Source organism: Marinobacterium iners (genome assembly GCF_017310015.1).
GTDB lineage: Bacteria > Pseudomonadota > Gammaproteobacteria > Pseudomonadales > Balneatricaceae > Marinobacterium > Marinobacterium iners.
This window is the reverse complement of record NZ_CP022297.1, coordinates 3,213,348-3,270,327: the sequence shown is the minus strand read 5'-3', so window position 1 is coordinate 3,270,327 and position 56,980 is coordinate 3,213,348. Positions and strand designations below refer to the sequence as shown.

Sequence of the window (56,980 nt, the reverse complement as noted above, 5' to 3'; positions counted from 1 at the left end):
TTGAAACCCTGGTCAACGACCAGATTCGTGCCAATTCGGCGGTTGAAACCGAGCTGATGCAGCTGGAAGCCGCCAAGGCCCGGGGGGCCATGGCTCTGTTTGGTGAAAAGTATGACGACGATGTCCGTGTTCTGACCATGGGCGAAGGCTTCTCGGTAGAACTGTGTGGCGGCACTCATGCCCGTCGCACCGGTGATATCGGTTTGCTTAAAATCGTCGCTGAGAGCGGTATTGCCTCGGGTGTGCGCCGTATTGAGGCCGTCACCGGGGTTCAGGCGCTGAATTGGGTTAACAGCAACGAACAGGCACTTGGCGAAATCGCGGCCCTGCTGAAGGGTTCGCGTGAGAACGCGCTGGAAAAAGTGCGCGGTCTGAACGAACGCGCACGTCAACTGGAGAAAGAGCTTGAGCGTCTGGCAGCCAAGCTTGCCAGTGCTCAAAGTGGTGATCTGCTTAGCCAGGTACAGGACGTAAACGGTATCAAGGTGCTGGCTGCGAAGCTGGAAGGTGTTGAGCCCAAGGCGTTGCGCGACACACTTGATCAGCTTAAGAACAAACTGGGCAGCGGTGTCGTGGTTCTGCTGACTGCACAGGATGACAAGGTCAGCCTGATAGCCGGGGTGACCAAGGATCTGACCGGTCAGATCAAGGCAGGTGACCTGGTCCGTGAGCTGGCCTCACGGCTGGGTGGTAAGGGGGGCGGGCGCCCAGACATGGCGCAGGGTGGAGGCACCGATGTAAGTGCTGTTCCCGCTGCGCTGCAGGCGGTGCCCGAACTGGTTGCGGCAAGCCTGTAACTGAAAATACAGGCGCCTGCCGGTGCTCAATGCACCGGCAGCCGGATGGAAACACTGAAATGGCGTTATACGTACAGAAATACGGCGGCACTTCGGTCGGCTCTGTGGAGCGCATCGAAGCGGTGGCCGAAAAGGTCAAGGGCTTTCGTCAGCAGGGGCATGACGTGGTTGTTGTTGTATCCGCAATGAGCGGTGAAACCAACCGACTGATTGCGCTGGCCAACGAGATCCAGGAGCGTCCTGATCCGCGTGAAATGGATACGCTTGTGTCTACCGGTGAACAGGTGACCATTGCACTGCTGTGCATGGCGCTGAAAGCCCGTGGCGTGGACGCCCGTTCCTACACGGGAGGTCAGGTACGCATTCTGACTGACCAATATCACACCAAGGCCCGCATCCAGGATATCGAGACAGACCGTATACGGTCTGATCTGGACCAGGGGCGAGTTGTGGTTGTGGCAGGGTTTCAGGGTGTTGATCCTGAGGGCAATATTACGACTCTGGGGCGTGGTGGTTCCGACACGACGGGTGTTGCACTGGCAGCAGCGTTGAAAGCGGATGAGTGCCAAATCTATACGGATGTGGACGGTGTCTATACCACCGACCCGCGTGTGGTCGAAGGTGCGCGTCGACTGGAGAAAATCACCTTTGAAGAGATGCTGGAAATGGCCAGCCTTGGTTCCAAGGTGTTGCAGATTCGTTCCGTTGAGTTTGCCGGCAAGTACAAGGTGCCGCTGCGGGTGTTATCCAGCTTTCAGGATGGTCCCGGTACACTGATTACGATAGAGGATGATGAAACTGTGGAAAAGCCGGTTATCTCGGGTATAGCGTTCAATCGTGACGAAGCCAAGCTGACTGTCGTTGGTGTGCCTGATATTCCGGGCGTTGCGTCCCGGATACTGGGGCCAATCAGCCGTGCCAATATCGAAGTGGACATGATCGTGCAGAACATTGGTGCTGATCAGACCACCGATTTTACCTTTACAGTGCACAGAAACGACTATGATAAAGCACAGCAGGTGCTTGAGCAGGTTGTGCAGGAACTTGGCGCCCGCGAATGTGTCGGAGACAATAAGATCGCGAAGGTATCGATCGTAGGTGTTGGAATGCGCTCCCATGCGGGGGTGGCCAGCAAGATGTTTGATGCACTTGCAGGTGAAAATATCAACATCCAGATGATCTCAACGTCTGAGATCAAGGTATCAGTAGTGATCGCCGAAAAATATCTGGAGCTGGCAGTACGGGCGTTGCACTCGGCGTTCGATCTGGACTCTTCTGATACAGTCCGCGAGTAACGACAGTATCAGATGACGGCGGCCTGCATCTGTTCTATAGTAACGGCTGCAGGCCCCCAAGGCCTGAAACGGCCAGCGTCGCCATGATACCTGGATGGTCTAAGGACATATAAGGTGGAAGGGGCTGTGCTCGTTTCAGAAAAACCGGAACTCAGCACCCCAGGACTAAACTAAGGAGAGCCACAATGCTGATTCTAACCCGCCGCGTAGGCGAAACCCTCATGGTCGGTGACGATGTCACTGTTACTGTGCTTGGTGTAAAAGGCAATCAGGTACGTATTGGTGTTAATGCACCCAAGGATGTCTCCGTTCATCGCGAAGAGATCTATCAGCGTATTCAGCGTGAAAAGTCACAAGAGCCTGATCAGGAATAAGTTTTTCAAAATATTCCTTTTCTTTTTAAAATCAGTCTTGTAACATATGCGCCGTTGTTGACGAGGTGAGTTGGCCGAGTGGCTGAAGGCGCGCCCCTGCTAAGGGCGTATACCGCAAGGTATCGAGGGTTCGAATCCCTCACTCACCGCCATTGTGCGCCCGTAGCTCAGCTGGATAGAGTACCTGGCTACGAACCAGGCGGTCAGAGGTTCGAATCCTCTCGGGCGCGCCATTACTCAACAACGCTTTAGAAAAACATGTGTGCGCCCGTAGCTCAGCTGGATAGAGTACCTGGCTACGAACCAGGCGGTCAGAGGTTCGAATCCTCTCGGGCGCGCCATCTTTTCTTCCCCATCGGTATGCGCCCGTAGCTCAGCTGGATAGAGTACCTGGCTACGAACCAGGCGGTCAGAGGTTCGAATCCTCTCGGGCGCGCCATCCGTTTTTTACCCCTTCCCGATCAACCTGGTTACCCGACCCGAATCACAGATTCCGGAACACTCATGAAATTCATTGCCAAGCTTTTTCCCGAGATTACGATCAAGAGTCGTCCTGTTCGCCGTCGCTTGATTCAGCGCCTGCAAACCAATCTTCAAATCCTGCTGCAGCGTGTCGATGAGCTCGTCAAGGTCAGTGGTCACTGGGACAAAGTGGAGATCAGTTTTCCGGGTCAGGATATTGAGTTGAGTGCGCGTCTGGTTGATGAGATGCAGCGAGTGCCGGGCATTCAGTCGATCGTGGAGGTGCAGGAGTACCCCCTGGAGGACTTCGATCAGGTCTTTCAGTTGACACGTGATGCCTATGCAGAGCGCCTGCGCGGCAAAACCTTCAAGGTGCGAGTGCGGCGCAGTGGTGATCATGACTTTACCTCGGTTGAACTGGAGCGCTATGTCGGCGGCGGGTTGCGCCAGCATACCGATGCGGCTGGGGTTGATGTTCGCAACCCAGAGGTTTGGGTCGATCTGGAAGTGCGCAACGAGACCCTGTTTGTCGTTACGGCCATTCATCAGGGGCTGGGAGGCTATCCACTGGGGACTCAGGAAGATGTACTGTCGCTGATTTCGGGTGGTTTTGACTCGGTTGTGGCGTCATACATGACCATGCGCCGCGGCAGCAAAACGCACTTCCTGTTCTTCAATCTGGGTGGCTATGCCCATGAAATCGGCGTCAAGCAGGTAGCGCTGTATCTGTGGAAGCGCTATGGCGCATCGGCACGGGTTAAGTTCATCACGGTTCCGTTCGAGGAGGTGGTAGGTGAAATTCTGCAATCTGTTCATCACTCGCATATGGGTGTGGTGCTCAAGCGCATGATGATGCGCGCCGCTGACCGGGTCGCTGACCGAATGGAGCTGAACGCCATCGTGACCGGTGAGAGTGTGGCTCAGGTGTCCAGCCAGACATTGCCGAACCTGCGCCTGATTGATGAAAGCTGCGAGCATCTGGTGCTGCGTCCTCTTGTGACCATGGACAAGCCGGACATTATTGAAATCTCGCGCCAGATCGGTGCGTTTGATTTTGCCAGTGCCATGCCTGAGTACTGTGGTGTGATTTCTGACAAGCCTACAACCCATGCCAAGCGCGATCGGATTGAGCGCGAAGAGGCGGAATTCGATTTTGATACTCTTGACCGGGCGTTGGAGCAGGCCGAGATGATCAGTATTGACGAAATCGTAGAAAATCGTGACATCAATGCCGAGATTGAGGCGATGACGCGAGTCGAACCGAATCAGACGCTGGTTGATATTCGTCCCCCGCGCGAGCAGGAGCGCAAGCCGCTCAACATGCCTGGCTGTGATATTCGTATTATCCCTTTCTACAAGCTGGAAAGTGAATTCCCGAATCTGGAAACGGAGCGTGAGTACCTGTTGTATTGCGACAAGGGTGTAATGTCGCAGATGCATGCGCAGCATTTGCGCGAACAGGGCCACAACAACGTCAAAGTCTACCGTCCAGCCACTCATTGAGTGGCTTTTTTCTGCATCCTGTCTGTAAATTAGCCAAAAGGCTAATAGGTATTGTTCCCCTAAACGTGACATAAAAAGACTTATGTCGACATTATTGTCGCGCCAAGTGCTCTAAAGGCCTGTTTCTGTAAAAAAATTACAGATTGTCGACAATCTTGCAATGGCCCCCGGGGTCTGGGTTAGAATAGCTCAGGTTGATTGTGCATGTGTACCTGATAGTCTGAACGTTCAGGTGCATGCCGTCTGAGCATCTGTCTGTCGTTCTGGCTCTGCTAACCCAGTGAGCCGGGCGCGGCCAAAAGCCGCCGGCAGGCCAAAGGGTTTCGAATTACAACAGGAGCACCCACAGATGGATAATCTGTTCTCGGAAGGCCTCACATTGATGGTCTTCGGCATGGGTTTCGTCTTCGTCTTTCTGACGCTACTGGTGTTTATTACCAGCATCATGTCCCGGCTGATAGGCCGTTATCTGCCTGAACCTGCGCCCAAGGTCGTCAAAGCACGCCCCCAGGCTGCTGGCGTGCAGACCGGCAACAATGATGAGCTGATCGCTGTCCTTACCGCAGCGGTACACAAGTACCGCTCCAAGTGAGTCGGGTCAAAGAACAAGAACCTCTGATAGATAAAGGCTAACTCATGTCCGACGTAAAAAAACCGCTAGGCATTACCGACGTCGTCCTGCGTGATGCGCATCAGTCTCTGTTTGCCACTCGCATGCGACTCGACGACATGCTTCCGATTGCCGAGAAGCTGGACAAGATTGGTTACTGGTCCCTGGAAAGCTGGGGTGGTGCTACTTTCGACTCCTGTATCCGTTATTTGGGTGAAGACCCTTGGACACGCATTCGCGAGCTCAAGGCCGCCATGCCCAACACGCGCCAGCAGATGTTGCTGCGCGGTCAGAACCTGCTGGGATACCGCCATTATGCTGATGACGTAGTCGACAAGTTTGTTGAGCGTGCTGCCACTAATGGCGTTGATGTGTTCCGTATCTTTGATGCAATGAATGACCCTCGCAATCTTGATCGCGCCATCAAGGCGGTCAAAAATTGTGGCAAGCATGCTCAGGGTACCATCTCCTACACCACCAGCCCGGTGCACACCATCGAGATGTGGGTTGATTATGCCAAGACACTTGAAGATCTGGGCGCGGACTCCATCGCGATCAAGGACATGTCCGGCATTCTGACACCGTACAATGCCTTTGATCTGATCTCTCGTCTCAAGGCCCAGACCGGCCTTGAAGTTCAGTTCCACGCGCATGCGACAGCCGGTCTGTCAGACATGACCATCCTTAAGGCGGTTGAAGCTGGCGTTGATCGGGTTGATACAGCGATCTCTTCCATGTCCATGACTTATGGCCATACGGCCACCGAGTCAGTTGTTGCCGCATTGGCTGGTACGGATCGTGATACCGGTCTGGATCTGCTGGCACTGGAAGAAATTGCAGCCTACTTCCGTGAAGTACGGAAAAAGTATGCCAAGTTTGAAGGTTCGCTGCGGGGTACCGACTCCCGTATTCTGGTGGCTCAGGTGCCGGGCGGCATGCTGACCAACATGGAAAGCCAGCTCAAGGAGCAGGGCGCAGCAGACAAGTTTGACGAAGTACTGGCCGAAATCCCGCGTGTACGTGAAGATCTCGGCTACATTCCGCTGGTGACTCCGACTTCCCAGATCGTGGGTACTCAGGCGGTAATCAACGTACTCATGGGTGAGCGCTACAAGACCATCTCCAAGGAAGTGCAGGGGATTCTGAAAGGCGAGTACGGTGCTGCACCAGCGCCTTACAATGCCGAGCTGCAGGCCCGTGTGCTGGGTGGCAAGGAAGCAATTACCTGCCGTCCGGCCGATATGCTTGATTCGGAAATGGACAAGCTGACCACCGAACTGAAGCAGATTGCGACCGACAAGGGGATCAAGCTGGAGCAGGGTGAGCACGAAATTGACGACGTACTCACCTATGCACTGTTTCCTCAGATCGGCCTGAAATTCCTTGAAAATCGCGGTAACCCTGACGCCTTTGAACCTGTACCCACGCTTGAGGACGCACAACCCATGGCAGCCAAGAAAAACAACGGTCCCGAAGTCTACACCATCAACGTCAACGGCCAGAGCTATGTTGTTCAGGTAACCGAAGGCGGTGACATCTCTTCCGTTTCAGCTGCCCCTGCTGCTGCGGCTCCTGCAGCTGCTCCCGCTGCCGGTTCAGGTGAGCCGGTTCCAGCACCGCTGGCAGGTAACATCTGGAAAGTTCAGGTAGCTGCCGGTCAGGCGGTTCAGGAAGGCGACGTGCTGGTGATCCTGGAAGCGATGAAGATGGAAACCGAAGTACGTGCTGCGCGTGCCGGTACCGTTGTGTCAGTTGATGTCAAAGAGGGTGATGCCGTTCAGGTCGGTGATTCCCTGCTGACTCTGGCCTGAGGTGGTACCGCATGGATAACCTGATTGAACTCTGGCAGGCCTCGGGGATATACAATATCTCTGTTGGTCAGCTGACGATGATAGTCATCGGCCTGGTGCTGCTCTATCTTGCGATCCGCAAGAACTTTGAGCCGCTCCTGCTGGTTCCGATCGGCTTCGGCGGCATTCTGGCGAATATTCCAGAAGCCGGTATGGCATTCTCGGCGGTCGAGAACGCAATTCACTTTGCCAAACCGCATGTGCTAAGTGAGCTTGCTTCCGTGCTGGGTGTGGCCGGTAACGATCCACACGCGATCACTGAGGCGTATCACAGCTCCAATGCAAGCATTCATGCGGCTGCGAGTCTGGTTGCTCAGGATGCCGGTTATAGCAACGGCATGTTGTACAACTTTTACAGCATCGCAATTGCATCGGGTGCGGCACCGCTGCTGATTTTCATGGGTGTTGGTGCCATGACCGACTTCGGTCCGCTGCTGGCAAATCCGCGCACACTCTTTCTGGGTGCTGCCGCGCAGTTTGGCATCTTTGCAACCGTTCTGGGTGCTGTTGCCCTGAGTGCCTTCGGCATTATGGATTTCAGCATTCAGGATGCGGCGGCCATCGGTATCATTGGTGGCGCTGACGGCCCGACTGCGATCTATGTTGCCAGCATGTTGTCGCCCCACTTGCTGGGTGCCATTGCGGTCGCGGCATACTCCTACATGGCATTGGTACCGATGATCCAGCCGCCAATCATGCGTGCGTTGACCACTGAGGCTGAGCGCAAGATCAGCATGAGCCAGCTGCGTCATGTATCCAAGACCGAGAAGATTCTGTTCCCGATTCTGCTGCTGATTCTGGTCGCGTTGTTGCTGCCGGATGCGGCACCACTGTTGGGTATGTTCTGCTTCGGTAACCTGATGCGTGAGTGTGGCGTGGTTGATCGTCTGAGCGATACTGCGCAAAACGCTCTGATAAACATCGTGACCATCTTCCTGGGTCTGTCTGTTGGCTCCAAACTGTCGGCTGACAAGTTCCTGGATATGCAGACGCTGGGTATTCTGGTGTTGGGTATCGTGGCCTTCGGTATCGGTACGGCAGCGGGTGTGTTGATGGCCAAGGTGATGAACAAACTGCAGGGCGGCAATGCCATCAATCCGTTGATCGGTTCTGCCGGCGTCTCGGCGGTGCCGATGGCGGCGCGTGTTTCCAACAAGCTTGGCCTCGAAGCCAACCCGCAGAACTTCCTTCTGATGCACGCCATGGGGCCGAACGTGGCCGGTGTTATCGGCTCGGCGGTTGCGGCAGGTGTGATGATCAAGTTTGTCGGCTGACAATTGTCTGTGACATACCAAAAAAGGCTGCCCATCGGCCACTGCTGTCCCATAGTTTTTGATCATAAAGGGATCCTCATTTGAGGGTCCCTTTTTTCTGGCTTTAGTGAAGGAGGATTAAGTAGCGCCCAAAGGGGTATGCGTTCGAACAAGCTCACCTGAAGTGTTCGCATTATGCGTTGTACGCTCCAGCCTTGCCGGGCGCTGTGGCGAGCAAACGAGAGCAGTAGATAGCAGATCATGGCGATCCAGATCTGCGTCAGCACAGCATTCTTACTGTTACCTAAAAACGCCTTTATCTTCAGGTTTTGCTTGAGTGCTTTGAAGAAGAGTTCCACCTGCCAACGATCCTTATAGATCGACGCAATTGTCGTCGCGGCCAGCTTGAAGTTGTTGGTGATAAAGCGGAAGTGTTTACCGCTTTCCGGGCAGTTATACCCCACCAATCGAAGCGTGGGTGCGCCCTGTTTTTGCGCGTGCTGACTGCTCAACTCAATCACTTGATCGTACTCAACCGACGTCTCGGCACGTACTGGATTCGATTTCTGCACCTGATAAACAGCTTTGGGTCTCAGTCGCGTGACAAAGCTAACCTTTTGTTTTGTTAGCTCTCCATACCAGCGGTAATCAACATAGCCCTTATCAAAAGCCACGATACTGCCTGCCGGAAAGGTGAACTGGCGCCCCTGAATCAAATCGCCTTCCCGTCCATCACTGAGCGCAACGAACTCGGGAATTAAGCTGGCGTTGTTCAGGCCAGTATGCAGCTTTACACCAGCTTTTGACTGATGGATTTTTGCCCAGGGGAAAATATTCAATGACAGATCGATGGTGCTGGCATCGAGTGAATAAAGTGGATTTTTGAAGCGAAATTTATGCGCATTTGAACGCACAGAACAGCGCTGCAAAAGCTTATAAAAGATGGCCTCATAGAGCTCGGCAGGCTGCTGCTCATTGAGGCGGGCGAGGGTTGAGCGAGCAATCGGCTTGGCTCCGAGGTGGTAGAGTTTATGCCGCTGACTGGCGAGGCTAGACTCGATGTCGCGAAGACTTTGTCGGCCAGAAATCTGGGACATCGCAATGCCAATGAACTGATCCCAGCGTGAAGCTGAACGGAGCTTTTGCCCCACATGATGCTCACGAGCCGTTCGCTCAAAATCGTGTCTGGACAAAGGCTGGAGCAACTGATGAAACGCGGTGTTATGATGAGACAAAGCCTGAATCCTTTGTGAGTAGAGTGTTTGGTCGCACTCTCATTTTACTCACTTGGATTCAGGCTTTCTCATTTGCTGCCATTTATGGGACAGCAGTGGCCCATCGGCAGCATTTTTCGTTTGTGCGAGTGTCGCGTCTTGCGTCAGCCTTCTGAAAATCCGGCCAGTACTTCCAGGTGTGCCTGTACACTGAAGGCCAGCGGCACCGGGTTATATCCGCCCTCAAGAACAGACACGATTCGGCCCTGACAGTGGCGGTCGGCAAACGCTTTTATTTTCTGAGTGACCCAGCGGTAATCCTCTTCATCCAGATTCAGGTCTGCCATCGGGTCTTCCTTGTGGGCATCAAAGCCTGCCGAGATAAAGATCATGTCGGGCTTGTGCGCCTCAAGTGCCGGCAGCCAGCACTTTTCAATGGCATCATGAAACAGACTTGGATCGCTGTGAGCCGGTATTGGGCAGTTGATGATGTTGGCTCGATCGATTTCGTGATAGCGCTCCGGGTAGTAGGGGTGCTGGAACGTCGAACAGACCAGCACTTCCGGGCGGTCTTTGAAAATATCGACAGTACCGTTGCAGTGATGTACGTCGAAATCGAGAATGGCCACTCGTTCTATGCCTGCTTGCTGCAGTGAGTGGGCAGCGCCGATGGCAATGTTGTTATAGAAGCAGAAGCCCATGGCCAGATTGTATTCGGCGTGATGGCCCGGCGGGCGGACCGCACAAAATGCGTTTTCGGCCTTACCGCTCAGGACGCGATTGGTCGCAAGAATGACGCCACCGGCAGCCAGGCTTGCCGCCTTCAGAGAATCTGGACACAGGGCCGTATCGTCATCGGTATAGACCACGCCCGAGTCCGGAACTTTCATTTCCAGCCGCTTCTGGTGCAGGTGGTGGTGTGCGAGTAATATCTGCTCTTCAGTTACCTCAACAGCGGTCAGCTGATCCAGCTGATCCAGCAACCCGGTGCGTTGCAGTACCTTGTTAATGGCAACCAGCCGCACGGGGCTCTCCGGGTGTTCCGGCCCCATATTGTGCAGCATGCAGTCCTTGTGGGTGATAAATGCTGTTGTCATGGCTTTAGCATACTCCTCTACTGTCAACATTCTAGAGGAAAAGGCGTCCCGAGAGGCTTAGGCCTTGGTCTTAAGACGGTCTTTATCATGCGGTTAACCCAACTATTGATCGTTGTCATGCCGTGCCGCCATCAGGTTCTTTATAGTGTCCACACAGCATAGAACTGTCTTCTGCACCGAGTGTTCTCACCCAACGCTCGGTGTTTTTTTATCCCCCTCCTCATTGCGTGAATACTTCTTGCGTGTGCCCATGCCCTGTATACTCATTGCTGATTGCCGGCCCTTGTGTGTCGGTACACAGTGTTTGGCATAGGGTGGATAGGCCACGGTGGCTTCACGCAAGGTAGATTACTCCGACAAGAACGTTTTGCTGATCGACAGCAGCGGTAACCTGCGCTCTACGATCTACTACATGCTGCGTGAGCTTGGCGTCAGAAACCTGAAAGCAACCACCGTGAACGAAAAAGTGTTGCAGCTGATCGAGGAGGAACAATTCGATATTATCCTGCTTGGTCATAACAGCAGTGACGCCGTGACGGGTATGCAGCTGCTTGAGGAAGCTCGCTTTCTCGGTTATATCCGTCCTACAGCTGGCTGGATCTTCATGACCAGTGATGCCTCACAGGAGGTGGTGCTTCACGCCATCGACAGTCGGCCTGATGACCTGCTGACACGCCCTTTTTCCATTGATGAACTCAAGAGTCGGCTCGACCAGCTGGTGCTGCGCAAACAGATGCTGAGGCCGGTAGAGCAGTCGATTGAGGTGGGTGATCTTGAGGGTGCTGTCCTGGCCTGCGATGACATCCCTCGGCATGATCCCAACATTGATTATGCACGTCGTATCAAAGCCAACCTCTTGACTCAGCTGGGTCGAGCGGATGAGGCCTATGAGGTGCTTGAACCGATTTTCTGGCAAGATCCCGACAAGGATACGGGGCTGTGCATGGCGCAGGCATTAATCGGAATGCAGAGGCTGAGTGAAGCAGGAGATTTACTCGACAGTTTGATCGAGAGTTATCCACTGCTGATCGCGGCATATGATCTGCGCGCTCAAGTGCATGAAAAGAACGGTGATCTGGAACAGGCGCGAGAGACACTTAAAGTTGCGACCGCCAAGGCTCCGCTGGGTATTCCTCGGCAGATGGAACTAGGGCGGGTTGCGACCCAGACTCGTGTGCTTGAACTGGCCGAAGGTGCTTACCGAAAATCGATCGTGCTGGGTCGGCGTAGCTGCTACCGCTCACCGGAGCCCTACCTGCGGTTGGCGAACATCAGGCGGCTCGAAATGAAAAGTGCAGATTCGCGGCGCCAGATCGAGCTGCGCAATGATATGGACTCCATTCTGAACAATGCCGAATACAACTTTTCCAAGGATCCTGCGCTGAAGGTCAGAACAGCCCTGTTGCGGGCTCAGGCAAGCGAGGATATGGGCGATCAGGAAGAGGCTCGGCGGTTGAGTGAGGAGGCCCAGCGCCGAAATGCTGCTCTCAGTCAGCCTTTGCAGCTTGAACGCGAGCGTCTGACCCTGTCGGGCGATCCGGTACCTGTGCTGGAACCGGAACCAGAGCACGATTCGGCCAGAGAGGCGCCTCGTCAGGTTCGTCGAGACCCGGAAATGAGCGACAAGGTCAATCGGCTTGGGGTCAAACACTACCTGGCCGGCAAGGGCTCTCAGGCGATCCGCTATTTTGGTCTTGCCATCGAATATGATCCCGGCAATGTGCCGGCCCTGCTTAATCTGGCACAGCTGTTTCTTGAGGTTGCGCGGGATCAGGAAGCCAAACGAGACGAGCGCCTCAAAATGGTGGATCGCTACCTGCGTCTGACAGACCGCCTGCCACTTGAAGCGGTGGAAAAACTGCGTCAAAGCCAATTGAAAACCTTCCGTCGCATGCCGTTGTCCGAACTGCCGGAAGGCTCTCTAGGGGTGCTGCTGCGCTAGTCTGTCTGATCGAGCGACTTCAGAAATATGCGGGCACTTTGCTTCAGCACCTGTTGTTGCTCTTCATCCATTTTGTGCAGCTGCCGGTAGGTCAGTCCAAGTCGCGGATTTTGGCTCAGCAATGACTCATGCCTCGCCATAAAGTCCCAATACAGGTAGTTGAATGGGCAGGCATCGGGTCCGGACTTGCGGCGTACGTCATAGCGACAGTGTTTGCAGTAATTCGACATGCGGTTGATGTAGGCGCCGCTTGCAGCATAGGGCTTGCTGGCCATCTCGCCACCGTCCGCAAAAAGTACCATGCCCAGTACGTTCGGCAACTCAACCCACTCGTAGGCATCGGCATAGACTTCCAGATACCAGTGGCTGACCTGCTCTGGGTCAAGTCCGGCGAGCAGAGCGAAATTGCCGATCACCATCAAACGCTGAATATGGTGTGCGTAGGCGTAGTCACGTGTTTGTGAAATGCACTGCTGCAAACAGTTCAAATCGGTGTCGGCACTCCAGAAAAACGAGGGCAACGAGCGGTAGGCATTCAGGTAATTGCGGCTGGCATATTCGGGCATATGTAGCCAGTACAAGCCCCGAACATACTCACGCCAACCCATAATCTGGCGAATGAAACCTTCCACGGCATTCAAGGGAGCCTGCCCCTGCTGCCATCGCTCCTGTGCCGCCTGAATCACTTCCAGTGGATGGAGTAATCCCAGGTTGATGCTGGTGCTGAGCAGAGAGTGGTACAGCCAGGGCTCGTCTTGACGCATGGCATCCTGGTAGTCGCCAAACAGGGGGAGTGAGCTGTCCAGAAAATGTGATAGTTGCAGCAGGGCCTGTTCCCGTGTGACGGCATGGTTGAACGACTCAAGAGACCCGAAGTGCTGCCCGAAGCGACTTTCAACAAGCTTGATGACATCCAGCGTGATCTCATCAGGCATGAACTGAGGCTGTGTCGGCATGACCCTATTGGCCGGCAGCGGCTTGCGGTTTTCCCGGTCAAAATTCCATTGCCCGCCAGCCGGTTGGCCCTGTTCCATCAAAATGCCGTATTCCTGGCGTAACTGTCGATAGAAATACTCCATTCGCAGCTGCTTGCGGTCTTGAGCCCAGCGTCGGAAGTTATCATGGCTGCAGAGAAAACGATCATCCTCGCGAATATCAATCTGCCATTGCGGGTGCTGCTGCTGCCAATGTCGGAACTGATCCTGCAGGCGATACTCGGCCGGTTCCGTCAGTGCTACATGTCGGCAGCCTGAGCGAGCCAGTACGGATTCAATTTCGCTGAAGAAGCTGCCGCTGTTGTCCTGTGCATCCAGCGTAACGTAATGCACCTTGAAGCCCAGCAGGCGCAACTCACGGGCAAAGTGACGCATGGCAGACAACACCAATACCAGCTTCTGCTTGTGGTGGTGAACATAGGTGGCTTCAGTGGCCAGTTCACACATTAGAATCATATCCTGCTCAGGGGCCATATCCCTGAGACTGGAGATGTTCGGTGTTAGCTGGTCGCCCAGAATCAGGCGCAGGCAGGGGGATGACATGCATACCTCATCGACAATTACTCAGTCTGGGGTACGCAGAAACCACCCGGATGGATTCCGGGTAGTTTCAAGCCGATCGTTTTCAGGAGGCTCGGCGCAGTACCGGGCTGAGCAGAAGGAAGCAGTAAATGGCTGCCCCGACAGCAACGGCCAGCAGCGACAGCCAATCGGTTGTTGTCGCAACATAGCTCAGTTTTGACATTGTCAGTGCGGGGGCCACCAGTGCAGCTCCAATGCCTACAACGACACACAGCAAGTATAGGAAGCCGGGTCTTGGTCCATGCTTTTTCCAGCCTGACAGCTGAGTCAGTACCAGCGGTACCAGCAGAAGCACCAATAACCACCAGTAAGGCTTGAGCGAGTAAAGAATAATCGTGATGACGCCTTCAAAAGTCATTGTTGCCTCCTACACCTGTCCGTTGAGCATGGCGTAATACGCCGGCTGCAGCATTTTTTCCTTCATTACCCACACTGCCCAGGACTCTTCGGTCGGGCTGATGAAGGGGAAGGATGGCATCAGTTCGCCGCCATAACCGAACTCGGCCAGCACGGCACGGCCAATTGAAGTAATCAGTGGGCAGGAGGTGTAGCCGTCATACTTCGCCAGCAGGGGCTGGCCCGCCAGATAGGACAGAATATTTGCCTCTGCTACGGGAGCCTGTTTCTTCACACTGGCGGCCGTTTTGCCGAAGGGAGTGCCGATAACATCGCCGACACCGAAAATCTCGGGGTAGCGGCGGTGTTGCAGATTGTACTGGTCAATCTCAAGCCACTGATTGGCCATGGGTCCTTCCTGCCAGGCCAGTTCACTCTGGCGTACTGCATCCGGTGCGCTCATTGGAGGAACGACATGGATAAAGTCATAGGATTCCCGTTTTGTCTGGCCATCTTCTGACGAGAACAATGCAGTTTTGCTGCTCGCATCAATACCGACCAGCGTGCGCTGATCGTGGAGGCCGACCTGTTGCTCCTGCCAGCGGTTCAGCACGAAATCGTTGTATACAGGTACTGAAAACACGCGGTTCTGGAATGGAGTAAAGAAGTCCACCTGGAATTGGTCACGCTTGCCGGTATCCTCCAGTCGTGACAGGGTGGTAAACGTCATTTTCAGTGGGGCGCCAGCACATTTGATGGCGGTATTGCTGAGGGTAAAAATGGCGCGTCCCGACCCTTTGCTGATCAGTGACTCGATCTGGATGTTGGTGGCACTGGCCGCAGCAGGGCTGGCGTAGACGCTACCGATACCCTTTTGGCCGATAAGGTCAGTACTCATGCCCTCAATATCGGTGTAGTTCAACTGGCAGCCAGTGGCGATGACCAGCAGGTCATATTCCAGTACCTGACCATTTGTCAGTTTGACCTTGCGTTGGTCTGGCATGAACTCGCTGACATCAGAAGGAATCCAGCTGACACCGGATGGCAGCCATTCAGCGGTACTGGTTGCGACCTTGTCAGTGGGCCAGAGGCCTGACGCGATCAGGGTGTAACCGGGCTGGTACAGGTGTTGTTGACGTTCACCTGCGATGGTGATTTTGGCGCCTGAAAGCGAGTTGTTGAGGCGATTGGCAATGGCGGTGCCTGCAGCTCCAGCACCAAGAATGACGATGCGTGCATTGCTGCCCTGACGAGCAAAGGCTGAGCCGAAGGGCAGAGCAGACAGAGCGGTTGCGCCTGCCCCCATCTGCAGAATTCGGCGGCGTCCGGGATTTTGAGGTACTGAAGCTTTAAAGGGGTGCATGGTTGCGCCTCCGTTATTACTTTTAATAATAAGTATATTACTTATAAAGTATACACAACGTAGCGCTTTGACAACCTGCGGCATACTGTCGCAGGTCAATGCAGTATAGACGGGCAAAAAAAATCCGCTCAGGCAAGCCGGAGCGGATGGAATAACAACAAACAACAGATAAGGAAAAACACCGAAGTGTCAGGATCAGGCAGCCGTTACTGCCTCCATCCGGCGGGCAGCGTCTGCCCCGATACGGCATCCGTATACGCCAACTTCACCCTTCCAGCGCATCCAGGTCAGAAATTCTGCGGTCTGAGACAGCAGCTTCGACAGTGCGCCGGGCTCAGCCTTGTAGGGCTGATCTGCATATCCCATGGCGATCAGCTCCTGCTGGATGCGGCGATCATCATTTGGAATACCGGTGTATTGATTGAATTTCATAACAACACTCCCCAAGCTTTGTGTGTTAGACATTAGTATTATAGTGACGTCTGCTGCGCTGCACAAGAGGGTGTTATGACAAGTGCATGAATCTTCACTGGACAGCTCTCCGGTGAACGATATTATACTGTATATAAATACAGAATAATGGGTTAGCAGCTATGTCAGCAGTGATTATCGGTCGGGGTGGAGTGTTTCAGCCGCTGTGGATTCCTCTGCAACTGGAATCGGTCTGTGCCGGGTTTCCCTCGCCTGCGCAGGACTATGTGGAGCAGGTGCTGGATTTGAATCAATTGTGTGTCCAGCGTCCGGCCGCCACTTTTTTTGTTCGGGTTCGTGGTGACTCCATGCTTGAAGCCGGTATCTGTCCGGGGGACATTTTGGTGGTGGATCGTTCGCTGGAGGCTGTCAGTGGGGATACGGTTGTAGCCAGTCTCGACAACGATTTTACGGTCAAGGAGTTGCAACTGAAGCCTGCTCCCAGGCTGCTGCCGCGCAACCGTCGCTATCCGGTCATTGAAGTGAGAGCCGAGCAGGAGTTGGAGATATTCGGTGTTGTAGTCGGTGTCGTCAGACAGATGAGGCGCGGATGAGCAAAACCTTCGCACTGGTCGACTGTAACAGCTTCTATGCCTCCTGTGAGAAGCTATTCCGGCCTGACCTTAAACATTCTCCGGTTGTGGTGTTGTCGAACAACGATGGCTGCGTGGTGGCACGTTCGCCTGAGGCCAAAGCGCTGGGAATTGGTATGGCTGTGCCGTTTTTTCAGATTCAGGCACTGGCCCGGCGTTATGGGGTGGCGGTTTTCTCTTCCAATTATGCCCTGTATGCCGACATGTCAGCCCGAGTGATGAGTGTGCTTGAAGACATGGCACCGGCAGTCGAGGTTTATTCCATCGATGAGGCCTTTCTTGATCTCACTGGCGTTAATCATATTCATTGCCTTGAAACATTTGGCCAGCAAATGCGCCAACGGGTCCTGCGCTGGACAGGAATTGCCACCGGTGTTGGCATTGCACCGACCAAGACCTTGGCTAAGCTTGCCAATCATGCAGCCAAGCAGTATCCGGCCACAGGCGGAGTCGTCGATCTGAGCTGCCCCGAGCGCCAGCGACGCCTGCTGCAGCGGGTACCGGTCAGTGATGTGTGGGGCGTTGGGCGGCGCTTGAATCGACAGCTGCAGGAGCAGGGTGTGCAAACGGCAGCTGACCTGGCGGCCATGCCTCCTCGGTTGGCTCGCCAGCGCTTTTCGGTGGTGCTGGAGCGCACCATCCGAGAACTGAATGGTGAGTCCTGCCTGTCACTGGAGCAGCAGCCTGCGGTGAAGCAGCAGATTATCTGCAGCCGTTCATTCGGCCAGCGCATCAGTCAATTTGAAGAGATGAAGCAGGCGGTCTGCACCTATGCAGCACGTGCCGCCGAAAAGCTGCGGCAGGAAGGCCAGTTCGCCAAAGTGGTCAGTGTCTTTATCCGTACCAGCCCCTTTCGACCGGGAGAACCCTTTTACAGCAATACAGCCACGGCCGAGCTGCCAATTCCCGATGACGACAGTCGAGTGATTATCAATCGAGCCGTCCTGCTGCTGCGTCAGCTCTGGCGCGATGATCACCTCTACATGAAAGCGGGCGTTATGCTGGGAGATTTTCATGCACCCGGCTGCTACCAGCCCGAGCTGTTTGATACACCGACGGCGTCCCCTGGCAGTCGAGAGCTGATGCAGGTGCTGGATCACATCAACCAAAGCGGTCGTGGGCAGGTGTTTTTTGCCGGGCAGGGCATGCGCACCGGGTGGGCGATGAAACGGGAACGGCTGTCTCCCTCTTACACCACGCGCTGGGAGGATATACCCTGTGTACGTTAGCCAGCTGAACTGAAGGTGTTGCGTGCCATGAGTCAGACTACATCCTCTCGCGTGATCCGTGCGACTGTCCTGCACTGTTTGGCCAGTCCAGCCGAACAGGGTGAGCAAGCAATCGAGCACCTGCAGGACGGCCTGCTCTGGATCGAACAGGGAAGGATCAAAGCGCTTGGGGAGTATAAAGCGCTGCAGGCACAGCTGCCTGCGGGGCAGGTTATTGAAGATCGTCGCGGCTGCCTCCTGATACCTGGGCTGATCGATACTCACACCCATTATCCACAATTGAGTATCGCGGCCAGCCCGGCCGGAGCGTTGTTTGAGTGGTTATCCAAACGAGCCTTTCCCGCCGAGGCCGCCATCCATGATGCCGTTACGGCAGAGGCGATGGCAGAGCGCTTTATCCGTGAGCTGCTGCGCAACGGTACGACAACCGCAATGGTATTCGCCGGAGTGCAACCCTGGAGTGCGGATGCCTTTTTTCGAGTGGCGCAGCGATACAAACTGCGCATGATCAGTGGCAAGGTACTGCAGGATCGACTGGTACCGACTGAACTGCGTGAGCCTCTGGAGCAGGCACGTGAACATAGCGATGAGCTGATCGCACGCTGGCATGGGGTTGACCGGCTCAGCTACGCACTGACCCCTCGCTTTGCGCCAGCCTGTTCCGAAGCTTTGCTGGCCTGGTGTGGCGACCGTCTTGATGGTCATTCCGACCTTTACCTGCAAACCCACCTTGCGGAAACGCCCTCTGAATGTGACCGCGCCCAGCAACTCTTTCCCGAGTGCAAGGGATATCTGGATGTCTATGATCACTATAGACTGTTGCGCCCGCGCAGCCTGTTCGCACATGCCATCCATCTGAGTGCCGCCGAACAGCGGCGCTTGGGTGCCAGTGGCGCCAGTGTGGCACATTGCCCCTCGTCCAACCTGCTGCTGGGCTCTGGACTGATGCCGTTGCAGGCCCTGCGGCAGGCGGGCGTTTCCCTGTCGGTCGGGACCGATGTAGGTGCTGGGCCGAGTTGCTCAATACTGAAAACACTGGCAGATGCGTTACGGGTGCAACAACTGCGCGGCGAGCCATTGAATCCGCTTTATGCCTTCTACCTGGCAACCCTGGGTGGTGCAAGAGCGCTGCAGCTGGAGTCATATGCAGGAAATCTGCGGCCGGATACCGAAGCGGACTTTCTGTTGCTGGATATGTCCGCTGTTCCGGAACTGGCTGTGCGCGGTGAGGCGGTGGAAAGCATTGATGAACTACTGGCGCTGATCATCCTGCTGGGCGATGATCGGCTGGTTACCGAGATCAACATACTGGGCGATCCGGTGAAGTTGAACGACTGAAGCTTGATCCGTACTACTCTATACTGCCTGCAGATTCGCTATTCAGGGATACCCAAAATGATACGACGCAATGCAGTGCACATAATGGCAATAACCCTTTGGACCAGTGCCATGGTTGTGCCACAAGCCACGGCTGCCTGGGATGACCTGCTCAAGCAAGGCCAGCAGTTGCTGGAGGGGCAAAACCGCTCAGAGCAAAGCGAAACGGCAGTGCCGGCGGGTATGGACACAGCGACTCTGGCACGCGGACTCAAAGAAGCCCTGCGAGTGGGTGGCGAGCGTGCCATCGGCCAGCTTGCGGCAACGGATGGCTACTATGGCCGCCCCGACGTGCGGATACCGTTGCCGGGCATGCTCGAAAGCGGGGCCGGGCTGCTGCGTCGTGCCGGGCTTGAGTCTTACGTGGAAACCTTTGAGCGCAGTATGAACCGCGCCGCAGAGCAGGCAATCAGTGAAGCCACGCCCGTGTTTCTGGATACACTTGAACAGATGACACTGGAAGATGCCCGACGTATTTACTCCGGTGGCGATAACGCCGCAACCGAGTATTTTCGTGACAAAACGTCAACCCGGCTACAGCAGCGTATGCAGCCGCTGATCAGCGAGGCCATGTCTGCCAGCGGCGTTAGCCTCGCCTATGAAGCACTGGTGCAACAGGCCGAGTCATATCTGCCAATGCTGCAGGGATTCAGTCCAGACCTGAATGAGCATGTCACTTCGCGGGCGCTTGAAGGGCTGTTTCTTCGATTGGGTGAGGAAGAACGCTTGATACGTCAGCAGCCTGCGGCACGGACAACCGAACTGCTGAAGCAGGTGTTTGGGTCTTGAGTCCTAAATGACTTGACCACTACAGAAACGCTTTTCTGACGAGTCAGGTCGAACAATGATTCGAACCAGACATTCGCCATAATACGTGATTATTTACTACCCAAACTCATCACCGGCGAGCTCCAGATCCCGGATGCCGAGCAGCAGATCGCAGCAACGCTGAGTTAAGCCAAACACACAAGAAACAGCCATCCCGGAGCAAAGTCATCGGGACCCACGCACCGGCCAGGGAAGGCCGATCAAAAAAGGAGAACCCGATGCGCCAAGCCCCCTTGCCGATGGAGATATTCACCTCTGAAGATGGCTCTATCCGGCTGCAACTGAAGGTGGTGGAGGACACCCTCTGGCTGACCCAACGGCAGATCGCCGAGCTGTTCGAAAAGTCGCCAAAGACCATCAGTGAACACCTGAACAACATCTACGATGAAGGCGAGCTGGAGCCGGATTCAACTATCCGGAAATTCCGGACAGTTGCCCGGGAAGGCGCGCGAGACGTGGAGCGGCTGCTCGACCATTACAATCTGGATGCCGTGTTGGCGGTGGGTTATCGGGTCCGGTCCAACCGGGGTATTCAGTTCCGCCAGTGGGCCACGCGGGTGCTGAAAGAGTACCTGATCAAGGGCTTCGCCATGGATGACGAGCGCCTGAAAAATCCTGATCGGGATCTGGGCGCGGACTACTTCGATGAGCTGCTGGCGCGGATTCGGGATATCCGTGCATCGGAGCGGCGCTTCTACCAGAAGATCACCGATATCTATGCCACAGCGGTGGACTACAACAAGAACGCCCAACTGAGTCAGCGCTTCTTCGCGGCCGTACAGAACAAGCTGCATTGGGCGATTCATGGGCATACCGCGCCGGAACTGATCCGAGAGCGGGCTGACAGCACCCAGCCCAATATGGGGCTCACCAGCTGGAGCTGGTCCGGTGCCCGGGTGAGCAAAAAGGATGTGTCCGTCGCCAAGAACTACCTGACTCAGGATGAGATCACGGCACTGAACCGTATCGTCACCATGTATCTCGACTATGCGGAGAGCCAGGCCGCCCGGCAGCGGCCGATGACAATGCAGGACTGGGCCAACAAGCTGGACGCCTTCCTTGAATTCAACGAGCATGAGATTCTGCAGGATGGTGAAAAAGTATCGGCTGCCGTGGCAAAACAGCTGGCTGAGGCGGAATACGACCAGTACGAAACCCGGCGTCGTGAAACATTGGCGGGCCAGAAAAGTGACTTTGACGCCTTTATCGAACATACCCAACAGCTAACGGATAAAGGCAAACTCTGATAGAGCGGCGCGGGCAGGGGGCGCGGCCGGACAGTACAGGGAAAAGGATATGAAGTTCACCGAAGCCAAGCTGGAAGCGGCAATTATTCAACTGCTGGGCGAGCAGGGCTACGCCCATGGTGGCCTGAGGTCTACTTTTGAACCCCGCTAAAAATGGGGGGTTACCAGAGGACCATGCGGTATGCACACCTTGCACCGGACCACTTGAATGATGCCGTGAAGCTGAACCCTTTGCAGAGGGAAAGTGAAAGTAAGGAGGGTATAACAGGCTAGTCAATTAACCTGGCATGATTTCGAAGGAAGCGCTTAATTCGGGGTTTCACAAATCTCGAGACCTTAAATCCCTCAAGTACCTTTTCATAAAGTGCCTCATCGACCGCTTCATGAGTCCGAACTTCTCCAGCAGCTACGCCAGCAGCTAGTTTGGTTGCACTGAAAGGAGATGCATCGCGGTAAAAAACATAGCTTTGACGAGTGATGAATGGGTGGCAACCAGCTTCTAAAACACAAGCCGGATCATGACGTTCAGTCATAGAGGTGATGTTCACGTCAACAACAAGCTCATGACCCGCTTCTGGGCAGAAGACAGGATCATTGATGATGATGTGCATGTGGTCGACTGGGCCAGTCAGCCAGAAGAACGTCCCTTTTCTTGCTATCAGTGGCTGAGTCATCGGTAATTGCGGCGAATCATCTCCAGTGACTTACGCTGCATCAGCTCATTATTCAGCTGCTGCGCCGAGTGTTCATCTCGACCAACTGCACGATAGATGGCTTCTGGTGAGATGGGGAAAGAAGAGCCGTTTGGATCTTCCCATTCTGGGCAGTGGTCGTGAGTGTGCTGCCTCAGCTCCCAACGATTCATTTCGCCAAACTGATTCCAGATGGCCTCCATGACTTCAATGTCAGCATCACTCAGCTCATCCAGCTTGTCACGGTCGAAAGTAGACTTCAGGCTAACTTCATAATTCGCTTCGGCGGCTATTTCACTATTCCATGCAACAGATTCAACCTGACCTGTAATCAAGTTGAGAGTGTTCGACAGGACAGGCCCGTGAGGCAGGGAAACATGGTGATCGTCAGAAATAGGGAAGTCGTAGAGTTCCATAGAGTGACGGTCTGCCAGGTACAGCAGTTTCATTAGCTTCAAGTAAGACATGCGGCCACCTCTTCTACCGAGGAAGTACATAGCCATCTGAGCTACTTTTTTGTCGTCAAACATGGGCGCGGCCTCTTGCTGCTGATTGCACAATACCTGTGCCTTTTGAGAAGTTGCAGGTTTGTACGTACTCGCAACTACAGTTGGAGCTCTGAGCGAAGCGCGCACATTTTACAGTGCGCTGCTCAAAAATCAACCAGAAAGCCCCTCTATCTATCACTAAATCTCACTACTCTTGCCCCCATAGTGTAGCAAACTGAAAAAAAAGCAAGGTGGATAGTTGGAGGTGAAAATAGGAAAAAGTGGACACTTTGTGGACACTCAAGCAAGTGTGGACGTATCAGGTGTATTTCAGGGAAGGACTTGGGTAGTGTAACTTGCTGAAATAAAACGTTTTTAAGTGGTACCAGCGGCCGGACTCGAACCGGCACACCCGTTAAGGCGGGGGATTTTGAATCCCCTGTGTCTACCAATTTCACCACGCTGGCACTGTATCGACGGGGTTTCGAAGTGTGAAGCCCCTGCAGTGAAGGCGCATATTATATTTGTCTTTGCTGGTTCGTCAATCAGGACTGAAAAAAACCTGTTACTCAGGTAGAATTCAATCTTTCCAACAGGTTTCCAGTTTGAGTCCCATGCAGGTAAAAGACTTCTATTTCGAGCTGCCGGAAGAGCTGATTGCGCGTTATCCACTGGAACAGCGCAGTGCCAGCCGCTTGCTCTGCCTTGACGGCAATACCGGTGAACGGACCCACCGACAGTTTACCGACCTTCTTACATTGCTGCAGCCCGGCGATCTGCTGGTGTTTAACGATACCCGCGTGATTCCGGCGCGGCTGTTCGGGCAGAAAGAGAGCGGCGGCCAGATCGAGATGTTGGTGGAAAGGGTCACCTCCGAAAACACCGCGCTGGCGCACATTCGGGCCAGTCGTGCGCCCAGGCCGGGTGCGCGGCTGCTGTTTGAAGGCGGGCTTGAGGCCGAAGTAACGGGGCGTCAGGAAAACCTGTTCCAGCTCAGATTTACTAATCTGGACGACCATCTGGTGTCCGCGCTGGAGCGGCACGGTCACATGCCGCTACCGCCCTATATGAAACGTGAGGATCAACTGTCTGACCGCGAGCGTTATCAAACCGTTTACAATCGTAAGCCCGGTGCCGTTGCGGCTCCGACGGCAGGGCTGCATTTTGATCAAGCGTTGTTGCAGCAGCTGAAGGACAAAGGCATCGAGCAAACCTTTGTTACCCTGCATGTAGGCGCGGGCACCTTTCAGCCGGTCAAGGTCGACACCATTGCCGAGCACCACATGCACGCCGAATATATCGAAGTCTCCGATGAGGCCTGTGCGGCAGTGAAAGCCGCTCAGGCCCGGGGCAATAAAGTTGTAGCGGTAGGAACGACCAGTGTGCGCTGTCTTGAGACGGCGAGCCGGTCCGGCGAAATCGCCCCCTTTTATGGCGATACCGATATCTTTATCTACCCGGGCTATCGCTTTCGCACGGTGGATCGACTGATTACCAACTTCCACCTGCCTGAGTCGACGTTGATGATGCTGGTCAGTGCCTTTGCGGGACATCAGTCGATCATGCAGGCCTATGCCGATGCCGTGGCCGAGCGTTACCGCTTTTTCAGTTATGGCGATGCCATGTTTTTGACCCGCCGTGATGCGGCGGATGAGGATGCTTTGTGAGCAGAGAATGTTTTATGCAGTTCGAGACTCTTGCCAGTGAAGGCAAGGCGCGTCGCGGACGCCTGACCTTTCCCCGTGGTGTGGTTGAAACCCCCGCCTTCATGCCGGTGGGCACCTACGGCACCGTCAAAGGCATGCTGCCGCGGGATATCGAGGCCACCGGCGCTCAGATCATTCTGGGCAACACCTTCCATCTGATGCTGCGCCCGGGTACCGAAATCGTACAGATGCACGGTGATCTGCATGATTTCATGCAGTGGAAGGGGCCGATTCTGACCGACTCAGGCGGCTTTCAGGTGTTCAGTCTTGGCAAGCTGCGCAAGATCACCGAAGAGGGCGTGACCTTCCAATCGCCGGTGAACGGCAGCAAGGTGTTCATGACGCCAGAAAGCTCAATGCAGGTTCAGCGTGAATTGGGTTCCGATATCGTGATGATCTTTGATGAGTGCACACCCTATCCGGCAACAGAAAAGGAAGCGGCCGACTCCATGCGCATGTCGCTGCGCTGGGCCGAGCGCTCCAAAAAGGCGCACGGCGACAGCCCTTCGGCGCTATTCGGGATTATTCAGGGCGGTATGTACGAAAGCCTGCGTGATGAGTCCCTGGCCGGTTTGACCGAGATCGGCTTCGATGGCTATGCCATCGGCGGCCTCTCGGTGGGTGAACCGAAGGAGGACATGGTTCGCATTCTTGACCACCTGGCGTGGAAAATGCCCGAGGACAAGCCCCGTTACCTGATGGGGGTGGGCAAGCCGGAAGATCTGGTCGAAGGGGTGCGTCGTGGTGTCGACATGTTCGACTGTGTCATGCCGACGCGCAACGCGCGCAACGGTTTCCTGTTCACCCGCAACGGCATCGTCAAAATTCGAAATTCAGCCAATAAAACCAATACCGCACCTGTGGATGAAACCTGCAGCTGTTATACCTGTCAGAACTTCAGTCGCGCCTATTTGCATCATCTGGACAAGTGCAAGGAGATTCTGGGGGCGCAGCTCAATACCATCCACAACCTGCACTACTATCAGGAGCTGATGGCTGGTTTGCGCAACGCCATTGAACAGGGTAAATTGAGCGACTTCGTAAACGAATTCTATCGCCAGCAGGGGCATGAAACGCCGCCGCTGACGGCTTGAAACGCATCACTGACACTGTAATCGGGAGTACAACCTGAATGAGCTTTTTCATCTCTCCGGCCTATGCTGAAGGCGCTGGCGCCATGGATCCGGGCATGTTCAACATCCTGTTCCTGGTCGGCTTCGGTCTGATCTTCTACTTCTTCATGTGGCGTCCGCAGGCCAAGCGTGCCAAGGATCACAAGAACCTGATCGCCGGCCTGGCAAAAGGTGACGAAGTGATCACCGCAGGTGGCATCATCGGTAAGGTGGTGCGTCTGAGCGATGACTACGTGGTGCTGGAAGTATCTGAAGGCACCGAGCTGAAGTTCCAGAAGGCCCACGTTGCGGCCGAACTGCCCAAGGGCACGATCAAGAATATCTGATCGCCCATCTGTGTTCCGGCGCCACTGTTCAGGTGGCGCTTTCGTTTTTGGTGAGGATGGAGCACGATGCTCAACCGCTACCCCCTGTGGAAAAATTTCCTGATCCTGCTGGTGCTGGTGATTGCCGGCCTCTACGCAGCTCCCAACCTGTACCCGGATGACTATGCGATTCAGGTGTCAGCCGGTCGTAATGCGGCCCCCGTTGATCAGGGTACGCTAACGTCCATTGAACAGCGTCTGGAAGAAGCCGGTCTTGTGGCCAAGGCAACGGAATTGCAGGAGAGCGGTGTTGGCCTGATCCGTCTTGGCAGCTCTGACGCTCAGCTTGAAGCGCGCGAACTGATTGCCCAGACACTGGGCAACAACTACACCGTGGCGATGAACCTGGCACCGACGACACCTGAATGGCTGCGGGCCATTGGTGCCGGTCCCATGACGCTGGGCCTCGACCTTCGTGGTGGTGTGCACTTTCTGATGGAAGTGGACATGGCGCAAGCGGTTGCGCAGCGACTGGACGTGTATGTCAGCGAGATCAAAACCAAACTGCGTGAAGAAAAACTGCGTTATCGCATGGTTGACCACCTTGAAGATGGCCGTCTGTCGGTCCGTTTCGATGATGTTGCCGTGCGTGATGAGGCGCAGGGACTGCTGCGTCGCACCTGGCCCGAGTTCATGGTGGATGCCGCAGCCGATGGCGAGGACTATTTCCTCTATATCAACCTGACGGAAGAGACCATCCGCCAGATCGAAGACTACGCCATCAAGCAGAACCTCACGACCCTGCGTAACCGTGTCAACGAGTTGGGTGTGGCCGAGCCTTTGGTGCAGCGTCAGGGACGCAATCGTATTGTGGTTCAGCTACCGGGCGTACAGGATGCGGCGGCCGCCAAGCGTGTGATCGGTAAAACGGCCAATCTGGAGTTCCGTCTCGAAGCACTGCCGGATACCAGTCGTGCCCTGACCGAGACCTATGACTTCCGCAGCCAGCCAGGCCGTAGCGCGGCACTGGAAAAGGACATCATCATTACCGGCTCCAGTGTCTCCAATGCACAGGCCGCCTTTGACGAGAACGGCATGCCACAGGTGTCGATCACCCTGGATGGCCCTGGTGGCCAGATGATGAACCGGGTGACACGCAATGCGATTCAGCGCCGCATGGCGGTGCTGTTTGTCGAGCACAAGCAGCGCACACTGGTACAGACCATCGAGGGTGAGCGTGTCGAGCGCCGTATCCCTTACACCGAGAAAAGCATCATCTCGCTGGCGACAATCCAGAGCACGCTGGGCAACCAGTTCCGCATCACCGGACTGGACAGTGCCCAGGAGTCCTCCGAACTTGCACTGCTGCTGCGGGCTGGTGCCCTGGCTGCGCCAGTGTACTTCGTAGAGGAGCGTACGGTCGGTCCGAGCCTGGGCGCCAAGAATATCGAACAGGGTACTCTGTCGGTACAGATCGGCTTTGCGCTGGTGCTGGTGTTCATGCTGGTTTACTACCGAGTATTCGGTCTATTGGCTAATATCGCGCTGACTCTGAACCTGGTTCTGCTGGTCGCGGTGATGTCGCTGCTGTCAGCAACTCTGACGCTGCCGGGTATTGCTGGCATCGTGTTGACCGTGGGCATGGCGGTAGATGCCAACGTGTTGATATTCGAGCGAATAAAGGAAGAGTTGAAGAATGGTCTGCCGGTGCAGTCGGCCATTCACTCGGGCTTCAGCCGCGCGTTTACCACCATTCTGGATGCCAACGTGACCACGCTGATCGCGGCCGTGATCCTGTTCGCCATGGGTACTGGGCCGGTCAAGGGCTTCGCTGTTACGCTGTCGGTCGGTATTCTGACCTCCATGTTCACTGCTTTGCTGGTGACCCGTGCACTGGTGAACCTGGTGTATGGCGGCCGCACGCTGAAGAAACTGATGATCTGAGGAACCCCCATGACGACGGCAAAGAAGATTTACAATTTCATGGGGATACGCAAGCTGGCGCTGGCGTTCTCCGCAGTTTTGCTGCTGGTGTCGATTGCATCACTGGCGGTCAACGGCCTCAAGTTTGGCCTCGACTTTACTGGTGGCAGCCTGGTTGAGGTCGGTTATGAGCAGGCGGTCAGTCTGGAAGATGTGCGCCAGAAGCTGAGTGCAGAAGGCTTTCCGGATGCGGTTGTACAAACTTTCGGCTCCTCGCGCGATATCCTGATCCGGCTGCAGGTTGATCACGACCCGCAGCTCGGTGACAAGGTGCTGGAAGCCCTGCGTGCCGGGTCCGATCAAACAGTGGAGCTGCGCCGCAATGAATTTGTCGGCTCACAGGTAGGCGAAGAACTGCGTGAGCAGGGTGGTCTGGGCATGCTGCTGGCACTGTTCATGATCATGGTCTATCTTGCTTTTCGGTTTCAGCTCAAATTTTCGCTGGGAGCAGTAGTGGCACTGGTGCATGACGTTGTTATTGTGCTGGGTGTTTTCTCGCTGCTGCAGATCGAGTTTGACTTGACGGTGCTGGCTGCCGTGCTGGCCGTGATCGGTTACTCGCTGAACGATACCATCGTAGTGTACGACCGGATTCGTGAGAACTTCCGCATCATGCGTAAGGAAGACAACATTGAGGTCATGAATGCTTCACTGAGTCAGACACTCAGTCGTACCTTGATGACTTCATTGACGACGTTGTTGGTGCTGGTTGCGCTGTTCTATTTTGGTGGCGAAATGATTCACAGTTTCGCATTGGCTTTGTTGGTTGGTGTGCTGGTGGGTACTTACTCCTCCATTTATGTGGCCGCCAATGCACTGATTTTAATGCAGGTGAGTCGCGAAGACCTGATGCCGCCCGAGAAGAAAGAGGGCGAAGAGGTCGAAGAGCTTCCCTGAGATCTGTAAAGCCGGCAACGCCGGCTTTATTTTTTACATATTGACGGTCTATTCTGAAGGAAAGGCCGCTGTATCGGTCAAAAGATCGTACAGAAACAACTGGATACTGAATGAGCAAGAATTGGAAAGACAAAGACCCCAACCTTCAGCTGGAAGCTGAAAAGTATGAACAGCCGGTACCGAGCCGTGACTTCATGCTTGAATTCCTCGAGAAGTGGGGCGCCCCGATCAGTCATCCCGTGCTGTGTCGGGAGCTGGGTATTGATGATGAAGACAGTGTTGAAGGTGTTCGCCGGCGCCTGATCGCCATGTGTCGAGATGGTCAACTGATCTCCAACCGCAAGGGCGAGTACGGGTTGATTCAGAAGATGGATCTGATTCCCGGCCGCGTGATAGGGCATCGTGATGGATTTGGCTTCCTGAAGCCGGACGCCGGTGGCGATGACCTGTTCCTCAGCCCGCGCAATATGCGTGAAGTGTTTGATGGTGACCGGGCACTGGTCCAGTCCATCGGAGTGGATCACAAGGGCCGACGCGAAGGCAAGATTGTCGAAGTGCTGGAGCGTGGCACTACCAAGGTGGTGGGCAAGTTTGATGGCCACAGTGGCTTTGGATCGCTGATCCCCGAAAATCAACGCATCACCAATCAGGTGATGATTATCCCTGACCCGACTACCGGTCTGGAGTATGAAGACGGTCAGCTGGTAGTGGCCGAGATCATCCAGTATCCCAACCGGAAGCAGCCTGCACGCGCTCGTGTTGTGGAAGTGTTGGGTGATCGCATGGCGCCGGGAATGGAGATTCAGGTTGCCATTCACAACCATGAAATCCCGGATGAGTTTCCAGCGGATGTGCACCAGCAGATCGGTGAGCTGACACCGGAAGTGCGCGAAGAGGACAAACAGAACCGCATCGATCTGCGCGAGTTGCCTTTTGTCACCATTGACGGTGAAGACGCCAAAGACTTTGACGATGCCGTCTACTGTGAGAAAAAAACCTTTGGTGGCTGGCGTCTTTGGGTGGCGATTGCGGATGTGTCCTACTACGTACGCCCTGACTCGGCGCTGGACCGTGAAGCGGTCAAGCGTGGCAACTCGGTCTACTTCCCCGAGTTTGTGGTTCCGATGCTGCCGGAACTGCTTTCTAACGGGCTCTGCTCGCTGAACCCCAATGTGGATCGTCTGGCCATGGTGTGCGAGATGACCATCAGCCGGGCCGGTAAACTGTCGGGTTATAAGTTCTACGAAGCGGTGATCAACTCCAAGGCGCGCCTGACCTACACCAAGGTAGGGGCAATGTTGGATGCCGAGCATGAAGACAGTGCGAACCTGCGCAAGCAGTACAGCGCCGTAGTGACTGATGTAGAGCAGCTGCATCAGCTTTACAAGGCGTTGCGCAAGGCGCGGGATGACCGCGGAGCCATTGATTTTGACACCGTTGAAACGCGTATCGTATTTGATCAGGTACGCAAAATCGATGAGATTATTCCCGTGGTGCGTAACGATGCGCACAAGATCATCGAAGAGTGCATGCTGGTCGCTAACGTGGCAACCGCACGTTTTCTGGGTAAGTACGGCAAGCCGGCTCTGTACCGAATCCATGAAGGGCCCAAGGCACAGAAGCTGCAGAATCTGCGAGCCTTCCTGGGTGAGCTGGGGCTTAACCTCCCTGGTGGTGACAGCCCCGAGCCAAAGGATTACCTGAAGCTGGCCGAGTCAATCAAGGGGCGGCCGGATCGTCACATTATCCAGACCATGATGCTCAGGTCGATGCAGCAGGCTGTATATAGCCCTGAAAATCTGGGCCACTTTGGCCTGGCCTATCCGACCTATGCGCACTTCACATCGCCCATACGGCGCTACCCTGATCTGTTGGTTCACCGCGCCATTCGCAGTGCGATTCATGGTGATGGGAAAGCGAAGGCGGTCGAGCGGCCGAAGAAGTTTACGGCCAATGCCGCCTTTGGCTATCCGTATTCGCTTGAGCAGATGCTGGCGCTGGGTGAGCACTGCTCCATGACCGAACGGCGTGCTGATGAGGCCACCCGTGATGTGGTGGCTTGGCTCAAGTGTGAATACATGCAAAGCCAGATTGGAGAAGTGTTTACCGGTGTGGTGGCAGCTGTCACCGGCTTTGGTGTGTTTGTAGAGCTGGAAGACCTGTATATCGAGGGACTTATCCACATTACCTCACTGCCCAGTGACTACTACCACTTTGAAGTAGCGAAGCAGCGCTTGGTCGGGGATCGTACCCGTCGCGTCTTCAAGCTGGGTGACGAGCTTGAGGTCAAAGTTGTGCGTGTGGATCTGGATGAACGCAAGATCGACTTTGAGCTGGCAGCAGATCCTGCCGCTGCACAACCCAAGCGAACCAGTCAGCGTGAAAAGCTGGCCAAGGGTCAGATCGCGGATGGTCGCGGCAAGCCGGATCATAGCAAGGGGCGTCGTCGCTCAAAAAAGCCTGAAGGCCGTACTGGCGGAGATAAGCCCGCCGGTGCTGCCACCAAGCGCAAGGCCGCTCAGAAGCGCAAGCACCCTCCCAAGGCGCGGCAAAAGCGCAAGGGTTGATGCTTGATTCAGCTGCCGGGGTAACGCCCGGCAGCCAGGTCGAATGTCAGCACCACATAAAGTCCTGTGATGACACACAGTATCCCCGCCCAGCTCAGTGGTATTCTGACTGGCGCTGGCCAGTGATATAGCCATATCCGATACATGGCTGTGATCACCAATGCTTCGGCCACTCCCGCTATCACGTCCATGGGCCAGTGCACTCCCAGCATTGGACGGGACAGCGCAACCGCCAGAATCAAGGGTATGGTGCAGAGATAACCCAAATGGCGAGTCTGGTGATCCCTGTTATGCAGCAGCCATACGGCCGTCAGAGTAAAGAACGCGGCGGCAGCTGAGGCATGCCCGCTTGGGTAGCTGAAATTGGCAAGACTGCTTCCTTCAGGTCTCGGCAGGCCAAAGAGTTGCTTCAGTACATGGTTAAGCAGAATGACGCCGATAACCCCCGCAAATACTCCACAGCCGCGCCAGCCATCCCCACGCATCAGCCCAAACAGCGCACACAGTAGTGAAAGCCCGGCAACAAGTGGAATATCACCGATCAACGTCATCACCAGTGCCGTTTGTGGCAAGGTATCTCCTATTGAGCGAAGGGGTATGAGCAAAGCCGAATTGATCTGGTCGCCTGCAGAGTCAAGGTTAATAAGGGTGATGCCGATAAGAGCGGTCAACGCACACAGCAGCAGTAGTGTTGGTCCGGGCGGCCAGGGGGCGGGGAGTACGCGGCTCCAGTAAGTGTGAAGCTTGCCATGTGGTTTCAGTCGGTGATGAAACTGTTGAAACAGCAGCAGGGTAAACAGCAGTACAGCCACTGACCAAAATATCGGGGCCAGTTGAGGTGAGGCGGTGGTGAGTCCTCGGCCGGTGAAGTATCCGGGCAGCAGATACAATGGCGCCCAACCCAAAGCCGAGATCAGGTTGAAGAAGGTGAAAGCCAGGCCAGGCATGCCGCAGCTGCCGGCCACAAACGGAATGACAGGACGAATCGGACCAACAAACCGACCGGTGACGATACTGAGCCCGCCCCAGCGCCGGAAAAATGCTTCGCCCCGTTGCAGCCATTCGGGGTGTCTTTGCAGCCAGTCAAGGCGGCGGATGGGTGTGGCGGAATGGCGCCCCAGTAGAAAGCTTATTCCATCACCACACACCGCGCCCGTGAACGCTGCCAGAAGACAGACCCACGGTGACACTGCTGCTGAGCCGGCCATGACAGCCAATGCAAACAGCAGGGCAACACCGGGCAGCAGCAGGCCGACAAACGCCAGAGATTCCAGCATCGCAATCAGGGCAATCAGCACCACAATGCTTGTCGGTGTCAGTGGTAATGCCTGTAGCAGTGACTCAAGCAAAATGACTCCTCGTGCTAAAAGGACAGGACAGCACTGCGTCGAGTGCGGTCGCTCTGATATAATCGCAGCCAGATGCTGGTGATACCAGCAATGCCTCACTTAACGGAAGGGTGCGATGAACGAAATCATCCTGCTGACAATTTCCGGTGACGACCGTCCGGGCGTGACCTCGGCTATCACCGGGATCCTCGCCCGCTATCATATCAATATCCTTGATATCGGCCAGGCGGTCATTCACAACACGCTCTCGCTGGGTATCCTGATTCAGGTGCCGAAAGAGTCCGAGTCGTCTCCTCTATTGCGGGATGTTCTGTTCAAGGCACATGAGATGAACATGCTGGTGCGTTTTGAGCCAGTGGATGACGCGGCCTATGAACACTGGGTCGAAGGTCAGGGCAAGTCGCGCCATATCATCACTCTGTTGGCACGACGCATCAGTGCCGAGCACATTGCACGTGTGACCGCCATTGCCGCCGACCATGGCCTGAATATCGATAATATCAGCCGTTTGTCCGGGCGTATCTCACTGCAGGATGACGGTGCGCGTCAGACTCGCGCCTGTGTCGAGTTCTCAGTGCGTGGGCTACCGGCTGATGCCGCTGCGCTGCGTGAAGAGTTCCTCAAGACGGCCAGCGATATGGATGTGGATATCGCCTTTCAGAAGGATGATATTTTCCGTCGTAACCGGCGTCTGGTGGTGTTCGACATGGATTCGACTCTGATCGAGGCCGAGGTAATCGATGAGCTGGCGAAAGAGGCAGGTGTCGGTGAGCAGGTGATTGAGATTACCGAAGCCGCCATGCGGGGTGAAATCGACTTCAACGAGAGCTTCCGCCGCCGCGTGGCGCTGCTCAAAGGGCTGGATGCCTCGGTTCTTGAACGCATTGCCGAGCGCCTGCCTTTGACTGAAGGCGCAACTGAGCTGGTGGGGCATTTGAAGGCGTTGGGCTTCAAGACCGCCATCCTGTCAGGTGGGTTTACCTATTTTGGTCACTTCCTGCAGCAGAAGCTCGGTTTTGACTATGTGTATGCCAACGAGCTGGATATTCGCGATGGCAAGGTAACCGGTGAGGTGGTCGGTACCATCGTCAACGGCGAGCGCAAGGCTCAGCTGTTGCGTGAAATTGCCGAAAAGGAAGGTGTGCGACTGGAACAGACCATCGCCGTAGGGGATGGTGCCAATGACTTGCCGATGCTGTCCATCGCCGGTTTGGGGATCGCCTTCAGGGCCAAACCGCTGGTGCGTCAGAGTGCCAAGCAGGCAATATCGACACTTGGGCTGGACGGCATTCTGTACCTGATCGGTTTTCGGGACCGCGACAGCCTGCTCTGAGCAGGCTGTCGTTGACGCTCCTATCCCTCAAAGAAATCGTAATCCATCTGCTCCCGCGGGGGTTGCAGATAGTGCCCCTGAACCAGATGAACACCGGCGCTGAACAGGTCGCTGATTACACGGGTTTCTTCAACCAAAGGGGCGATGATCAGCTTGTTCTGCTGTTTCAGTGGGGCCAGCATTTCCTCCAGTGATTCCATGGTCAGGTTGCGATTCTGCAGGTCCTGAATGTAGGAACCATCCAGCTTGATAAACTCAGAATCCAGCTCCTTGCGTACATGTTCCGAGTTGGGTGAGCTGCCGAAATGTTTCAGGCATACCTGGCAGTGCAGTTGCTGAATGGCACGGGCAAAATGTCGTGCCGCAATCAAATCAACCGCAGCATCACTTTCGCTGATTTCGAATACCAGGTATTCGGCGGGTACGTGGCTTCTGCGCAGCTCTTCTCCCAGCCACTGCACCAGCTCTGCGCTACGCAGCGAGGGACCGGATAGGTTGATCAGCAGGTGTGTGCGCTTCTCAATGTTTTGCTTGCTGCTCAGCTCCGACAGTGCCCGCTTGATGACCCAGCGGTCCAGCTCAACCAGTACCTCAGGCTCTATCGCCTGGGCGATGAAGGCATTGGGAGAGATTTCCTTGTCACTGTCACTCATCAAGCGCAGCAGTACCTCGTAATACTGGGTCGGCGTTTCCAATCGCAGCGGTACGACCGGCTGGTACAGAAGTCGGAATCGGTCCATTTTGAGCGCGTTGAGCAGGCGTTTGCTCATTTTGGCATCGCTGCTGGAGAGCAGCGTCTTCTCTTCCTGATACAGACTGACACCATTGCCGGGCCGGTTGCCGTGATGCAGACTCTCGGCCATCATGCGAGCGCGGGAAACCAGCTTTACTGGCGTCGGAGCGCTGTCGTTGATGACGACTATGCCTACTGACAAGGTGGTGTGGATGGCCGTGTTCTGTACTTGGCAGATATGGCTGCTGACGGCGTGGCAAAGCTGCTCTCCAATGTCGACAGCCTTGTTGGGGTCGGCGGTGTGCAGAATGATGGCAAAGCTGTTGTCATCCAAATGGGACAGCAGGTGGGCACGGCTCACTTTCTGTTTCAAAATGCTGGCGATATCACGCAAAATGAGATCAACCCCGTCAATGCCAACTTCGGTTCGAATCACCTCCAGATGATCCAGTGTCAGCAGCATCAGGTTGCGGTCCTGCCCTCCGCGGCGGGCGTTATTGCAGGCAACTTCCAGTGCACGCATGAATGCCTGATGGTTGTTCAGGCCGCTGATCGGATTTATGTCGCGGAAAATTTCTTCCGATGCGTCGAAATCGGTGATGATCTCGACCTCAAGGCAGGGACGTCCATCGTATTCGGATGGAGCGAAGCTGAAACGGGCCTCGAAGCGGGTATCGTCTGGTCTCTGGGCGGTGAGGTTGCGCTGCAATGCAGAGCTGCTGTGATCGCACTCTCGCAGTATCTGGTCCAGATCATCCCTGAAGCGCTCTTCAAGCAGCTGACGCAGTGAGTGTTCGAGCAGGTGCTCTGCATCATCATAACCGAACAGGTGGGCAAAACTTTTGTTGGCATGCAGGATCAGGCCGTTATGCAGCATGCATATTGCCAAGGGTGAACTTTCTACCAGTGTCTGATTGCGTTGCTGCAGCTGTGCCAGTCGGTTCTGTGTGTTACGCAGTTCACGACGTGTTTGCAGCTGGGCGTACACCCGGTTCAGCTCGAGCAGCAGTAATTCGTGGTTACGTTCGGGAAGCATCGCTTGTACACCGATGCCAAGCCAGTGGGTTGGGTCATGGTATTCATGACCTGGCGACAGCAGTATCACCGGTATGTCACGGTTAAGACGATTCAACAGATCCAAGGCCTTGGCGGGGGTCAGTTCTGTGCTGTAGTGATCCTTGCTGGCAAAGATCAGCAAGTCCCAAGAGCGCTGACTGAGTACATTCAGCAGCTCGTCAGAGCCTTGTACAGATTGGCCGCGAGGCGAAAAATGAGCTGTTCTGAGGGTGGTCAGCAGCTGGTCCATCTGGATGCCATCACAGGCGGCAAACAGCAGGTTTATGTTGCGAGCATCGTGTTGAGCCTGACTGGCCAGTGCATGTAATAGCTCGTCCGTGGAACCACTCATATTGTGTACCTGAGGAAACGGGGGATCTTTAGTGTCCCATATTAACGACAAATAAATGCCGTGTCAGGTATGCGAAAACTCAGGAAAGTGGAAACATTTAGCAGGATGGCAGGGGTAGGAGGATTCGAACCTCCGCATGCTGGAATCAGAATCCAGTGCCTTACCGCTTGGCGATACCCCTGTAAAGAATGGTGGCAATGGCGGGACTCGAACCTGCGACCCACGCATTATGAATGCGTTGCTCTAACCAACTGAGCTACATTGCCACAAATGGCAGGGGTAGGAGGATTCGAACCTCCGCATGACGGGATCAAAACCCGTTGCCTTACCGCTTGGCTATACCCCTGCAATCTCGAAAACATGGTGGCAATGGCGGGACTCGAACCTGCGACCCACGCATTATGAATGCGTTGCTCTAACCAACTGAGCTACATTGCCATAAGCTTTCAAGGCCGCGAATTATTCCCTGTTTTCGTAACGCTGTCAACGGCTTGAAAGCAAAAAAACGAATCAGACGTTGAAGCGGAAGTGAACCACATCACCGTCTTTGACGATGTACTCCTTGCCTTCCAGGCGCCAGCGGCCGGCGTCCTTGGCGCCCTGTTCACCCTTGTAGGCGATGAAGTCGTCGTAGCTGATCACTTCAGCACGGATGAAACCCTTTTCGAAGTCAGTATGGATCACACCAGCCGCCTGAGGCGCGGTAGCACCGATCTTGACGGTCCAGGCGCGGACTTCCTTTACACCGGCGGTGAAATAGGTTTGCAGGCCCAGCAGGCTGTAACCGGCGCGGATGACGCGGTCAAGGCCGGGCTCGTCCATACCCATCTCCTGCAGGAATTCGATTTTTTCCTCGTCTTCCAGCTCGGCAATTTCAGACTCCAGCTTGTTGCAGATCGCAACGACTTCGGCGCCCTCGGAAGCCGCCAGTTCCTTCACTTGATCCAGGTAGGGGTTGTTTTCGAAGCCATCTTCGGACACGTTGGCGATGTACATGGTTGGCTTGGTGGTCAGCAGGTGGAAACTGCGGGCCAGCTTGCGCTCGTCATCGCTTAGCTCAAGTCCTCGTACAGGCAGACCTTCCGCCAGGTGCGGGATCATTTTTTCCAGCAGTGCCTTGGCTGCAATCGCGTCCTTGTCACCGCCCTTGGCGTTGCGCTGAACACGCAGAAGCTGCTTTTCGCAGGAATCCAGATCCGACAGAGCCAGCTCCATATTGATGGTTTCAATATCTTCCAGCGGATGAATACGGTTGGAAACGTGGATAACGTTGTCATCTTCGAAGCAGCGCACCACATGCGCGATGGCATCGGTTTCGCGGATGTTGGCCAGGAACTTGTTGCCCAGACCTTCGCCCTTGGAGGCGCCTGCAACCAGGCCGGCGATATCCACAAACTCCATGGTGGTCGGGAGGACGCGTTCGGGTTTGACGATTTCGGCCAGTGCATTGAGGCGTGGGTCCGGCATGGGAACAACGCCGGCATTCGGCTCAATGGTACAGAAAGGAAAGTTCTCGGCGTCGATGCCCGCTTTGGTCAGGGCATTGAAGAGCGTGGACTTGCCGACATTGGGAAGTCCGACAATACCGCATTTGAAACCCATGATCAGATCCTGTATTGAGGTTAGCCGTTGAAACTGTGCAGCTGGTTCATGGCACGTGCCCAGTCACCGCTGACGGCAAGGGGCAGCGCACGCAGCGCTTCATCAATGGCAGCCTGTGTCTTGTCGCGTTCAGCCACCGGTGCTTTGCTCAGTACAAAGCCGGAAACCTGGGCAGCGCTGCCCGGATGGCCGATGCCAAGGCGCAGACGATAGAAATTACGGTCGTTCCCCAGCTTACTGATAATGTCGCGCAGGCCGTTGTGTCCGCCGTGTCCGCCGCCCTGTTTCAGGCGAGCGGTGCCGGGCTGGATGTCCAGCTCATCGTGCACGACCAGTATGTCGCTGGTAGGAATCTTGTAGAAGTTGGCCAGAGCTGCCACGGACTGTCCGCTGCGATTCATGTAGGTTGTGGGAACCAGCAGATGGACCAGTTGGTGGTTGATCAGCACCTTGCCATAGAGGCCGAAGAATTTCTTCTCCGATTGCAAGGAGATGTGCTGGTGGGCAGCAAGCTGCTCCACCAGCTCGGCGCCGGCATTGTGACGGGTCTGGCTGTACTCTGTCCCGGGGTTGCCGAGACCGACGATCAGTTGAATCCGGTCATTCATGCCTTTGCCTGTCTGTCAGAACTTACTTGGCGGCGCGAGCACCACGCGGTGCGTAGCAGTAGCCAACGCTCTGGTCGTGGTCTTCACCGCGACGCAGGGCGACGATTTCAACGCCTTCCGGCAGTGAAATGTCGGACAGGTGAGCGGTCTGGCCCATTTCGATCTGGCCCAGCTCCACTTCCAGAGCTTCCGGCAGGTCTTTCGGCAGGCAGGAAATTTCAACGGTGGCAGCTTCCTGAGCGAACTTGGCTGCGGCCTTGGCGGCAGCAGACTTTTCGAAGTTCACGAAGGCCAGCGGAACCTGCAGCTTGATCTTCTGGTTGTCATCGATGCGCTGGAAGTCAGCGTGCAGTACAACCGGCTTGGACGGGTGACGCTGCAGATCCTTGATAATAACCGGCTGGTCCTGACCGTCGAGGTTCAGGGTCAGGATGGACGAGTAGAAACCGTCTTCCAGCAGCATGCGGTACAGGTCTTTGCCGATCACGGAGATCGCCTTCGGCTCGGAAGAGCCGTAGATGATGCCCGGTACCAGACCTTCACGACGCAGGCGGCGGCTCGCACCTTTCCCCTGATCGTCACGGGCAACAGCGTTTACAGTAAATTTAGCCATGTTTTATATACCTTATATATTAAAGCTGCATACCCCCGCGACCAGAAGCATGCAGCATGTGGGCGGTCCATGGTGGACCTTCAAATCACGGGACGTGCCCGTGGTTCAGTGCCCGTTCCGGTTAGCGGAACATGGCACTGATGGATTCTTCATTGCAGACGCGGCGTACCGCTTCTGCCAGCAGAGGTGACAGTGAAAGCTGACGAATCTTGTCACACTTCTGCGCCTGCTCGGACAGCGGGATGGTGTCGGAAACGACCAGCTCATCCAGCTGAGAGCCGATAATGTTGTTGATTGCCGGGCCGGACAGAACCGGGTGGGTCACGTAGGAGACTACGCGGGCGGCACCCTTGTCTTTCAGTGCCTTGGCAGCCTTGCACAGGGTGCCGGCAGTGTCACACATATCATCGACCAGAATGCAGGTACGACCGGACACATCGCCGATGATGTTCATCACCTGGGATTCGTTGGCACGCTCACGACGCTTGTCGATGATCGCCAGGTCGCAGTCAAGCTGTTTGGCAACGGCACGGGCACGGACAACGCCGCCCACATCCGGGGACACTACGATGATATCATCGTACTGCTGATCCACGATGTCATCGAGCAGTACCGGGGAGCCGTAAACGTTGTCTACAGGAATGTCGAAGAAGCCCTGAATCTGGTCAGCGTGCAGATCAACCGTCAGTACGCGGTCGATGCCCACGTTGGCAATCATGCTGGCCACGACCTTGGCGCTGATCGGTACACGCGCTGAACGCGGACGACGATCCTGGCGGGCGTAGCCGAAGTAGGGGATAACAGCCGTGATGCGGGTGGCCGAGGCGCGACGCATGGCGTCAGCGAATACAATCAGCTCCATCAGGTTGTCATTGGTGGGCGCGCAGGTTGACTGGATGATGAATACATCCTTACCACGAACATTTTCCTGGATCTCGACGCTTACTTCGCCGTCACTGAAGCGGCCAACCTGTGCCTTGCCCATGGGAATGTCCAGGCGTTCGACAACTTTTTGTGCCAGCTCCGGGTTTGCATTGCCGGTGAAGACCATCATTTTAGACACGGCGATTACCTTCTCGATTGCGTCGGAGTTAGATGTAGTAGAGAGGAAGTCTGTCATGGTGTTTGGCAGGGGTAGGAGGATTCGAACCTCCGCATGCTGGAATCAGAATCCAGTGCCTTACCGCTTGGCGATACCCCTGTCGTCTCCTGTGGTGTGGACCACGCTCCAAGAAGGCGCATATTCTCAACAAAGAGCCTGTCGAAATCAACCCCTGTGGCAAATTTGTTGCCAAATTCGATCGGCTCAAGGCTGCAGGTCGGTCGTCCAATGGTTAACAACCAGTGTAATGCGCATATCCGGGCGGGTCAGACGTATCTTCTCCGGCAGCACCAGTGTGCCGGCGCGAGTGTAACGGTCATATTCAACCTTCCAGCCAGCCTGGCTGAAACCCTGCTCGTCCTTCAACGCCTGCCAGTGCAGGCTGGGGTCGGGTACGCCTCGTACCCAGTAGCGTGTATGGGACAGGGGCAGGTGCCAGCCCAGCAGTTGCTGCATCAGGGCTTCGGGCGTTGTTGCCCGGTAGATTTCGTCAGACCCTGACTGCTGCAGACTGACACTGTTGTCTCGGCCCTCGATGCGCAGCCCCCCCTGACCAAGCGGGCCGGTCAGGGCTATCTGATAGGCAGCCGGCTGCTGCTTCCAGCTCAGATTGGCACTGTTGACTTCGCCGTCATGGCGAATGCCGATGCGCCCCTCCAGTGACCAGCTTTCAAGCTGCAGTACCGGACGTGAATCTGTGGGCATTGCCGGCTCACGGGTTTGCAACTGACTGCAGCCACCCAGGAGCAATACCAGCAGCAGTGGTAAAAGGGGCCTCATGGCGTGACTCCGATCATATCGGCGGCTTCCAGCAGGTGTGAGTCATTTGGCTGTTGTTCCAGTGCCTGCAGCAGCAGTTCGGTTGCTCGCTGTTGTTGGTCCAGCGCCCATAGTACCTGCACCAGATGAGCCGTTACTTCTGGTTCGGGGTAGCGCGAATGGGCCTGCTGCAAAAAGTGGAGCGCTTCCTCATTGCGCCCCAGCCTGTGCAGAACCCAGCCCATGGAGTCCAGTATGGCGGCATCTTCCGGTTGCTGTGCAAGTGCGCGGCTGATCAGGGCGTGCGCCTCTTCCAGTTCGTCTGTGTAGAGGGTCAGCGTGTAGCCGAGGGCATTCTGCAGCATCGGGTTGTCCGGAGACAGGACCAGTGCACGGCGAAGGTCGCTGATCATTTGTTGTGACTGTTCGGAGTCGGTCAGCATGGAACGGGTGTACAGCAGGTTAACGCTGTCGGGAGACTGCTCCAGCGACTGGTTCAGAATGGCCAGTGCCTCGGGGCGCAGGCCGACCCGGTCGAGCCACTCGACTTGCAGGATGATCAGATCTTCTCGCTGATCCGGATGACTTTCTCGACCTGTTGCGATCAGTGCGGTGACTCTGGCCTGATCATCGGCGCTTTCAAACAGGCTCAGGGCGCGGGCGTAGGCCTGAATCAGGTTGGGGCCCTGGTCGACTTGAAGGAAATGTTCCAAAGCCAGTTCTCGCTGCTCCTGCTGCTGAGCAATGACCCCAAGATAGAAATGTGGTGCCGAATTGTCAGGCTGTTGGTCCAGTAGCTGTTGCAGCAGTCGACGGCTTTGTTCGGGCCGGTTGTTCTCAAGCAGCAAAAGAGCGAAATAATAGCGTAGCTGTTGATTGTCCTCCTGCTGTTGCAGCAGTTGCTGGATCGCTTCCCAGGCCATTTCAGTTTGGCCAGACAGCAGCAGCAACTGGGCGCGTGAGGCGGCCAGACGTGTATGTTCTGGTTCCTGGCGCAGGGCGCGCTGGACCAGTTTGAGCCCTTGGGCCGGCTGCCCTTGTTGGCGATAGATCTCGGCACGTTGCAGTACCAGTTCAGCCTGGTCGGGCTCCACGCGCAGAACGGCGTCCAGTAGCTCGGCAGCTGCTGTGGTTCTATCCAGCTGGCGCAGAAGCAGTACCCGAGTCAGCAGATAGTCGAGCTGCTCTGGCTGCTGTCGGTTGAGTCTAGTCAGCAAGTCATAGTAGTGCTCGGCAACTTCGGCCGGCATTTCTTCGCTCTGAGCTGCGATCAGGGTCAGTGCCTCGTCACCACCCTGCTCCAATACCTGTTCGAGCAGGGGAAGGGCTAACTCAAATTGGCGCTCATGCAGCAGGATGTTGGCCCGGATGTGCAGTGGCTCAATGTTGCCAGGCTCGATTTCACTCCACAGCCGGCTCGTCTCCATGACGGCATCCGGGCGGCGCAGAAACTGGGCAATACGCGTGGCGCGCTCGGCTACCGCAGGGTCTCGGGTCAGCCGCGTCTGGTTCAGGTAGTGCTCAAGAGCAAGGTCAAAGCGGCCCTGCTTGCCGGCCAGCTCGGCACTTAATAGCTGGTACAGGCTGTCGGCGTTGAGCTCGCCCTTGATATAGGTGGTGGTTGGCGCCAGCTCAAGAGTATCCGCATTGGCGGAAGAGGGCGTCCTGTCCATTTGGCTGCAGCCGGTGATCAGCAGGCTGGTGATCAGGCTGATCAGCAGAGGTTTGTTCATAAACTGATGCACGTTTCCGATCCTGGTGGGTTGGAAATCTCACTATAGAGCAATTGAGTCGGGGCTGTCATGCCATCTGCAGCTGTCCGACGGCGGGTTGTCCTGCTCTGTACGCAGAACTGCCACGGGTGGGTTAATCCGGACGCGGCAAAGGTGTATGATTACGCGCTTGTCTGTAATGGGGTGATACGAACCTTCTATGGCTCTGCTGGCGTTAGGTATCAATCACAAAACGGCACCGGTCGAAGTACGCGAGCGGGTGGCGTTCGCACCGGAAAAACTGGCTCAGGCGTTGCATGAGGCGCGGCTGCATGCCCGGCTTTCCGAAGTGGCGATTCTGTCCACCTGTAACCGGACCGAACTCTACTGCTCTACTACCGAGCTGGAGGGTAGCCGTGCTCTGCTGGAATGGCTGGGGCGTTATCACGACCTTGACGTAGAGGAGCTGCAACGCTGTTCTTACGCCTATTGGGACGATGCAGCGGTACGCCATATGATGCGCGTGGCCTGCGGGCTGGACTCGCTGGTGCTGGGCGAACCGCAGATACTGGGACAGCTCAAGTCTGCGTTCTCGGTGTCTCAGGCGGAGGGGCTGGTCAGCGTTGAATTGGGGCGGCTGTTCCGCAGCACATTTTCGGTGGCCAAAAATGTGCGTACTCAGACCGCCATCGGCCAAAACCCGGTTTCGGTGGCCTACGCGGCCGTTAGCCTGGCGCAACACATTTTTGCCGATCTGGGCAAAAGCCGGGCCTTGCTGATCGGGGCCGGCGAGACCATCGAATTGGTTGCACGCCATCTCAAGCGTGCCGGCGTGCAGCAAATCACGGTGGCAAACCGCACACTTGCACGCGCGCTGGCCGTTGCCGAGGAGTTCAACGGGCGTGCCATCGAGCTGGGACAGATCCCCGACGAGCTGCCCCAGACCGATATTCTGATCGCCTCCACTGCCAGCCAGTTGCCGATTTTGGGCAAGGGTGCAGTGGAAGCGGCGCTGAAAAAGCGCAAGCACCGGCCGATCTTTATGGTGGATATTGCGGTGCCGCGTGACATCGAGCCTCAGGTGGGTGAGCTGGACGATGTCTACCTCTATACCGTTGATGACCTCAAGGAAGTGATTGAGGAAAACCAGCGTGAGCGTCAGAGTGCGGCCCGTGATGCCGAAGGTATCATTGAAGCCGGCACGCTGGAGTACATGCGTCGGCTGCGTGAGCTGGATGCGGTTGATACCCTCACCCTGCTGCGACAGAGTGCCCATGAAACGGCAGCACAGGAGCTGGAGAAAGCCATGCGCATGTTGGCCAATGGCAAACCGGCTGAAGACGTGCTGCAGCGTTTCGCCCACGGACTGACTAATAAACTGCTGCATCAACCGACCGTTCAGCTGCGCCAGGCGTCCGCCGAAGGGCGTGAAGAGCTGCTGCAACTGGTACAGGAACTGTATCAGCTTACCCCCCCCGACCACAGCGGTTCATGAGACAGCAACAGGAGTCTGCGTCACGATGAAAGCCTCCATACAACACCGGCTTGAGTCCCTTTGCGAGCGTTTTGAGGAGCTGGCTGCGCTGCTCAGCGATGCTGAAGTGATCGCCGATCAGGCCCGTTTCCGAGACTACTCCCGCGAATATTCCGAACTGGAGCCGGTGGCCCAGAGTTTTTCACGCTGGCAGCAGGCGGTAGAGGACCAGTCCTCCGCCGAACAGATGCTGCAGGAAGACGATGCCGAGATGCGTGAGATGGCGCGCGAAGAGATCGAGTCGGCCCGCGAGCGTATCGAACAGCTGGAAGCCGAGCTGCAGATTCTGCTGCTGCCGAAGGATCCCGATGATCACCGCAACGTCTTCCTGGAAGTTCGCGCCGGTACCGGCGGTGATGAAGCCGCAATTTTTTCCGGCGATCTGTTTCGCATGTACTCCCGTTACGCCGAGCGTCAGGGATGGCGGGTCGAGGTAATCAGTGCCAACGAGGGTGAGCACGGCGGTTACAAGGAGATCATCAGCCGAGTGGTCGGTCAGGATGTCTATGCTCAGCTGAAGTTTGAGTCTGGTGCCCACCGCGTGCAGCGTGTCCCCGAGACCGAATCGCAGGGGCGCATCCACACCTCGGCCTGTACCGTTGCGATCATGCCGGAGCTGGACGAATCCGCCGAGATCGAGATAAACAAGGCCGATTTGCGTGTGGATACCTTCCGTGCCTCGGGTGCTGGCGGCCAGCATATCAACAAAACCGACTCCGCAATCCGCATTACCCATCTGCCCACCGGGCTTGTGGTGGAGTGTCAGGAGGAGCGCTCACAGCACAAGAACCGCGCCAAGGCGATGGGGCTGCTGGCATCACGCCTGAAGCAGGCGGAACTGGACAAGCAACAGGCGGCACAGGCCAGCACCCGAAAAAGTCTGGTCGGTTCGGGGGATCGCTCCGAACGTATCCGTACCTACAATTTTCCGCAGGGACGTCTCACCGACCACCGTATCAATCTGACGATCTACCGCCTGAATGAAGTGATGGCTGGAGACCTGGATCAGGTAATCCAGCCGCTGCGCAACGAGTATCAGGCCGAGCAGTTGGGTGCCTTGTCCGGTGAATAAATGCCTGACAGTTGCGGCTGCGCTGGCACGTGCGGCCGATCTTGAAGCGGTCAGCGACAGTGCGCGCCTGGATGTCGAATTACTGCTGTGCGACGTGCTGCAACAACCGCGCAGCTGGCTGTTTACCTGGCCGGAAGAATGCCTCACTTCTGATCAGCAGCAGGCCTTTCTGGCATTGCTTGAGCGGCGCAGGGCCGGTGAGCCGGTGGCGCATCTGCTGGGCTACCGTGACTTCTGGACCCTGCGTCTGCGGGTCAGTCCTGCGACCCTTATTCCACGCCCGGATACCGAAGTACTTGTAGAACAGGCGCTGCTGCGGCTGGATACCGGCCCTGCCCGGGTTGCAGACCTGGGTACGGGAACCGGTGCACTGGCACTGGCGCTGGCCAGTGAGCGACCCGAATGGCAGCTGGTGGCCACCGACCTGCAGCCGGATGCCGTTAAGCTGGCCCAGATCAATGCGGCCGAATATGAACTGGCTAATGTTGAGGTTCGCCAGGGCAGCTGGTGCGAACCGCTGGACGGCAGGTTTGACATGATCGTCAGTAATCCACCCTATATCGATCCGGATGATCCGCATCTGCAACAGGGTGACGTACGCTTTGAACCTTTGAGCGCCCTGACTGCCGAACGCAAGGGAATGGCCGATATCGAACAGATCGCGACAGCTGTCCGCCAGTACCTGAGCCCGCAAGGGTGGCTGCTGCTGGAACATGGCTACGATCAGGCGCAGGCCGTACGCCGGCTGCTGCAGCAGCTGGGGTATGCGCAGGTGTTCAGTGCCCGCGACTACGGTGGCAATGATCGTGTCAGTGGTGGCTGCTGGCCCGGTGATACAGTCCTGCGAGGTGACAATGCTCAGTGATGATCAGCTGCTGCGTTACAGTCGCAGTATCATGCTGCCGGAGGTGGATATTGCCGGTCAGGATGCCTGGCAGGCCGCGCGCATTCTGATCGTGGGTCTCGGAGGGCTGGGTGGCCCGGCGGCTGCCTATCTGGCCGCGGCGGGTGTGGGTGAACTGGTGCTGGTGGATGATGATCGAGTAGATTTGACCAACCTGCAGCGTCAGATTATTCATGCCGAAGCGGCCTGCGGTGAAGCCAAGGTCAGCTCGGCCGAGGCCAGCCTGAAAGCGATCAATCCGTCTGTCCGGATTACGGCAGTGGATCAGCGGTTGCAGGGTGAAGCGCTGGAGCGTCAGGTGCGTGAAGTGGATCTGGTACTGGATTGCAGCGATAACTTTGCCACCCGTTTTGCGCTCAACAGTGCCTGCTTTGCCGCCGGCGTGCCGCTGGTGTCCGGTGCTGCAATCCGCTTTGATGGCCAGATCAGTGCCTATGATCCGCGTGATGCCGAGTCGCCTTGCTATCGCTGCCTGTATGAAGAGGGTGATGAAGCGTCACTTACCTGCAGCGAGTCCGGCGTGTTCCCTCCGCTGGTGGGCGTGATCGGCAGCATGCAGGCGATGGAAGCGCTCAAACTGCTGGCCGGTATTGGTGAGCCTCTGACCGGCAGGTTGCTGCTGTTGGATGGAAAACGTATGCAATGGCGCAGCCTCAGGCTGCGTCCTGACCCTGAATGTCCAGTCTGTAAAAGGAAAACGCGTGATGCAGGATAACAAGATTAAAACACTGCTCGAACGCAGCCATCGTATTGCGCTGGTGGGTGCCAGTGCCAAATCCCACCGTGCCAGTTACCAGGTGATGTCCTATCTGCTGGCCAGTGGCTATGAGGTGATTCCGGTCAACCCGGCGCTGGCTGGACAGGAACTGATGGGGCAGAAGGTTGTGTCGAAGCTCTCTGAGATTGAGGGCAAGGTGGATTTGGTCGATATTTTCCGCAACTCGGTGGATGCCGGTTACGTTGTGGACGAGGCGATCGAAATTGGTGCCCCAGCGGTCTGGATGCAGCTGGGTGTGATCAACGAAGATGCGGCTGAACGTGCCGAAACAGCGGGGCTTGAGGTGATCATGGACCGCTGCCCTGCAATTGAGATTCCCCGTTTGGGGGTGGTAGCCCCCGCCGCCTGAGGCCTTAGCGGCCCAGCATCATGTTCCGAATCTTGATGTCATCCAGAGTCCGGCGCAGCTGAGAGAGCAGCGCCGGGTCTTCCATGCTTTCCAGCCATTGAGGCTCGCACTTGGCACCGGACTGCAGCAGAAACTGCAGCAATGGCAGGTTGCCTGTGGGTAACAGCCGAAGCAACAATGTGGTGCCGGTATCGTCAGGCTGGTTGATGTCAGCACCGTGTTCCAGCAGCCGGCTCAGGTGCAGCATCAGCTCAGCATCTCGACAATGCTCGATACAGTGATGCAGCAGGGGACGACCGGTATGGATAAGGTTGCTGTCGGCTCCGGCTCTGAGCAGTGCCGACAGCAGGTGAAGACTCGTTTCAGTCTGCCGCAGTGCCAATACGGTCAATGGTGTGCCGCAGGATGCCTTTGGCAGTGGTGCGGGAGTACGCTGAAGCAGCAGCTGCAGAATGCGCGGCTGGCGTGACCGTATGGCCAGTTCCAGCAGCGGTCGGCCATCGTTATCAACCTGCTGCAGCGCGTCTGCCGAGAGCTTGCCCAGCAGTCTGACAGTGCGCTCTTCATCGCCCTTCACTATGGCGGCGGCGAGCTTGTCATAGTGAGATGTAAACAGTGATTTCAGCATATCCACTTTTACCCCTTTGTGTCCGCCTCAGATCACGCCCAGCAGGCGCAGCAGATAGATTCCTCCGCTGAGTGTCAGCACCGACCCCAGTGTGGTTGTCAGTACGATATTGGCGGCCAGCTGAGCATTGCCGCCCATCGCGCGGGCCATGACAAAACTGGCGGCAGCGGTGGGGCAGCCAAACAGCACCATCATGATTGCCAGCTCTTGCCCCTCAAAGCCGTACAGCCAGGCTCCCAGTGTCAGCACCAGCGGCAGAATAACCAGTTTCAGTGCGGTTGCCCAGAATGCCTGCGATGAGGTGTCGTGCAGACTTTTCAGGTTGAGTGAAGCGCCAATGGTGAGCAGGGCCAGAGGCAGGGTCAGGTTGGCAAAGTAGTTGCCGGTTCGGGCCACAACCTCGGGCAGCTGCAATCCAAACCAGGATACCGGAAGGGCCAGCAGCACAGCCAGAATCAACGGGTTTTTCAGAATCTCCAGCAGGGTATCGCTCAGGCGCATCGCTTCGCTGCGTTGCATGGGAATGCTCAGGCAAATGATGGAGAGCACATTGAACAGTGGGATTACCAGCGCCAGCAGCAGCGAAGCCTGAGCCAGTCCATCCTGACCAAACAGGTTGAAGCTGACGGCAAGGCCGATGATGCCGTAGTTGCTGCGAAAGGAGCCCTGAATGAATACGCCCAGATCTTCGGGCGCCTTGATCCAACGTGCAGCCAGCCACCAGATCAGGCCAAAAGAGAGCAGAATGGTGACCAGTACATAGCCCAGCTGTTGTGGATTGAATACGGCATGGAAGTCCATGCGTGCAATGGACATAAATACCAGTGCGGGCAGGGTAATCACGAATACCAGTTTGGAGCCGGTAGCAACGAAAGCATCATCAATCAGTTGCAGGCGACGCAGGAGGTAGCCCAGAAACAGGATGAAGAAGATCGGTGCAACAATATTGGCGGTATAACCCAGTGTTTCGAGGTAGAGGTTCAAAACCACTCTCCATCTGAATGTATCAAGGGGGCTGATTTTAGCGGATCAGGGCATTATTTTCTGGCGGAACGGTGCAGCTCTGGATAGTCGAGCCAGAGCTTACGGGCACACCCGCACTGCAGTGCGGACCAGTGGCTGATCATCAACTGCAGCTGAATGATGGCCCCGGTCGGCAGGCGCTCGGGTGCCTCGGGGCAGAGTTGTTGTACCAGCTCCAGCAGCCCCGGATTGTGCCCCACCAGTATGGTGTGGTTGACGGGGTCCGGCAGCCTTTGCAGCACGTCCAGCAGGGTGAATGCATCGGCTTCATATAGGGTCGGACTGCACAGGATTTCGTCATCGTGCAGGTTGAAGGCGTCCTTCAATGGCTCTGCCGTCAGGCGCGTCCGCAAGGCTGGACTGTAGTGCAGCTGGTCGGGTCTGGGGCCCTGCCGCTGCATGCGCTGCACCAGCCCCGGCAGGTCGCGCTGTCCCCGGTGGTTCAGTGGGCGCTCGAAATCGGCCAGGGCAGGGTCGGCCCAGCTGGATTTTGCATGACGAATCAGCGTCAGGATTTTCATCAAGAGTCTCCTCAGGCAGGCCGGCGCAATGGTAATCGGTGGCCCCAAAAGAACAGAGCCAGCCCGGCAACCACGAGCAGACAACCTTGCCACAGGCTTGCGGTCAGGGGCTCGTCATTCAGCAGGTGTCCAAGCAGCAGGGCGAAGATTGGGGTGATCAGCGTGACCAGCGCCACCGTGCTGGGCGGCAAATGGCGCAAGACATGGAAGTAGCTGACAAAGCCGACCAGTGAGCCGAAAACTGCCAGATACAGGATAGCCCAGAACGAACGACTGTCCGGATCTATCACCAGCGGTTCACCGCCGAGCAGCCACCAGGTCAGGCCAAAACCGGGCAGCGACCAGAGCAGGGCGCCTACGGTATGTGCCAGGGGGTGAGTCTGGGTGCCGGTGCGCTTGACCAGCACTGCGCTCAGACTGAACAGCAAGACGGCCAGAAACAGCAGCAGAAGGCCCGGCAGGCTGTCCCCTCCCAGTGCCAACTCATTGGTAAAGATTACACCCAGCCCGGCAAAGGCGAGTGTACAGGCGATCCAGCGATATGCCCGCAAAGCAGGCTCCTTAAGTATCCACTGTCCGAGAATGGCTGACAGAATCGGTGCCAGGCCGAACATGATCGAAATCAGCCCGGAAGGCACGTAGCGCGACGCGATATAGGTGCAGCACATGGCTCCGAATACGCCAAGAGAGGCGCAGGCATAAGTAGTCTGTGCCTCGCGGTGCAGCGGCAGTGGAATTCGCAACAGCCGTAGCAAACCCAGTCCGAGCAAAGAGGCGATCAACATTCTGACCCAGCCGGCCATGACCGGGTCAACGCTTTCACTGCTCCAGGCAATGGTCAGTGGTGTCGTGGACCAGATCAGGACCACGGCTAGATAGGCAATGGGGACCGATGACATAACCGCTCCGTGTCATTAGACCGCGGTTTCAGCGACAGAGGCCGCAGAAACAGCTGCGGCCTTGGTTCAATGGGATCAGGAAAGATCAGGGCTCGTCAGCACAGCACGGTATCGCACCTTTGGCGAGATACCAAAGGCTTCGACGCGTCGCATGATGGTGGGTGCGCAACAGACAGGCTGCATGAGAGGGTCCTCGCTGATAGCCATTTATCATCCACCATTGTATGTAAGTGGTCAAGCCGGCAGGGCTCAACCGTCGCGGCTAAACCTTCGCGGAGACTGGTCGTAACGACAGGCATTCAGTTAAGCTGGTGCCAACAGCGCCTGACATCCAGAGCTTCAGGGTGCAGGGCGGTCCTTGAGTACCAGGAGTTGTTGATGAGTGGAGATGCCAGGCGTCAGTTTCGGATCTGTATCAATACCCGGGCGGGTGACCAGGCTGACGCTGATCTGGAGCAGCTGATTCGGCGCCGGATTCCCGAAAACTGCCTTCAGTCCCTGCAACGGCTGAGGCCCAAGACAGCGCTGCTGCCGCAACTGCAACAGCAGGTCCGGGGTTGTATTGAAACGGGGGCCATATTGGTTGTTGCCGGTGGCGATGGAACACTCAATGCAGCAGTCTCTGCATTGGCAGGCAGTGATGTGACGCTCGGTGTGATTCCCTGCGGGACATTCAATTTCTTTGCGCGTGACCGAAACATCCCGGTCGATACCGAGGCCGCACTCGATGTTCTGCTGCATGGGCGGGAGCAGCATTGCCCGCTGTCCTTTATCAATGACATCCCTTTCTGCGTCAGTGCCAGCATCGGCGTCTACCCTCGAATCATTGCGGCGCGAGAGCAGGTTAGTGCGGTGACCGGCCGCAATCGTCTGGTCTCATTGCTCAGTGGAATCTGGGTGTTCCTGACGCGCGCACGGGGGCGAAGGCTCAGCCTTGAGCATGACGGAAAGCAACATGTCGAAACCGCGCCCATGTTACTGGCCAGTGTCAGCCCGACTCAGCTTGAGAGCTTTGATCTGCCTGAGGTAGAGGCTCTGAAATATGGCAAGATGCTCGTGTTTGTAATGCGCTCGGACAGTCCGCTGGCGCTGTGCCGATACCTGTGGGCAAGTCTTAGAGGTGAGCTTAAGCGACTGGAAGAACTCGACTGTTTTCTGACCGAATGCCTGCGGGTCTCGACCCGAAGGCGCAGACTGACCGTCGCGGTGGATGGTGAGCTGCACCGCTGTCGTTCTCCGCTGGTATTGGAAACCCGACATGATGCCTACCGGTGTCTGGTACCCACAGGAGGCAGGCGATGCGGCTGATTCAACTGTCGGATCTGCATTTTGGTACTGAGCGGCCTGAGGTGATCGAGGCACTGATCGCCACTATATGCAACCTGCAGCCTGATCTTGTGCTGCTCAGTGGCGATATCACGCAGCGAGCGCGGCGGGGGCAGTTTCGACGTTGCGAGTCTTTTCTGGCGCAGTTGCCCGCTGTGCCTGTATTGGCGGTCCCGGGCAACCATGATATTCCACTGTTTAATCTCTGGCAGCGATTCTGGACCCCTTATGCCCACTTTCGATCAAGCTTTGGCTCCAATCTGGCGCCTGAGTATACAGATGCAGATCTGCTGGTCATTGGGGTCAACACGACGCGACCTGACCGACACGTGGACGGCTGCTTCCAGCTGGAAACGATTGAGCGTGTGGCACAACGTCTCAGGTGCAGCTCGGCATCACTTAAAATCGTGATGGGGCACCATCCCGTTGACCGAGTGCTGGCAAGTGATGAACGCAATGTCGCCGAGGGCGCGGAAGCAGCGGTACGGCAGTGGAGTGACGCCGGGATGGTGTTGTATCTGGGCGGCCATATCCACTATCCCTTTTGTGCTCCCCTTGAACGGCGTTACCCCGGGGTTCACTCAGAGTGTTGGACCGCTCAGGCCGGGACTGCGATTTCGCGGCGGGTCCGTGACGGCAAGCCAAACTCGTTCAACCTGATTGAGTGGCAACCTATGCGCCGGCAGCTGCAACTGGAGCGCTGGGATTACCGTTCATCCATCAGTAACGGGTTCGGCTGCGCCGAAGCCTTTCAGTTGCCGTTGCGGGGTGAGTCCTCATCGGTCTGAGGGTGAGGCCTCTCTGCTTCTGTGGAATCTGTGCTTTCACTTTCCGCCACAGGTGGCTCAGGCTTGGCCATGAGTTCGCCTTCGTCACCGCTTTCGACTTCAGGCGATGTCGGTTCCTCCCGGAACAGCTCTTCGATCGGTGTGTCCACGAACTCTTCATTACGCGGGTCGATCTCGGGAATGACATGTACATCCGGGATGGCTGGAATGAAGTGTTCCTGTGCATCTACCGGCATGGGCGGTACACGATACTGCCGATAAAGGGTAAACACTGCCATGCTGACCAGGGCAACGGCGAGCGTATGGAACAGGGCCTCGGGGCCAAACCGTTCCATCAGCGCTGAGCTGACCAGCGGTCCCAGTACACTGCCAAGGCCATAACTGAGCAACAGGCCTGAGCTGGCGGCAATAATCTGGGAGCTGTCCATCATATCATTGGTGATCGCCACGGCGATTGAGTACACCGTAGAGGCCAGCCCCATCAGCACGCAGAGTGCGATCAGGCGCCAAGTGAAGGGGTCATTGACGGTGAGCGCGTTGGCGGCGCTGGCGAGGCCTGCCAGCACGCAGATCACCAGCAGCACATAGCTGCGCTGCACCCGGTCACAGATCCAGCCAATGGGCCAGGCACAGAGCATGGCCGCGAGAATGGAGGCAAACATGTAGATTGATATCTGGTTGTTTTCAAGGCCTGTCAGGCTGGCGAACAGCGGTACCAGTGAGTAGAAGGAACCGAGGAAAATGCCTCCAGTAAAAGCGGCAACAACACCCAGTGGTGCCAGCCGAAGCAGTTGTAACAGTGACATTTTCTGTGTGGTTTCGCTGATCTCGGGCGAATGCATGCGAGACAGAGACAGCGGGATGATGCCGGCAATGATAAACAGTGCCGACAGGGTAAACAGGGCGTAGTTGATCGGGTTGCCGTTACCAATCAGCAGCTGGCCGCCAGCGGCAGCCGAGTAGGCCGCAATCTGGTACATGGAGAAGATTTTGGAGCGGTTGGCGTTGGTGGCCACCGCACTGAACCAGCTTTCGATGGTGATAAACAGCGCCGCGATGGTGAGCCCGCCAATACCGCGCAGAATGCCCCAATACCAGACATTGTAAGTCAGCGGATAGATCAGCGCCGCCATGGCAGCCAGGGCTGCAAATACGGCAAAGGCACGAATATGGCCCACGCGGCGTACGACTCTGTCCGCATACAGTGAACCCACCACAAACCCGGCCGAATAGCACACCATCACCATACCGATGGTGGAAGCATCAATACCGAGCAGACTGAAGCGCAACCCGAGCAGGGTGATCAGGAAGGAGTTGCCGACAATCAGCAATGTGAGGCTGGCGAAGAGTGCCAGCAGCGAGATCATCAGTAAGCGCATCAGTCCTGTCCGTTAACCGCCGAGGTAAGCCTTGCGAACGCTGTCATCATTGAGCAGGGCATTACCGGTACCGCTCATCACAATGCGGCCATTTTCCAGTACATAGCCCCGGTCTGCAATCTTCAAAGCCTGATGAGCGTTCTGCTCCACCAGAAAAATGGTGACGCCCTCATCCCGCAGTTTTTCGATGATGCCGAAAATTTGCTGAATAATCAGCGGCGCCAGACCCAGTGAAGGTTCATCAAGCAGCAGCAGACGGGGCTTGCTCATTAATGCACGGCCAATGGCCAGCATCTGCTGTTCACCCCCGGACATGGTGCCGCCGCGCTGGTTGAAACGCTCCTTGAGGCGTGGGAACAGCTCGAGCACATGGTCCAGCTGGGCCTGAGCCTCGGTGCGCGAGCGAAAGAAACTGCCCATAAACAGGTTCTCTTCCACGGTCATGCCCGGAAAAATGCGACGTCCTTCCGGTACCACGGCCAGCCCCTTGCGCATGATGTCGGAAGTCTTGAGCTGCTCTATGGGTTTACCGTCAAAAGTGATCTGGCCGCTCTGGGCACGGGGGTCACCACAGATGGTCATCATCAGGGTTGTTTTGCCGGCACCGTTGGCGCCGATCAGAGTCAGGATTTCACCACGGTTCACTTCCAGCGTGACATCGTGCAGTGCCTGGATCTTGCCGTAGTAGGTACAGACCTTGTCCAGTTTCAGCATCAGCTCTCTCCCAGATAGGCCTTAATTACATCCGGATTTTCACGCACTTCAAGTGGAGTGCCGTCGGCCAGAGGTGCGCCCTGATTGATCACCGTAATATGGTCGGAGATCCCCATGACAAGTCCCATGTCATGCTCGATCAATAGAACCGAAATGTCGTGCTCGTCTCGCAGACGCAGGATCAGCTGGTCCAGTTCAGAGGTCTCCTTCGGGTTGAGACCTGCGGCCGGCTCGTCCAGCATCAACAGGCTTGGACGTGTCACCATGCAGCGGGCGATCTCCAGTCGACGCTGTTGCCCGTAGGAGAGATAGCCCGCTTCGCGGTTGGCGAATGCCAGCAGCCCCACCTGTTCCAGCCAGAACACGGCCTGCGCCATCGCTTCGGTGTGCCGCTTGCGGTAACGCGGCGTGTTGAGCAGACCTGCAAAATAGTTGGTGTTGAGGTGACGATGCTGGGCGACCAGCAGATTTTCAATCACGGTCATGCTGTTGAACAGACGCACATGCTGAAAGGTGCGAACCAGGCCAAGCCGCGAGATGCGATGGCCTGTAAGCCGTTCAATCGGCTGATCGCGAAACAGGATCTGGCCGCCGCTGGGGCGGTAGAAACCACTGATGCAGTTGAACACAGTGGTTTTGCCGGCCCCGTTGGGGCCGATGATTGAGTGTACCTGACGAGGCTTGACGGTAAGGCTGACGTTATCTACCGCCAGCAGGCCGCCAAAACGCATCATCAGGCCCGAGACTTCCAGCAGATTGGTCATGAGGTTTTAAGCTCCAGCTGGGGGCGTTTCATCGGCAACAGGCCCTGCGGGCGCCACAGCATCATCAGGACCATCACGCCACCAAACATCAACATGCGGTATTCCTGAAATTCACGCGCCAGCTCCGGCAAAATGGTCATGGCAATGGCGGCCAGAATGACGCCCAGCTGTGAGCCCATTCCACCCAGCACCACAATGGCCAGAATGATGGCTGATTCGATGAACGTGAATGACTCGGGGCTGATAAAGCCCTGCCGAGCGGCAAAGAAGCAGCCCGCAAAGCCGGCAAAGGAGGCGCCCATGGTGAAGGCCGACAGCTTGATCACGGTCGGATTCAAGCCCAGCGAACGACAGGCTATTTCGTCTTCGCGCAGCGCTTCCCAGGCGCGCCCGATCGGCATGCGCTGCACCCGATTGATCACATAGATGGTGAACAACACCAGCAGCAGTGCAACCAGGTACAGAAAAACCACTCGGTGGCTGCTGTCATAATCGATGCCGAAAAATTCATGGAACGTCTGGCTGCCTTCGGCGGCTCGGCGACTGAACTCCAGCCCGAACAGGGTAGGTTTTTCGATGCCGCTGATGCCATTGGGGCCACCGGTGACATCGGTCCAGTTGTTCAGCAAAATACGGATGATTTCACCGAATCCCAGCGTCACAATGGCAAGATAATCCCCGCGCAGACGCAGTACCGGAAAGCCTAGAATACACCCGAACGTGGCGGCCATCAGCCCGGCAATGGGCAAACAGGCCCAGAAGGAAAGGCCGTAATATTCCGACAGCAATGCGTAGGTATAGGCGCCCACGGCATAGAAGGCCACATACCCCAGATCCAGCAGCCCGGCGAAGCCCACCACAATATTGAGGCCAAGCCCCAGCATGACATAGATCAGCGCCAGGGTGGCCAGGTCCACCGAACCGCGAGACACCATGAAAGGCCAGATGAACAGGCCTAGAACTACCAGTGCAATCAGCCAGGGGGTGAGCCTACTGCGTAGTTGCTCTCGTGGCAGCAGCGCACTGATGTGCGGGGTCGGCAGGCGCTGTTTCAAGGCACTCAGGGGTTGATGAAACAGCTGCACCAGAAAGACGGCCACAACCGCAAACGCGATCCAGCCCCAGGTGGCGGCATCGGCATTGACTACGGTAAGCTCAGGGCCGTCCTGCTCCAGCTTGACACCGATCACCAGACAGGTCAGCAGGAAGGTGACCAGCGCGGAAAACAGTGCCGGGAAAAGTGCTCTCTGCATATTGGCTCCCTCCTATACCTTCTCCACTTCCGGCTTGCCGAGCAGGCCGGTGGGGCGGAACAGAAGAATGAGTACCAGCAGGCTGAAGGCCACCACATCCTTGTACTCGGACGGGAAAAAGGCAGCCGTGAGGGCCTCGGTGACGCCCAGAATAAGGCCGCCGAGCATGGCACCCGGAATGGAACCGATACCCCCCAGTACCGCAGCGGTAAAGGCCTTGAGGCCTGCCATGAAGCCGATATAGGGGTTGATGGTGCCGTAATAGAGTCCCAGCAGTACGCCAGCTACAGCCGCCAGTGCCGCCCCGATGACAAAGGTAAGCGCGATGATGCGGTTGGTATCGATCCCGAGCAAATTGGTCATCTTCAAATCCTGAGCGCAGGCGCGGCAGGCACGTCCCAGGCGTGAGCGCGAAATGAACAGTGCCAGTGCCGTCATCGAGACCAGCGTCACACTCCAGATGATCATCTGCATCCATGAAATGCTCACCTCAAACAGGGCCGGATCACCGAAGCTGATACCGCCCGAAATCAGCGAGGGCATCGCCAGGTCGCGTGAACCCTGGGCCAGTCGGATATAGTTTTGCAGGAAAATCGACATGCCAATCGCCGTGATCAGAGGTATCAGACGCGGACCGCCA

General features: G+C 56.3%; 52 protein-coding genes and 10 tRNA genes (2 of these 62 only partly in view). 31 read left to right on the top strand and 31 right to left on the bottom strand.

Features of this window, described 5'->3' with window-relative positions:
• The 11 genes from alaS to CFI10_RS15705 form a co-directional block, all read left to right on the top strand.
• A protein-coding gene (alaS, locus tag CFI10_RS15755; protein WP_206842218.1) for an alanine--tRNA ligase crosses the window boundary here: on the top strand, positions 1-797 show its final stretch. The gene continues 1,798 nt to the left of window position 1, outside the view; 797 of the gene's 2,595 nt are visible here — the last part of the coding sequence; its start codon lies beyond the left edge, outside the window; its stop codon occupies positions 795-797.
• A 59-nt stretch (positions 798-856) separates the two neighbouring features.
• Positions 857-2,092, top strand: a complete 1,236-nt coding sequence (locus tag CFI10_RS15750) for an aspartate kinase (RefSeq protein WP_206836204.1) — start codon at positions 857-859, stop codon at positions 2,090-2,092.
• A gap of 185 nt (positions 2,093-2,277) precedes the next feature.
• Entirely contained in the window at positions 2,278-2,466 is a 189-nt protein-coding gene (gene csrA, locus CFI10_RS15745; RefSeq protein WP_091828127.1) for a carbon storage regulator CsrA, read from the top strand.
• Between the two features lie 64 nt (positions 2,467-2,530).
• A tRNA-Ser gene (locus tag CFI10_RS15740) sits at positions 2,531-2,618 on the top strand.
• A 4-nt stretch (positions 2,619-2,622) separates the two neighbouring features.
• Positions 2,623-2,699, top strand: a tRNA-Arg gene (locus CFI10_RS15735).
• A 31-nt stretch (positions 2,700-2,730) separates the two neighbouring features.
• Positions 2,731-2,807, top strand: a tRNA-Arg gene (locus CFI10_RS15730).
• 21 nt (positions 2,808-2,828) lie between these two features.
• A tRNA-Arg gene (locus CFI10_RS15725) sits at positions 2,829-2,905 on the top strand.
• Between the two features lie 65 nt (positions 2,906-2,970).
• Positions 2,971-4,431, top strand: coding sequence for a tRNA uracil 4-sulfurtransferase ThiI (thiI, locus tag CFI10_RS15720; protein WP_206836203.1), 1,461 nt, complete (start codon positions 2,971-2,973; stop codon positions 4,429-4,431).
• 349 nt (positions 4,432-4,780) lie between these two features.
• Positions 4,781-5,023 carry an OadG family protein gene (locus CFI10_RS15715; RefSeq protein ID WP_091828125.1) on the top strand — a complete coding sequence of 81 codons (243 nt, stop codon included), beginning with the start codon at positions 4,781-4,783 and terminating at the stop codon, positions 5,021-5,023.
• 44 nt (positions 5,024-5,067) lie between these two features.
• A complete protein-coding gene (gene oadA / locus CFI10_RS15710; protein ID WP_206836200.1) occupies positions 5,068-6,852 on the top strand; it encodes a sodium-extruding oxaloacetate decarboxylase subunit alpha in 1,785 nt (594 codons plus the stop codon).
• A gap of 11 nt (positions 6,853-6,863) precedes the next feature.
• The gene (locus CFI10_RS15705; protein ID WP_206836197.1) at positions 6,864-8,165 is read left to right on the top strand and encodes a sodium ion-translocating decarboxylase subunit beta; all 1,302 of its coding nucleotides are present in this window, start codon (positions 6,864-6,866) and stop codon (positions 8,163-8,165) included.
• 62 nt (positions 8,166-8,227) lie between these two features.
• Here the strand turns inward: CFI10_RS15705 and CFI10_RS15700 are convergent, their stop codons facing one another.
• Both CFI10_RS15700 and CFI10_RS15695 read right to left on the bottom strand, forming a co-directional pair.
• On the bottom strand, positions 8,228-9,379 hold the full coding sequence (locus CFI10_RS15700) for an IS4 family transposase (RefSeq protein ID WP_206836194.1): 1,152 nt from the start codon (positions 9,377-9,379) through the stop codon (positions 8,228-8,230).
• Positions 9,380-9,522: 143 nt separating this feature from the next.
• The gene (locus CFI10_RS15695; RefSeq protein WP_206836192.1) at positions 9,523-10,455 is read right to left on the bottom strand and encodes a histone deacetylase family protein; all 933 of its coding nucleotides are present in this window, start codon (positions 10,453-10,455) and stop codon (positions 9,523-9,525) included.
• A gap of 328 nt (positions 10,456-10,783) precedes the next feature.
• Here CFI10_RS15695 and CFI10_RS15690 point away from each other — a divergent pair, with 328 nt between their 5' ends.
• A complete protein-coding gene (locus tag CFI10_RS15690) occupies positions 10,784-12,397 on the top strand; it encodes a response regulator (RefSeq protein WP_206836189.1) in 1,614 nt (537 codons plus the stop codon).
• Here the strand turns inward: CFI10_RS15690 and CFI10_RS15685 are convergent.
• The 4 genes from CFI10_RS15685 to CFI10_RS15670 all read right to left on the bottom strand — a co-directional run bounded on the left by CFI10_RS15685 (position 12,394) and on the right by CFI10_RS15670 (position 16,105).
• Complete coding sequence (locus CFI10_RS15685) at positions 12,394-13,935, bottom strand: cryptochrome/photolyase family protein (RefSeq protein WP_206836187.1); 1,542 nt, start codon at positions 13,933-13,935, stop codon at positions 12,394-12,396. The two genes, CFI10_RS15690 and CFI10_RS15685, sit on opposite strands and share 4 nt — an antisense overlap.
• Before the next feature lie 82 nt (positions 13,936-14,017).
• Complete coding sequence (locus CFI10_RS15680) at positions 14,018-14,332, bottom strand: hypothetical protein (protein ID WP_091828120.1); 315 nt, start codon at positions 14,330-14,332, stop codon at positions 14,018-14,020.
• Positions 14,333-14,341: 9 nt separating this feature from the next.
• Complete coding sequence (locus CFI10_RS15675; RefSeq protein WP_206836183.1) at positions 14,342-15,673, bottom strand: FAD-dependent oxidoreductase; 1,332 nt, start codon at positions 15,671-15,673, stop codon at positions 14,342-14,344.
• 195 nt (positions 15,674-15,868) lie between these two features.
• The gene (locus CFI10_RS15670; RefSeq protein ID WP_206836180.1) at positions 15,869-16,105 is read right to left on the bottom strand and encodes a hypothetical protein; all 237 of its coding nucleotides are present in this window, start codon (positions 16,103-16,105) and stop codon (positions 15,869-15,871) included.
• A gap of 161 nt (positions 16,106-16,266) precedes the next feature.
• Here CFI10_RS15670 and CFI10_RS15665 point away from each other — a divergent pair, with 161 nt between their 5' ends.
• The 5 genes from CFI10_RS15665 (at position 16,267) to CFI10_RS15645 (ending at position 21,418) form a co-directional block, all read left to right on the top strand.
• Positions 16,267-16,698, top strand: coding sequence for a LexA family protein (locus tag CFI10_RS15665; RefSeq protein WP_206836178.1), 432 nt, complete (start codon positions 16,267-16,269; stop codon positions 16,696-16,698).
• A complete protein-coding gene (umuC, locus tag CFI10_RS15660; RefSeq protein WP_206836174.1) occupies positions 16,695-17,966 on the top strand; it encodes a translesion error-prone DNA polymerase V subunit UmuC in 1,272 nt (423 codons plus the stop codon). The genes CFI10_RS15665 and umuC overlap by 4 nt, the downstream gene beginning before the upstream one ends.
• Before the next feature lie 27 nt (positions 17,967-17,993).
• Positions 17,994-19,304: a guanine deaminase gene (guaD, locus tag CFI10_RS15655; protein WP_206836171.1), complete on the top strand. Its 1,311-nt coding sequence runs from the start codon at positions 17,994-17,996 to the stop codon at positions 19,302-19,304.
• 84 nt (positions 19,305-19,388) lie between these two features.
• Positions 19,389-20,132, top strand: a complete 744-nt coding sequence (locus tag CFI10_RS15650) for a DUF4197 domain-containing protein (RefSeq protein WP_206836169.1) — start codon at positions 19,389-19,391, stop codon at positions 20,130-20,132.
• Between the two features lie 257 nt (positions 20,133-20,389).
• Positions 20,390-21,418 carry a virulence RhuM family protein gene (locus CFI10_RS15645; protein ID WP_206836166.1) on the top strand — a complete coding sequence of 343 codons (1,029 nt, stop codon included), beginning with the start codon at positions 20,390-20,392 and terminating at the stop codon, positions 21,416-21,418.
• A 269-nt stretch (positions 21,419-21,687) separates the two neighbouring features.
• On the opposite strand, the gene CFI10_RS15640 is transcribed toward CFI10_RS15645, so the two are convergent.
• The 3 genes from CFI10_RS15640 to CFI10_RS15630 all read right to left on the bottom strand — a co-directional run bounded on the left by CFI10_RS15640 (position 21,688) and on the right by CFI10_RS15630 (position 23,065).
• Entirely contained in the window at positions 21,688-22,092 is a 405-nt protein-coding gene (locus CFI10_RS15640; RefSeq protein ID WP_206836163.1) for a hypothetical protein, read from the bottom strand.
• Entirely contained in the window at positions 22,089-22,640 is a 552-nt protein-coding gene (locus tag CFI10_RS15635) for a Panacea domain-containing protein (RefSeq protein ID WP_206836160.1), read from the bottom strand. The genes CFI10_RS15640 and CFI10_RS15635 overlap by 4 nt, the downstream gene beginning before the upstream one ends.
• A 338-nt stretch (positions 22,641-22,978) precedes the next feature.
• Positions 22,979-23,065 (bottom strand) — tRNA-Leu (locus CFI10_RS15630).
• A gap of 147 nt (positions 23,066-23,212) precedes the next feature.
• Here CFI10_RS15630 and queA point away from each other — a divergent pair.
• From queA to rnr, 6 genes are all read left to right on the top strand, one after another.
• On the top strand, positions 23,213-24,265 hold the full coding sequence (queA, locus tag CFI10_RS15625; RefSeq protein WP_091827772.1) for a tRNA preQ1(34) S-adenosylmethionine ribosyltransferase-isomerase QueA: 1,053 nt from the start codon (positions 23,213-23,215) through the stop codon (positions 24,263-24,265).
• Positions 24,266-24,279: 14 nt separating this feature from the next.
• Positions 24,280-25,398, top strand: a complete 1,119-nt coding sequence (tgt, locus tag CFI10_RS15620; protein WP_206836157.1) for a tRNA guanosine(34) transglycosylase Tgt — start codon at positions 24,280-24,282, stop codon at positions 25,396-25,398.
• A gap of 38 nt (positions 25,399-25,436) precedes the next feature.
• Complete coding sequence (gene yajC, locus CFI10_RS15615; protein ID WP_206836156.1) at positions 25,437-25,763, top strand: preprotein translocase subunit YajC; 327 nt, start codon at positions 25,437-25,439, stop codon at positions 25,761-25,763.
• A gap of 66 nt (positions 25,764-25,829) precedes the next feature.
• The gene (gene secD, locus CFI10_RS15610; RefSeq protein ID WP_206836153.1) at positions 25,830-27,686 is read left to right on the top strand and encodes a protein translocase subunit SecD; all 1,857 of its coding nucleotides are present in this window, start codon (positions 25,830-25,832) and stop codon (positions 27,684-27,686) included.
• A 9-nt stretch (positions 27,687-27,695) separates the two neighbouring features.
• On the top strand, positions 27,696-28,622 hold the full coding sequence (gene secF / locus CFI10_RS15605; protein ID WP_206836149.1) for a protein translocase subunit SecF: 927 nt from the start codon (positions 27,696-27,698) through the stop codon (positions 28,620-28,622).
• 110 nt (positions 28,623-28,732) lie between these two features.
• Entirely contained in the window at positions 28,733-31,189 is a 2,457-nt protein-coding gene (rnr, locus tag CFI10_RS15600) for a ribonuclease R (protein WP_206836146.1), read from the top strand.
• Positions 31,190-31,197: 8 nt separating this feature from the next.
• On the opposite strand, the gene CFI10_RS15595 is transcribed toward rnr, so the two are convergent.
• Positions 31,198-32,538, bottom strand: coding sequence for a VTT domain-containing protein (locus CFI10_RS15595; RefSeq protein WP_206836143.1), 1,341 nt, complete (start codon positions 32,536-32,538; stop codon positions 31,198-31,200).
• Positions 32,539-32,653: 115 nt separating this feature from the next.
• On the opposite strand from CFI10_RS15595, the gene serB reads away from it, so the two are divergent.
• Positions 32,654-33,871, top strand: a complete 1,218-nt coding sequence (gene serB, locus CFI10_RS15590) for a phosphoserine phosphatase SerB (RefSeq protein ID WP_206836140.1) — start codon at positions 32,654-32,656, stop codon at positions 33,869-33,871.
• A 20-nt stretch (positions 33,872-33,891) separates the two neighbouring features.
• Here serB and CFI10_RS15585 read toward each other — a convergent pair whose 3' ends face one another.
• The 12 genes from CFI10_RS15585 to CFI10_RS15530 all read right to left on the bottom strand — a co-directional run bounded on the left by CFI10_RS15585 (position 33,892) and on the right by CFI10_RS15530 (position 42,429).
• Complete coding sequence (locus CFI10_RS15585) at positions 33,892-36,012, bottom strand: EAL domain-containing protein (protein ID WP_206836137.1); 2,121 nt, start codon at positions 36,010-36,012, stop codon at positions 33,892-33,894.
• Between the two features lie 106 nt (positions 36,013-36,118).
• Positions 36,119-36,193: transfer RNA gene (locus tag CFI10_RS15580), tRNA-Gln, on the bottom strand.
• Between the two features lie 8 nt (positions 36,194-36,201).
• Positions 36,202-36,278 (bottom strand) — tRNA-Met (locus CFI10_RS15575).
• A gap of 5 nt (positions 36,279-36,283) precedes the next feature.
• Positions 36,284-36,358: transfer RNA gene (locus CFI10_RS15570), tRNA-Gln, on the bottom strand.
• A 15-nt stretch (positions 36,359-36,373) separates the two neighbouring features.
• Positions 36,374-36,450, bottom strand: a tRNA-Met gene (locus tag CFI10_RS15565).
• 72 nt (positions 36,451-36,522) lie between these two features.
• Positions 36,523-37,614, bottom strand: coding sequence for a redox-regulated ATPase YchF (ychF, locus tag CFI10_RS15560; protein WP_091827252.1), 1,092 nt, complete (start codon positions 37,612-37,614; stop codon positions 36,523-36,525).
• 20 nt (positions 37,615-37,634) lie between these two features.
• Positions 37,635-38,222 carry an aminoacyl-tRNA hydrolase gene (gene pth, locus CFI10_RS15555; RefSeq protein WP_206836134.1) on the bottom strand — a complete coding sequence of 196 codons (588 nt, stop codon included), beginning with the start codon at positions 38,220-38,222 and terminating at the stop codon, positions 37,635-37,637.
• A gap of 22 nt (positions 38,223-38,244) precedes the next feature.
• A complete protein-coding gene (locus CFI10_RS15550) occupies positions 38,245-38,835 on the bottom strand; it encodes a 50S ribosomal protein L25/general stress protein Ctc (protein WP_206836131.1) in 591 nt (196 codons plus the stop codon).
• Between the two features lie 121 nt (positions 38,836-38,956).
• A complete protein-coding gene (locus tag CFI10_RS15545; protein ID WP_091827255.1) occupies positions 38,957-39,898 on the bottom strand; it encodes a ribose-phosphate pyrophosphokinase in 942 nt (313 codons plus the stop codon).
• A gap of 63 nt (positions 39,899-39,961) precedes the next feature.
• Positions 39,962-40,036 (bottom strand) — tRNA-Gln (locus tag CFI10_RS15540).
• A 105-nt stretch (positions 40,037-40,141) separates the two neighbouring features.
• Positions 40,142-40,717 carry a lipoprotein insertase outer membrane protein LolB gene (gene lolB, locus CFI10_RS15535; RefSeq protein ID WP_206836128.1) on the bottom strand — a complete coding sequence of 192 codons (576 nt, stop codon included), beginning with the start codon at positions 40,715-40,717 and terminating at the stop codon, positions 40,142-40,144.
• A complete protein-coding gene (locus CFI10_RS15530; RefSeq protein WP_206836125.1) occupies positions 40,714-42,429 on the bottom strand; it encodes a tetratricopeptide repeat protein in 1,716 nt (571 codons plus the stop codon). The genes lolB and CFI10_RS15530 overlap by 4 nt, the downstream gene beginning before the upstream one ends.
• Before the next feature lie 199 nt (positions 42,430-42,628).
• On the opposite strand from CFI10_RS15530, the gene hemA reads away from it, so the two are divergent.
• The 5 genes from hemA to CFI10_RS15505 are packed head-to-tail and all read left to right on the top strand — an operon-like array spanning position 42,629 to position 47,045.
• Entirely contained in the window at positions 42,629-43,903 is a 1,275-nt protein-coding gene (hemA, locus tag CFI10_RS15525) for a glutamyl-tRNA reductase (RefSeq protein WP_091827258.1), read from the top strand.
• Positions 43,904-43,928: 25 nt separating this feature from the next.
• The gene (gene prfA / locus CFI10_RS15520; RefSeq protein WP_206836122.1) at positions 43,929-45,014 is read left to right on the top strand and encodes a peptide chain release factor 1; all 1,086 of its coding nucleotides are present in this window, start codon (positions 43,929-43,931) and stop codon (positions 45,012-45,014) included.
• Complete coding sequence (gene prmC, locus CFI10_RS15515; RefSeq protein ID WP_277987730.1) at positions 45,007-45,879, top strand: peptide chain release factor N(5)-glutamine methyltransferase; 873 nt, start codon at positions 45,007-45,009, stop codon at positions 45,877-45,879. Before prfA ends, prmC begins: the two co-directional genes overlap by 8 nt.
• Positions 45,869-46,633 (top strand): molybdopterin-synthase adenylyltransferase MoeB, encoded by a 765-nt coding sequence (gene moeB, locus CFI10_RS15510; RefSeq protein ID WP_206836119.1) that lies wholly within the window; start codon positions 45,869-45,871, stop codon positions 46,631-46,633. Before prmC ends, moeB begins: the two co-directional genes overlap by 11 nt.
• Complete coding sequence (locus CFI10_RS15505) at positions 46,623-47,045, top strand: CoA-binding protein (RefSeq protein ID WP_091827262.1); 423 nt, start codon at positions 46,623-46,625, stop codon at positions 47,043-47,045. The genes moeB and CFI10_RS15505 overlap by 11 nt, the downstream gene beginning before the upstream one ends.
• A gap of 4 nt (positions 47,046-47,049) precedes the next feature.
• Here CFI10_RS15505 and CFI10_RS15500 read toward each other — a convergent pair whose 3' ends face one another.
• From CFI10_RS15500 to CFI10_RS15485, 4 genes are read right to left on the bottom strand one after another with little or no spacing between them, the layout of a single operon-like run.
• Positions 47,050-47,673, bottom strand: coding sequence for an ankyrin repeat domain-containing protein (locus CFI10_RS15500; RefSeq protein ID WP_206836116.1), 624 nt, complete (start codon positions 47,671-47,673; stop codon positions 47,050-47,052).
• Positions 47,674-47,700: 27 nt separating this feature from the next.
• Positions 47,701-48,663: an AEC family transporter gene (locus CFI10_RS15495; RefSeq protein ID WP_242530018.1), complete on the bottom strand. Its 963-nt coding sequence runs from the start codon at positions 48,661-48,663 to the stop codon at positions 47,701-47,703.
• A gap of 47 nt (positions 48,664-48,710) precedes the next feature.
• Entirely contained in the window at positions 48,711-49,217 is a 507-nt protein-coding gene (locus CFI10_RS15490; RefSeq protein ID WP_206836110.1) for a SixA phosphatase family protein, read from the bottom strand.
• A gap of 11 nt (positions 49,218-49,228) precedes the next feature.
• Positions 49,229-50,116: a DMT family transporter gene (locus tag CFI10_RS15485; protein WP_206836107.1), complete on the bottom strand. Its 888-nt coding sequence runs from the start codon at positions 50,114-50,116 to the stop codon at positions 49,229-49,231.
• 378 nt (positions 50,117-50,494) lie between these two features.
• Here CFI10_RS15485 and CFI10_RS15480 point away from each other — a divergent pair, with 378 nt between their 5' ends.
• Positions 50,495-51,424, top strand: coding sequence for a diacylglycerol/lipid kinase family protein (locus CFI10_RS15480; RefSeq protein WP_206836104.1), 930 nt, complete (start codon positions 50,495-50,497; stop codon positions 51,422-51,424).
• Positions 51,415-52,230, top strand: coding sequence for a metallophosphoesterase family protein (locus tag CFI10_RS15475; protein ID WP_206836098.1), 816 nt, complete (start codon positions 51,415-51,417; stop codon positions 52,228-52,230). Before CFI10_RS15480 ends, CFI10_RS15475 begins: the two co-directional genes overlap by 10 nt.
• On the opposite strand, the gene CFI10_RS15470 is transcribed toward CFI10_RS15475, so the two are convergent.
• The 5 genes in view from CFI10_RS15470 to livH are tightly spaced (at most 12 nt apart) and all read right to left on the bottom strand, a layout consistent with a single transcriptional unit that may run on beyond the window.
• Entirely contained in the window at positions 52,194-53,609 is a 1,416-nt protein-coding gene (locus CFI10_RS15470) for an MFS transporter (protein WP_206836093.1), read from the bottom strand. The genes CFI10_RS15475 and CFI10_RS15470 overlap by 37 nt on opposite strands.
• Before the next feature lie 12 nt (positions 53,610-53,621).
• On the bottom strand, positions 53,622-54,323 hold the full coding sequence (locus CFI10_RS15465) for an ABC transporter ATP-binding protein (protein WP_206836089.1): 702 nt from the start codon (positions 54,321-54,323) through the stop codon (positions 53,622-53,624).
• A complete protein-coding gene (livG, locus tag CFI10_RS15460) occupies positions 54,323-55,087 on the bottom strand; it encodes a high-affinity branched-chain amino acid ABC transporter ATP-binding protein LivG (protein WP_206836087.1) in 765 nt (254 codons plus the stop codon). Before livG ends, CFI10_RS15465 begins: the two co-directional genes overlap by 1 nt.
• Positions 55,084-56,340: a high-affinity branched-chain amino acid ABC transporter permease LivM gene (locus CFI10_RS15455; RefSeq protein WP_091827272.1), complete on the bottom strand. Its 1,257-nt coding sequence runs from the start codon at positions 56,338-56,340 to the stop codon at positions 55,084-55,086. The genes livG and CFI10_RS15455 overlap by 4 nt, the downstream gene beginning before the upstream one ends.
• A gap of 12 nt (positions 56,341-56,352) precedes the next feature.
• Positions 56,353-56,980: the 3' portion of a high-affinity branched-chain amino acid ABC transporter permease LivH gene (gene livH, locus CFI10_RS15450; RefSeq protein WP_091827273.1), read on the bottom strand. It continues 299 nt past the right edge of the window; 628 of the gene's 927 nt are visible here — the last part of the coding sequence; its start codon lies off the right edge, out of view — the gene reads right to left on this strand; it ends in the stop codon at positions 56,353-56,355.

Excerpts from the sequence above, each read along its gene's own strand:
- CFI10_RS15750 (WP_206836204.1), top strand. The coding sequence starts at position 857 with ATGGCGTTATACGTACAGAAATACGGCGGCACTTCGGTCGGCTCTGTG.
- csrA (WP_091828127.1), top strand. The coding sequence starts at position 2,278 with ATGCTGATTCTAACCCGCCGCGTAGGCGAAACCCTCATGGTCGGTGAC.
- thiI (WP_206836203.1), top strand. The coding sequence starts at position 2,971 with ATGAAATTCATTGCCAAGCTTTTTCCCGAGATTACGATCAAGAGTCGT.
- CFI10_RS15715 (WP_091828125.1), top strand. The coding sequence starts at position 4,781 with ATGGATAATCTGTTCTCGGAAGGCCTCACATTGATGGTCTTCGGCATG.
- oadA (WP_206836200.1), top strand. The coding sequence starts at position 5,068 with ATGTCCGACGTAAAAAAACCGCTAGGCATTACCGACGTCGTCCTGCGT.
- CFI10_RS15705 (WP_206836197.1), top strand. The coding sequence starts at position 6,864 with ATGGATAACCTGATTGAACTCTGGCAGGCCTCGGGGATATACAATATC.
- CFI10_RS15695 (WP_206836192.1), bottom strand. The coding sequence starts at position 10,455 with ATGACAACAGCATTTATCACCCACAAGGACTGCATGCTGCACAATATG.
- CFI10_RS15685 (WP_206836187.1), bottom strand. The coding sequence starts at position 13,935 with ATGTCATCCCCCTGCCTGCGCCTGATTCTGGGCGACCAGCTAACACCG.
- CFI10_RS15680 (WP_091828120.1), bottom strand. The coding sequence starts at position 14,332 with ATGACTTTTGAAGGCGTCATCACGATTATTCTTTACTCGCTCAAGCCT.
- CFI10_RS15675 (WP_206836183.1), bottom strand. The coding sequence starts at position 15,673 with ATGCACCCCTTTAAAGCTTCAGTACCTCAAAATCCCGGACGCCGCCGA.
- CFI10_RS15670 (WP_206836180.1), bottom strand. The coding sequence starts at position 16,105 with ATGAAATTCAATCAATACACCGGTATTCCAAATGATGATCGCCGCATC.
- CFI10_RS15665 (WP_206836178.1), top strand. The coding sequence starts at position 16,267 with ATGTCAGCAGTGATTATCGGTCGGGGTGGAGTGTTTCAGCCGCTGTGG.
- umuC (WP_206836174.1), top strand. The coding sequence starts at position 16,695 with ATGAGCAAAACCTTCGCACTGGTCGACTGTAACAGCTTCTATGCCTCC.
- guaD (WP_206836171.1), top strand. The coding sequence starts at position 17,994 with ATGAGTCAGACTACATCCTCTCGCGTGATCCGTGCGACTGTCCTGCAC.
- CFI10_RS15650 (WP_206836169.1), top strand. The coding sequence starts at position 19,389 with ATGGCAATAACCCTTTGGACCAGTGCCATGGTTGTGCCACAAGCCACG.
- CFI10_RS15645 (WP_206836166.1), top strand. The coding sequence starts at position 20,390 with ATGCGCCAAGCCCCCTTGCCGATGGAGATATTCACCTCTGAAGATGGC.
- CFI10_RS15640 (WP_206836163.1), bottom strand. The coding sequence starts at position 22,092 with ATGACTCAGCCACTGATAGCAAGAAAAGGGACGTTCTTCTGGCTGACT.
- CFI10_RS15635 (WP_206836160.1), bottom strand. The coding sequence starts at position 22,640 with ATGTTTGACGACAAAAAAGTAGCTCAGATGGCTATGTACTTCCTCGGT.
- queA (WP_091827772.1), top strand. The coding sequence starts at position 23,213 with ATGCAGGTAAAAGACTTCTATTTCGAGCTGCCGGAAGAGCTGATTGCG.
- tgt (WP_206836157.1), top strand. The coding sequence starts at position 24,280 with ATGCAGTTCGAGACTCTTGCCAGTGAAGGCAAGGCGCGTCGCGGACGC.
- yajC (WP_206836156.1), top strand. The coding sequence starts at position 25,437 with ATGAGCTTTTTCATCTCTCCGGCCTATGCTGAAGGCGCTGGCGCCATG.
- secD (WP_206836153.1), top strand. The coding sequence starts at position 25,830 with ATGCTCAACCGCTACCCCCTGTGGAAAAATTTCCTGATCCTGCTGGTG.
- secF (WP_206836149.1), top strand. The coding sequence starts at position 27,696 with ATGACGACGGCAAAGAAGATTTACAATTTCATGGGGATACGCAAGCTG.
- rnr (WP_206836146.1), top strand. The coding sequence starts at position 28,733 with ATGAGCAAGAATTGGAAAGACAAAGACCCCAACCTTCAGCTGGAAGCT.
- serB (WP_206836140.1), top strand. The coding sequence starts at position 32,654 with ATGAACGAAATCATCCTGCTGACAATTTCCGGTGACGACCGTCCGGGC.
- CFI10_RS15585 (WP_206836137.1), bottom strand. The coding sequence starts at position 36,012 with ATGAGTGGTTCCACGGACGAGCTATTACATGCACTGGCCAGTCAGGCT.
- ychF (WP_091827252.1), bottom strand. The coding sequence starts at position 37,614 with ATGGGTTTCAAATGCGGTATTGTCGGACTTCCCAATGTCGGCAAGTCC.
- pth (WP_206836134.1), bottom strand. The coding sequence starts at position 38,222 with ATGAATGACCGGATTCAACTGATCGTCGGTCTCGGCAACCCCGGGACA.
- CFI10_RS15550 (WP_206836131.1), bottom strand. The coding sequence starts at position 38,835 with ATGGCTAAATTTACTGTAAACGCTGTTGCCCGTGACGATCAGGGGAAA.
- lolB (WP_206836128.1), bottom strand. The coding sequence starts at position 40,717 with ATGAGGCCCCTTTTACCACTGCTGCTGGTATTGCTCCTGGGTGGCTGC.
- CFI10_RS15530 (WP_206836125.1), bottom strand. The coding sequence starts at position 42,429 with ATGAACAAACCTCTGCTGATCAGCCTGATCACCAGCCTGCTGATCACC.
- hemA (WP_091827258.1), top strand. The coding sequence starts at position 42,629 with ATGGCTCTGCTGGCGTTAGGTATCAATCACAAAACGGCACCGGTCGAA.
- prfA (WP_206836122.1), top strand. The coding sequence starts at position 43,929 with ATGAAAGCCTCCATACAACACCGGCTTGAGTCCCTTTGCGAGCGTTTT.
- moeB (WP_206836119.1), top strand. The coding sequence starts at position 45,869 with ATGCTCAGTGATGATCAGCTGCTGCGTTACAGTCGCAGTATCATGCTG.
- CFI10_RS15505 (WP_091827262.1), top strand. The coding sequence starts at position 46,623 with ATGCAGGATAACAAGATTAAAACACTGCTCGAACGCAGCCATCGTATT.
- CFI10_RS15500 (WP_206836116.1), bottom strand. The coding sequence starts at position 47,673 with ATGCTGAAATCACTGTTTACATCTCACTATGACAAGCTCGCCGCCGCC.
- CFI10_RS15490 (WP_206836110.1), bottom strand. The coding sequence starts at position 49,217 with ATGAAAATCCTGACGCTGATTCGTCATGCAAAATCCAGCTGGGCCGAC.
- CFI10_RS15485 (WP_206836107.1), bottom strand. The coding sequence starts at position 50,116 with ATGTCATCGGTCCCCATTGCCTATCTAGCCGTGGTCCTGATCTGGTCC.
- CFI10_RS15480 (WP_206836104.1), top strand. The coding sequence starts at position 50,495 with ATGAGTGGAGATGCCAGGCGTCAGTTTCGGATCTGTATCAATACCCGG.
- CFI10_RS15475 (WP_206836098.1), top strand. The coding sequence starts at position 51,415 with ATGCGGCTGATTCAACTGTCGGATCTGCATTTTGGTACTGAGCGGCCT.
- CFI10_RS15470 (WP_206836093.1), bottom strand. The coding sequence starts at position 53,609 with ATGCGCTTACTGATGATCTCGCTGCTGGCACTCTTCGCCAGCCTCACA.
- CFI10_RS15465 (WP_206836089.1), bottom strand. The coding sequence starts at position 54,323 with ATGCTGAAACTGGACAAGGTCTGTACCTACTACGGCAAGATCCAGGCA.
- livG (WP_206836087.1), bottom strand. The coding sequence starts at position 55,087 with ATGACCAATCTGCTGGAAGTCTCGGGCCTGATGATGCGTTTTGGCGGC.
- CFI10_RS15455 (WP_091827272.1), bottom strand. The coding sequence starts at position 56,340 with ATGCAGAGAGCACTTTTCCCGGCACTGTTTTCCGCGCTGGTCACCTTC.